45 protein-coding genes and 1 tRNA gene (2 of these 46 only partly in view) are annotated in these 57671 nt (G+C 42.7%); 32 read left to right on the top strand and 14 right to left on the bottom strand.

Translation table 11 applies throughout. From position 1 onward, the window contains the following. The 17 genes from lnt to FLL45_RS07655 form a co-directional block, all read left to right on the top strand. Nucleotides 1-1298, top strand: partial view of an apolipoprotein N-acyltransferase gene (gene lnt, locus FLL45_RS07575; RefSeq protein ID WP_142941430.1) — the 3' portion only. The gene continues 265 nt to the left of window position 1, outside the view; 1298 of the gene's 1563 nt are visible here — the last part of the coding sequence; its start codon lies off the left edge, out of view; its stop codon occupies nucleotides 1296-1298. 293 nt (nucleotides 1299-1591) lie between these two features. Further along, a complete protein-coding gene (gene ndhC / locus FLL45_RS07580; protein WP_142941431.1) occupies nucleotides 1592-1948 on the top strand; it encodes an NADH-quinone oxidoreductase subunit A in 357 nt (118 codons plus the stop codon). Beyond that, complete coding sequence (locus tag FLL45_RS07585; RefSeq protein ID WP_142941432.1) at nucleotides 1939-2469, top strand: NuoB/complex I 20 kDa subunit family protein; 531 nt, start codon at nucleotides 1939-1941, stop codon at nucleotides 2467-2469. The genes ndhC and FLL45_RS07585 overlap by 10 nt, the downstream gene beginning before the upstream one ends. A 9-nt stretch (nucleotides 2470-2478) precedes the next feature. After that, nucleotides 2479-3135 carry an NADH-quinone oxidoreductase subunit C gene (locus FLL45_RS07590; RefSeq protein ID WP_142941433.1) on the top strand — a complete coding sequence of 219 codons (657 nt, stop codon included), beginning with the start codon at nucleotides 2479-2481 and terminating at the stop codon, nucleotides 3133-3135. A gap of 38 nt (nucleotides 3136-3173) precedes the next feature. Next, the gene (locus FLL45_RS07595) at nucleotides 3174-4427 is read left to right on the top strand and encodes an NADH-quinone oxidoreductase subunit D (protein ID WP_142941434.1); all 1254 of its coding nucleotides are present in this window, start codon (nucleotides 3174-3176) and stop codon (nucleotides 4425-4427) included. Further along, the gene (gene nuoE, locus FLL45_RS07600; RefSeq protein WP_142941435.1) at nucleotides 4427-4987 is read left to right on the top strand and encodes an NADH-quinone oxidoreductase subunit NuoE; all 561 of its coding nucleotides are present in this window, start codon (nucleotides 4427-4429) and stop codon (nucleotides 4985-4987) included. The genes FLL45_RS07595 and nuoE overlap by 1 nt, the downstream gene beginning before the upstream one ends. A 3-nt stretch (nucleotides 4988-4990) precedes the next feature. Then, nucleotides 4991-6268, top strand: a complete 1278-nt coding sequence (nuoF, locus tag FLL45_RS07605; RefSeq protein WP_142941436.1) for an NADH-quinone oxidoreductase subunit NuoF — start codon at nucleotides 4991-4993, stop codon at nucleotides 6266-6268. 20 nt (nucleotides 6269-6288) lie between these two features. Further along, complete coding sequence (gene nuoG / locus FLL45_RS07610) at nucleotides 6289-8478, top strand: NADH-quinone oxidoreductase subunit NuoG (protein WP_142941437.1); 2190 nt, start codon at nucleotides 6289-6291, stop codon at nucleotides 8476-8478. After that, nucleotides 8475-9524: an NADH-quinone oxidoreductase subunit NuoH gene (gene nuoH / locus FLL45_RS07615; protein ID WP_210247140.1), complete on the top strand. Its 1050-nt coding sequence runs from the start codon at nucleotides 8475-8477 to the stop codon at nucleotides 9522-9524. The genes nuoG and nuoH overlap by 4 nt, the downstream gene beginning before the upstream one ends. Before the next feature lie 20 nt (nucleotides 9525-9544). Further along, a complete protein-coding gene (gene nuoI, locus FLL45_RS07620) occupies nucleotides 9545-10036 on the top strand; it encodes an NADH-quinone oxidoreductase subunit NuoI (RefSeq protein ID WP_142941438.1) in 492 nt (163 codons plus the stop codon). Nucleotides 10037-10378: 342 nt separating this feature from the next. Beyond that, nucleotides 10379-11122 (top strand): NADH-quinone oxidoreductase subunit J, encoded by a 744-nt coding sequence (locus tag FLL45_RS07625; RefSeq protein WP_142941439.1) that lies wholly within the window; start codon nucleotides 10379-10381, stop codon nucleotides 11120-11122. Then, the gene (nuoK, locus tag FLL45_RS07630) at nucleotides 11119-11424 is read left to right on the top strand and encodes an NADH-quinone oxidoreductase subunit NuoK (protein ID WP_142941440.1); all 306 of its coding nucleotides are present in this window, start codon (nucleotides 11119-11121) and stop codon (nucleotides 11422-11424) included. The genes FLL45_RS07625 and nuoK overlap by 4 nt, the downstream gene beginning before the upstream one ends. A gap of 9 nt (nucleotides 11425-11433) precedes the next feature. After that, on the top strand, nucleotides 11434-13416 hold the full coding sequence (gene nuoL, locus FLL45_RS07635; protein WP_185964368.1) for an NADH-quinone oxidoreductase subunit L: 1983 nt from the start codon (nucleotides 11434-11436) through the stop codon (nucleotides 13414-13416). A gap of 70 nt (nucleotides 13417-13486) precedes the next feature. Beyond that, nucleotides 13487-15022 carry an NADH-quinone oxidoreductase subunit M gene (locus FLL45_RS07640; RefSeq protein WP_142941442.1) on the top strand — a complete coding sequence of 512 codons (1536 nt, stop codon included), beginning with the start codon at nucleotides 13487-13489 and terminating at the stop codon, nucleotides 15020-15022. Continuing rightward, on the top strand, nucleotides 15022-16461 hold the full coding sequence (gene nuoN, locus FLL45_RS07645) for an NADH-quinone oxidoreductase subunit NuoN (protein WP_142941443.1): 1440 nt from the start codon (nucleotides 15022-15024) through the stop codon (nucleotides 16459-16461). Before FLL45_RS07640 ends, nuoN begins: the two co-directional genes overlap by 1 nt. Before the next feature lie 11 nt (nucleotides 16462-16472). Then, nucleotides 16473-17549, top strand: coding sequence for a mechanosensitive ion channel family protein (locus FLL45_RS07650; protein ID WP_142941444.1), 1077 nt, complete (start codon nucleotides 16473-16475; stop codon nucleotides 17547-17549). Nucleotides 17550-17628: 79 nt separating this feature from the next. Continuing rightward, on the top strand, nucleotides 17629-18465 hold the full coding sequence (locus tag FLL45_RS07655) for a hypothetical protein (protein ID WP_142941445.1): 837 nt from the start codon (nucleotides 17629-17631) through the stop codon (nucleotides 18463-18465). 18 nt (nucleotides 18466-18483) lie between these two features. On the opposite strand, the gene FLL45_RS07660 is transcribed toward FLL45_RS07655, so the two are convergent. The 6 genes from FLL45_RS07660 to FLL45_RS07685 all read right to left on the bottom strand — a co-directional run bounded on the left by FLL45_RS07660 (nucleotide 18484) and on the right by FLL45_RS07685 (nucleotide 30965). After that, on the bottom strand, nucleotides 18484-21612 hold the full coding sequence (locus FLL45_RS07660; RefSeq protein ID WP_142941446.1) for an efflux RND transporter permease subunit: 3129 nt from the start codon (nucleotides 21610-21612) through the stop codon (nucleotides 18484-18486). Continuing rightward, entirely contained in the window at nucleotides 21612-22691 is a 1080-nt protein-coding gene (locus FLL45_RS07665) for an efflux RND transporter periplasmic adaptor subunit (RefSeq protein WP_142941447.1), read from the bottom strand. The genes FLL45_RS07660 and FLL45_RS07665 overlap by 1 nt, the downstream gene beginning before the upstream one ends. Before the next feature lie 126 nt (nucleotides 22692-22817). Next, a complete protein-coding gene (locus FLL45_RS07670; RefSeq protein ID WP_142941448.1) occupies nucleotides 22818-24251 on the bottom strand; it encodes a transporter substrate-binding domain-containing diguanylate cyclase in 1434 nt (477 codons plus the stop codon). Between the two features lie 148 nt (nucleotides 24252-24399). Further along, nucleotides 24400-25575, bottom strand: a complete 1176-nt coding sequence (locus FLL45_RS07675) for a vWA domain-containing protein (protein WP_142941449.1) — start codon at nucleotides 25573-25575, stop codon at nucleotides 24400-24402. A 15-nt stretch (nucleotides 25576-25590) separates the two neighbouring features. Next, the gene (locus tag FLL45_RS07680; protein ID WP_142941450.1) at nucleotides 25591-26433 is read right to left on the bottom strand and encodes an AAA family ATPase; all 843 of its coding nucleotides are present in this window, start codon (nucleotides 26431-26433) and stop codon (nucleotides 25591-25593) included. 29 nt (nucleotides 26434-26462) lie between these two features. Next, entirely contained in the window at nucleotides 26463-30965 is a 4503-nt protein-coding gene (locus FLL45_RS07685; RefSeq protein ID WP_185964369.1) for an EAL domain-containing protein, read from the bottom strand. A 212-nt stretch (nucleotides 30966-31177) separates the two neighbouring features. On the opposite strand from FLL45_RS07685, the gene FLL45_RS07690 reads away from it, so the two are divergent. The 11 genes from FLL45_RS07690 to FLL45_RS07740 all read left to right on the top strand — a co-directional run bounded on the left by FLL45_RS07690 (nucleotide 31178) and on the right by FLL45_RS07740 (nucleotide 44302). Beyond that, nucleotides 31178-31254, top strand: a tRNA-Met gene (locus FLL45_RS07690). A 327-nt stretch (nucleotides 31255-31581) separates the two neighbouring features. Then, nucleotides 31582-32037 (top strand): ribosome maturation factor RimP, encoded by a 456-nt coding sequence (gene rimP / locus FLL45_RS07695; RefSeq protein ID WP_142941452.1) that lies wholly within the window; start codon nucleotides 31582-31584, stop codon nucleotides 32035-32037. Between the two features lie 102 nt (nucleotides 32038-32139). Further along, nucleotides 32140-33633: a transcription termination factor NusA gene (gene nusA / locus FLL45_RS07700; protein ID WP_142941453.1), complete on the top strand. Its 1494-nt coding sequence runs from the start codon at nucleotides 32140-32142 to the stop codon at nucleotides 33631-33633. Nucleotides 33634-33657: 24 nt separating this feature from the next. After that, nucleotides 33658-36309, top strand: coding sequence for a translation initiation factor IF-2 (gene infB, locus FLL45_RS07705; RefSeq protein WP_142941454.1), 2652 nt, complete (start codon nucleotides 33658-33660; stop codon nucleotides 36307-36309). Nucleotides 36310-36427: 118 nt separating this feature from the next. Then, entirely contained in the window at nucleotides 36428-36817 is a 390-nt protein-coding gene (gene rbfA / locus FLL45_RS07710) for a 30S ribosome-binding factor RbfA (RefSeq protein WP_142941455.1), read from the top strand. Between the two features lie 43 nt (nucleotides 36818-36860). Continuing rightward, the gene (truB, locus tag FLL45_RS07715; protein ID WP_142941456.1) at nucleotides 36861-37775 is read left to right on the top strand and encodes a tRNA pseudouridine(55) synthase TruB; all 915 of its coding nucleotides are present in this window, start codon (nucleotides 36861-36863) and stop codon (nucleotides 37773-37775) included. A 43-nt stretch (nucleotides 37776-37818) separates the two neighbouring features. Beyond that, a complete protein-coding gene (locus tag FLL45_RS07720; protein ID WP_142941457.1) occupies nucleotides 37819-38745 on the top strand; it encodes a D-2-hydroxyacid dehydrogenase in 927 nt (308 codons plus the stop codon). Between the two features lie 285 nt (nucleotides 38746-39030). Beyond that, complete coding sequence (locus FLL45_RS07725) at nucleotides 39031-41133, top strand: S9 family peptidase (RefSeq protein WP_246075801.1); 2103 nt, start codon at nucleotides 39031-39033, stop codon at nucleotides 41131-41133. Nucleotides 41134-41236: 103 nt separating this feature from the next. After that, nucleotides 41237-42199, top strand: a complete 963-nt coding sequence (locus FLL45_RS07730; protein ID WP_142941459.1) for an endonuclease/exonuclease/phosphatase family protein — start codon at nucleotides 41237-41239, stop codon at nucleotides 42197-42199. Between the two features lie 259 nt (nucleotides 42200-42458). Continuing rightward, complete coding sequence (locus tag FLL45_RS07735) at nucleotides 42459-42776, top strand: hypothetical protein (protein WP_142941460.1); 318 nt, start codon at nucleotides 42459-42461, stop codon at nucleotides 42774-42776. Continuing rightward, entirely contained in the window at nucleotides 42776-44302 is a 1527-nt protein-coding gene (locus FLL45_RS07740; protein ID WP_142941461.1) for an amidohydrolase family protein, read from the top strand. The genes FLL45_RS07735 and FLL45_RS07740 overlap by 1 nt, the downstream gene beginning before the upstream one ends. Before the next feature lie 55 nt (nucleotides 44303-44357). Here FLL45_RS07740 and FLL45_RS07745 read toward each other — a convergent pair whose 3' ends face one another. Then, nucleotides 44358-45776 carry a sensor domain-containing diguanylate cyclase gene (locus FLL45_RS07745; protein WP_142941462.1) on the bottom strand — a complete coding sequence of 473 codons (1419 nt, stop codon included), beginning with the start codon at nucleotides 45774-45776 and terminating at the stop codon, nucleotides 44358-44360. 294 nt (nucleotides 45777-46070) lie between these two features. On the opposite strand from FLL45_RS07745, the gene FLL45_RS07750 reads away from it, so the two are divergent. Continuing rightward, nucleotides 46071-47615, top strand: a complete 1545-nt coding sequence (locus FLL45_RS07750; protein ID WP_142941463.1) for an AbgT family transporter — start codon at nucleotides 46071-46073, stop codon at nucleotides 47613-47615. Between the two features lie 103 nt (nucleotides 47616-47718). Here the strand turns inward: FLL45_RS07750 and FLL45_RS07755 are convergent, their stop codons facing one another. The 7 genes from FLL45_RS07755 to FLL45_RS07785 form a co-directional block, all read right to left on the bottom strand. Continuing rightward, entirely contained in the window at nucleotides 47719-48384 is a 666-nt protein-coding gene (locus FLL45_RS07755) for an alpha/beta hydrolase (protein ID WP_142941464.1), read from the bottom strand. 2 nt (nucleotides 48385-48386) lie between these two features. Next, nucleotides 48387-49748 (bottom strand): MFS transporter, encoded by a 1362-nt coding sequence (locus tag FLL45_RS07760; RefSeq protein ID WP_185964371.1) that lies wholly within the window; start codon nucleotides 49746-49748, stop codon nucleotides 48387-48389. After that, on the bottom strand, nucleotides 49699-50154 hold the full coding sequence (gene dut / locus FLL45_RS07765) for a dUTP diphosphatase (RefSeq protein WP_142941466.1): 456 nt from the start codon (nucleotides 50152-50154) through the stop codon (nucleotides 49699-49701). Before dut ends, FLL45_RS07760 begins: the two co-directional genes overlap by 50 nt. Nucleotides 50155-50208: 54 nt before the next feature. Continuing rightward, the gene (locus FLL45_RS07770) at nucleotides 50209-50697 is read right to left on the bottom strand and encodes an acyloxyacyl hydrolase (RefSeq protein ID WP_185964372.1); all 489 of its coding nucleotides are present in this window, start codon (nucleotides 50695-50697) and stop codon (nucleotides 50209-50211) included. A gap of 73 nt (nucleotides 50698-50770) precedes the next feature. Then, nucleotides 50771-51574, bottom strand: a complete 804-nt coding sequence (gene djlA / locus FLL45_RS07775) for a co-chaperone DjlA (protein WP_142941468.1) — start codon at nucleotides 51572-51574, stop codon at nucleotides 50771-50773. Nucleotides 51575-51600: 26 nt separating this feature from the next. Then, on the bottom strand, nucleotides 51601-52284 hold the full coding sequence (gene murU, locus FLL45_RS07780; protein WP_142941469.1) for an N-acetylmuramate alpha-1-phosphate uridylyltransferase MurU: 684 nt from the start codon (nucleotides 52282-52284) through the stop codon (nucleotides 51601-51603). After that, entirely contained in the window at nucleotides 52281-53351 is a 1071-nt protein-coding gene (locus FLL45_RS07785; RefSeq protein ID WP_142941470.1) for an aminoglycoside phosphotransferase family protein, read from the bottom strand. Before FLL45_RS07785 ends, murU begins: the two co-directional genes overlap by 4 nt. A 152-nt stretch (nucleotides 53352-53503) precedes the next feature. On the opposite strand from FLL45_RS07785, the gene FLL45_RS07790 reads away from it, so the two are divergent. From FLL45_RS07790 to pdxA, 3 genes are all read left to right on the top strand, one after another. Next, complete coding sequence (locus FLL45_RS07790) at nucleotides 53504-55960, top strand: LPS-assembly protein LptD (RefSeq protein ID WP_142941471.1); 2457 nt, start codon at nucleotides 53504-53506, stop codon at nucleotides 55958-55960. 269 nt (nucleotides 55961-56229) lie between these two features. Continuing rightward, nucleotides 56230-57522, top strand: coding sequence for a peptidylprolyl isomerase (locus tag FLL45_RS07795; protein ID WP_185964373.1), 1293 nt, complete (start codon nucleotides 56230-56232; stop codon nucleotides 57520-57522). After that, nucleotides 57512-57671: the 5' portion of a 4-hydroxythreonine-4-phosphate dehydrogenase PdxA gene (pdxA, locus tag FLL45_RS07800; protein WP_142941473.1), read on the top strand. Its footprint extends 848 nt past the window's final position; only the first 160 of its 1008 coding nucleotides appear in the window; it begins with the start codon at nucleotides 57512-57514; its stop codon lies beyond the right edge, outside the window. The genes FLL45_RS07795 and pdxA overlap by 11 nt, the downstream gene beginning before the upstream one ends.

Here is a 57671-nt window from a genome sequence, read left to right on the forward strand (position 1 = left end):
TGAGCATTCACGAATTCGGCTTTGTGCCGGTTTTTGGTGCAGCTTTAATGACACTCGCTTTCGTTTTATACCTTGCTTTGTTTAAAGGGGCATTTGCCTATTTCGTGAACTTGATTTGGCGAAAAGCTAACCATCAATTGTTGTTGTTAAGCGCACCGTTTTGCTGGGTTATTAGTGAGTATATGCAGTCGGTGGTATTCGGCGGCTTTCCGTGGTTATTAGCTGGTTACTCGCAAATTGATTCGCCGTTGGCTGCTCTCGCGACATGGTTGGGCGTTTATGGCGTTAGCTGGATGGTGATTGCCTTAAGTGCCGGGATAAGCCTGCTGCTCAGTGAACGAAGTCATGCTGCCAAGTTAGCCCTATCGGTGTTTGCCGGCGTGATACTTGTCGCCAACGTGAGTTTAAAAGAGCCCACAAATGCGACTGAGCCAAAATCTTTAAAAGTTGCTTTGATTCAGCCAAATACGCCGCAAGCGCAAAAATGGGATCGAAAGTATTTTGGCGACATCGTTGATAGCTTGTTTACCACGTCAGCTGATGTCTGGGGTGCAGATTTTGTGATCTGGCCGGAAGGGGCTATCCCTGCCTATGAACATCAGGTGCGTGATATTCTCGCCGATTTAACTCTTATTAATCAGCGCTATCAAAGTAATTTGATATTGGGAATTCCTGAATATCAGCGAGACACCGAAAAAAGTTATGTAGCGTTAATGGCTATTGGAGAGGAGCCACAGAATTATCGCAAACAAGTATTGGTTCCGTTTGGCGAATATGTTCCTTTGCAAGACTTGTTGAGAGGACTAATTAAGTTTCTTGATCTGCCCATGTCCGGGTTTACCCAAGGCGATGCAGGGCAACCACCAATGGTGTTTGAAAAGGTCACCATGATACCGGCGATTTGCTATGAAATTGTCTACCCAGAAATTATTCATCGGTTAGCGAGCAACGGGCCCGACGGTCGTCAGCAACTGATTGTCACTGTGAGTAACGATGCTTGGTTTGGTGATTCGTTTGGTCCATACCAGCATATGGAAATGGCCAGAATGCGAGCCTTAGAGTTGGGCGTACCATTAATTCGCTCGACCAATGACGGGATAACGGGGTTTGTTGACTTGAATGGGGAAATAATCTCAAGTCTTCCACGCTATCAACGAGCGCATTTAGTTGATGAAGTATCATTAGAAAATCGAGATACAATTTATCGACAAATCGGATTTTGGGGGATTGTGAGTATGCTGTTGCTTTCTCTATTTTTTATTCTGTGGTCTATTCGCTCGAAACATGATACAAAGTAAATAATGACAGGGCGGTAAATTTGTCTGACGATAATATATATAACAAATAAAATTTCTCACGCCCTTTATTTCGCTCCAGAGATCAATAATTAGCGGTTCTTTATGAACTAAGCTATAAAGAAAGAAGCGGCAAAATGCTTGAAAAATCAATATCTTTTGATGGAAATTTAAGCAGTATCGATTAATTCATCTAGCATGTTGATGATTCTTGACCGAAGTCATAGCGCTGACTTGAAATTTTGCTGAAAGTCTTTTAAAAAAGATTGAGCAACTTAAGAGGTCTGGGAAGAGTTATGCTTGAAAACTATCTACCAATTTTAGTCTTCGTGGCAATAGGCTTAGGATTTGGAGTCTTCCTAGAATTAGTGGGTTTTTTTGCTGCACCGCGAAAAGACGTTGAAGATAAACTACTTCCATTCGAATGCGGATTTGATGCATTTGATGATGCCCGCCATAAATTCGACGTTCGTTTTTATTTAGTTGCAATCCTATTTATCATCTTCGATTTAGAAGTCGCTTTTCTTTTTCCGTGGGCCGTCGTTTTTCAGGAGCTGAGCTGGTTTGCTATTGGCGCGATGGGTGTTTTCCTCGGGTTACTTGTTGTCGGTTTTATTTATGAATGGAAAAAAGGAGCGTTGGAATGGGAGTAGAAGTTACCCCACCCGCCGCGCCAGGTGATGAAATTTCCGGCGTTGAAGTAAAGCAGTCCGGCAAAGGCTATCTGGTCACTGGGGTTGATACTTTAGTTAATTGGGCTAGAACCGGCTCGATGTGGCCGATGACATTTGGACTTGCCTGTTGTGCTGTAGAAATGATGCAAGCGGGTGCGTCTCGTTATGATTTTGACCGCTTTGGAATTGTATTTCGACCTTCACCTCGTCAATCCGATGTGATGATTGTTGCCGGAACCTTGACGAACAAAATGGCCCCTGCACTGAGGAGAGTTTACGATCAAATGCCGGAACCCAAGTGGGTTATATCGATGGGCTCATGTGCCAATGGCGGCGGATATTATCACTACTCTTATTCAGTGGTTCGAGGTTGCGATCGAATCGTTCCAGTAGATATCTATGTGCCCGGATGTCCGCCTACGGCAGAAGCGCTAATGTATGGCGTGATTCAGTTACAGAAGAAAATTAAACGCACCAATACGATTGCTCGTGAAGTGTGAGGAACTGAGATGTCGGAAATGCTCATAAAGTCACTCGAAGGCCACTTTAAGGATCAGATTAAATCGTTAAAGTTTTATTGCGGTGAAGTAACGATTGAAATTTCGCCTGCAGATGTCATCGAAGTATTTAAAGCGTTGCGTGATAAAGACGAGTTTCAGTTTGAGCAGCTGATTGACCTTTGCGGAATCGACTATCTTAAGTATGGCGAGGACGAGTGGGAAACCGAAGAGGCCACTGGTTCTGGTTTTGCCCGCGGTAGAGAGGTTGAAGAAAAAGCGCGTGAACTCAACAGTCCACGTTTTGCCGTGGTTTATCACTTACTCTCTGTCACTCTCAATCAACGTTTAAGGGTCAGAGTCTTTGTTAACCAAGAAGACATGCAAATTCCGAGCGTTATCGATATCTGGAATGGTGCAGATTGGTTTGAAAGAGAGGCGTTTGATTTGTTCGGGATTTTATTTGAAGGTCACCCCGATTTGCGCAGAATACTAACCGATTATGGCTTCATTGGTCACCCGTTCAGGAAAGATTTTCCAGTAATTGGAGAACTCGAAATGCGTTTTGATGAAGAAAAACAGCAATGCGTTTATGAGCCTGTTTCGATTGAAGAAAGGATCTTAGTTCCAAGAGTTATTCGTCGCGATGTAGAGGGACCGAAGTCTTAAGTAAAGTTAATTTATAAATTAAAAAGTATCACGAAGCTATGGCAGAAATCGAACATTACACGCTTAATTTTGGACCGCAACACCCTGCGGCGCATGGTGTACTGCGAATGATTTTGGAGATGGATGGAGAAACCATCGAGAGAGCTGATCCGCATATCGGTTTATTACACCGGGCGACTGAAAAACTGGCGGAAATAAAACCATACAATCAAAGTATCGGTTACATGGATCGATTGGATTATGTGTCCATGATGTGTAATGAGCATGCCTATGTTTTAGCGATTGAAAAATTACTCGGTATAAAACCGCCAAAGCGTGCCCAGTATATTCGAGTTATGTTTGCTGAAGTTACGCGAATTTTAAATCATTTAATGTGGTTAGGCGCACATGGATTAGACGTCGGTGCGATGACAATGTTTCTTTACTGTTTCAGAGATCGTGAGCCGTTGATGGATGCCTATGAAGCGGTATCTGGCGCGCGAATGCATGCAACTTATTTTCGCCCGGGTGGTGTTTATCGAGACCTCCCAGACACCATGCCGCAATACGAAAAATCACCATGGCGAAATGAGAAGAAACTCAAAGAGCTCAATGCCAACCGCCAAGGTTCGTTACTTGATTTTTTAGAAGACTATTGTGAACAGTTTGAGTCGAGTATTGACGAATACGAGGCACTATTAACTGAAAACAGAATTTGGAAACAGCGCTTGGTCGGAATTGGCGTTGTTTCACCAGAGCGAGCATTTCAACTGGGATTAACTGGTCCAATGCTACGTGGTTCCGGAGTGGCTTGGGATCTCAGAAAAATGCAACCTTACGACATTTACGCTGAGGTTGATTTTGATGTGCCCGTTGGAAGAAATGGTGACTGTTATGATCGCTATTTAGTTCGTGTCGAAGAGCTTCGTCAATCAACTAAAATTATTCGACAATGTATCCACTGGTTACGAAAAAATGAAGGGCCAGTCATTATTGACGATCACAAAATTACTCCGCCCAAACGAGCAGACGTAAAAAATGACATGGAATCACTGATTCATCATTTCAAACACTTTACTGAAGGGTACTGCGTACCAGAGGGCGAAGCCTATGCGTCAGTCGAGCACCCCAAAGGAGAATTTGGAATCTATTTGGTTTCCGATGGCGCTAACAAACCTTACCGTCTAAAAATACGAGCGCCCGGATTTGCTCATCTATCTGCGATGGATGAAATGAGTAAAGGTCATATGTTGGCGGATGTCGTGGCAATTATTGGTACGATGGATATTGTTTTTGGAGAAATTGATCGCTAATGACTGATTTTAATTACGACCAAACACTTCATCTCAAACAATTGTTGCCGAAAGACGCCATCGATGAAATCGATCACTGGATGACCAAATATCCACCGGAGCGTCACCGCCCACCAATCATCGCCGCACTCAAAGTTGTTCAGGAACATCATAAAAATTATTTAACCGAGGAACTCATGCAAGCGGTTGCTGAGTATTTAGATGTGCCTCATGTGGCGGTATATGAAGTTGCGACTTTTTACACCATGTTTCACTTAAACCCGGTGGGTAAATATGTGATTTCGGTTTGCAATAATATTTCTTGCTCGTTACGCGGCGCTAATCAGGTTATCGAGCACTTACAAAGTCGTCTCAATATTAAACTCGGTGAAACCACCGATGATGGTTTATACACGATCAAAACTGTTGAGTGTATGGCTGCCTGTGGAGGGGCGCCGATGCTTGAAGTGAACAAGCAATATCATGAAAATTTAACAGAAGAAAAAATCGATCAGATTCTCTCCGACATTGCTGCGATGGAGTTGAGTAATACCCATTCTGAAACTGAGGTGGAGGAATAGTTCATGGCTAATGAAGTCTGCTTTAGGACACTGCATCTTGATACACCATGGTCTTTAGAGGCCTACGAAAGTGTCGGCGGTTATAGCACTTTAAAAAGGATTGCAGCGGGAGAGTTGGATCACAATAAGATTATTGATGAGTTAAAACTGTCGGCATTGCGGGGAAGAGGAGGGGCAGGGTTCCCGACTGGATTGAAATGGAGTTTTATGCCGCGCAACATGCCGGGACAAAAGTATGTTGTTTGTAACTCCGATGAAGGCGAGCCGGGAACTTTCAAAGATCGCGATATCATTCGTTACAATCCTCATCAATTGATCGAAGGAATGGTCATTGCGGGTTACGTGATGAACTCAACTGTTGGTTACAACTATATGCGGGGAGAGTTTTATGAACCTTTCGCGCGAATCGAAGCGGCTATTGAAGAAGCCAAGCAAAAGAATTATTTAGGTAAAAATATTCTTGGAGCAGGTTTTGATTTTGAGCTTTATAACCACATGGGAGCTGGGGCTTATATTTGCGGTGAAGAGACGGCATTAATTGAGTCGCTTGAGGGCAAGAAAGGACAGCCAAGGTTTAAACCGCCTTTTCCTGCTAACTACGGAGTTTTCGGTCGACCAACCAATGTTAACAATACCGAAAGCTACGCTTCGGTGCCGGTGATACTCGAAAACAGTGGACAGTGGTTTTTAGATTTGGGAATTCCCAATAATGGCGGTACAAAAATATTCTCTGTCTCAGGTCATGTGAATAATCCTGGAAATTTTGAAATTAACCTCGGTACACCGTTTAAAGATCTTTTAGAAATGGCAGGAGGAGTGCTCGCTGGAAAAGCGCTCAAAGCGGTCATTCCCGGTGGTTCATCGTCTCCGGTGTTACCTGCTGAGACAATGATGGAAATTACCATGGATTATGATGCGATCGGTAAAGCTGGATCGATGTTGGGATCCGGTGCAGTCATGGTGCTTGATGAGACAACCTGTATTGTCGAAGTCGCTGCGATTACTGCGCATTTTTATTATGAAGAATCGTGCGGTCAATGTACGCCTTGTCGAGAAGGGACCGGTTGGATGTCTCGGGTGATTCATCGAATTTTGAAAGGCGATGGTCGGATGGAAGATTTAGATAATTTAGAGCGAGTGGCTAGCAATATCATGGGAAGAACAATTTGTGCATTGGGCGACGCTGCTGCAATGCCAGTAAAAGGATTTTTAAAACACTACCGTCATGAGTTTGAATACATGATCGAGCATAAAAGAAGCCTAGCGAAAGGAAAGGCCTAACAGGATAAAAAGTTGTTGCTATGGGTAAAGTACATATAGAAATTGATGGTCAACAGTTAGAAGCGGAAGTCGGTTCAATGATTATTGAAGTTGCCGATAAAGCTGATATCTATATTCCGCGTTTCTGTTATCACAAAAAGCTCTCTGTAGCAGCAAATTGTCGAATGTGTATGGTGGATGTTGGTAATTTGCCCAAAGCTGTTCCGGCTTGTGCAACACCTGTAGCGGAAGGAATGGTAATCAATACCAAGTCTGATAAAGCGGTTGAGGCTCAAAAGTCTGTTATGGAATTTTTGCTGATCAATCACCCACTCGATTGCCCCGTTTGCGATCAAGGTGGCGAATGTGAACTACAAGATTTGTCGGTCGGTTATGGCAACGATGTTAGCCGCTATACCGAAGGCAAACGCGTTGTAAAAGATAAAAACTTGGGACCGTTAATAGCCACCGACATGACTCGCTGTATTCATTGTACGCGTTGCGTGCGTTTCGGGCAGGAAGTTGTCGGCATCCGCGAAATGGGTGCCACCGGTCGCGGTGAACATATGGAGATAGGAACCTACATAGAAAGCGCAGTTGAATCGGAAGTCTCGGCAAATATTATTGATTTGTGCCCGGTTGGTGCGTTGACCGCAAAACCGTCAAGATTTAAAGCGCGTGCCTGGGAGTTACGACAATCTTCATCAGTTGCAGCGCATGATTGTTTGGGATCTAACGTTTACGTGCATCACCGGCGTGGCGAAATCATTCGAGTTGTCCCGCGTGAAAATGAAGCGATAAATGAGGTGTGGTTGTCTGATCGAGATCGTTTTTCCTACGAAGCATTGACCGAAGGTCAGAGGCTACTTAAGCCAAGAATTAAAAAAGATGGTGAGTGGCAAGAAACCGACTGGCAATCGGCGCTAGAACTGGTTGCTAAAGAGATGAAACGGATAGTCGGTGGTTCTGAGGGGAATGATTTTGGAGTCTTGGTTGGCAATAATGTTACGACGGAAGAAAGTTATCTTGCTCAAAAAATGTTGCGCGGAATAGGGTGTAATAATATTGATTTTAGATTACGTCGGCGTGATTACAGCGGTGACGGTCGTGGCAGTGTTAGAAGTGGCTTTAATTTTCCAATGTCGCAATTGGATACCATGGATGCAACGTTGTTAATTGGCGCTGATTTACGCCATGAGCAACCTTTGGCGGCACTGCGAGTGAGAAAATCAACCGGTTTCGGTAAGGCGATGGCGATTAACCCATTTGACGGGGAATATAATTTCCGTTTAACCCAAGAGTTGCAACCAAAGCCGAATAAACTCGCTCATGAATTTGCGCGCGTATTGGTGGCTGCTGATCAGTTGAGACCGGATGTATTGAGTGCCGAAGCTAAAGAGTGGTTAAGTGGCATAGAAGCCAATGAAGTCCATCAACAAATGGCTCAGAACCTCATTGATGGCGACTCATCTTGTATATTAATGGGGGTTTACGTTCAAGAGCATCCGCATGCTGAAGTGATCAACTGGCTTGCTGAATCGGTGTCTGCGGTTACTGGTTCTGAATGGGGATATATGACTCAAGGGTGCAATGCGGCGGGCAATAAAATTGCAGGCTCTGTACCGTGTCAATCTGCCGCTGGAGGTAAATCGCAGTCTGGTAAAAATGCTCGAGAAATGATTACCCAGGGCATGAAAGGCTACATGTTGATTAACTGCGAACCGGATGTGGAAAGTATTTGGGCAGAAGCGGCGCTTAAAAATTTAACCTCAGCCGATTGTGTGATTGCGCTAACGCCTTTTTCAGACGGGCGCGTTGCTGATTATGCTGATGTGATGCTGCCCATTGCTGGTTGCTACGAAACCTCAGGAACCTATGTCAATGTTGAAGGTAAGTGGCAGTCTTTTTCAGCAGCCGTAGCGGCAAAGGGTGAAGCGAGACCAGGTTGGAAAGTGCTTAGAGTGTTGGCCAATTTGTTGGAGGTTAATGGCTTTGACTATGAATCTTCTCAGCAAGTCATCGAAGAGCTGCGAGAAAAATTTGAAGCTGTAGGTGATGCTCGAATCGCTCGCAAGGTTCCGCCTCCACTTGAAGAAGTTGAGGAGTCACAAGTTACCAGAGAGAGTTTGGGGTTATATAGGGTCGACCCGATGGTAAGGCGAGCCATTGCGTTACAAAAAACACCCAAGGCTTCCACCCACCCGATCAGTATTTCGAGGGTTAAGACATGAGTGAAGGTATCTTTGATGTCGATTTCATGGCGTGGCTCGAGACCGGCGCTTGGATAGTAATCAAAATTCTAGCGATTATGTTACCGCTGATTTTGGCAGTAGCTTACACGACTTTTGCAGAACGAAAATTGATCGGTTATATGCAGCTGCGTGTGGGTCCCAACCGAGTTGGTCCCAAAGGTTGGTTACAACCGATCGCAGATACCGTCAAGTTGATCATGAAAGAGATCGTGGTACCGAGTGGTTCAAGCAAAACGTTATTTGTTTTAGCCCCTGTGTTGTTTATCGGCCCTTCGTTTGCCGCCTGGGCGGTGATTCCTTTTGATGCAGGTTTAGTACTCGCCGATGTTAATGCCGGAATTTTATATGTTTTGGCGATGACATCGATCGGCGTTTATGGGGTAATCATTGCAGGGTGGGCATCGAATTCAAAATATGCGTTTCTAGGTGCAATGCGGTCTGCTGCTCAAATCGTTTCTTATGAATTAGCGATGGGATTTGCGTTAGTCGGGGTACTCATGTGTGCGCAAAGTATGAATTTGGGTGAAATCGTTCTGGCTCAATCTGGCGGGTTATTGCAATGGTTTTGGATTCCGCTGTTCCCGCTTCTCGTTGTGTATTGGATATCAGGCGTCGCAGAAACCAATCGAGCGCCTTTTGATATGGCCGAAGGGGAGTCAGAAATCGTTGCCGGTTTTCATGTTGAATATGGCGGTATGGCGTTTTCACTATTTTTCTTAGCCGAATACGCTAACATGATTTTAATTTCTTTCTTAACGGCCTTAATGTTTTTTGGCGGGTGGTTGTCGCCATTTGAAGGCTATGGCTGGTTAGATGATATTACCGCTTGGGTACCGGGTACTGTTTGGTTGTTGTTAAAAGCAGCAGTGTTTTTGTTTGGACTAATTTGGATTCGAGCGACTTTCCCGAGATTTCGTTATGATCAAATTATGCGTTTGGGATGGAAGATATTTATTCCTGTTACCCTAGTTTGGTTAGTGGTAGTTGCAATTTGGATAAAAGCCGCGATTTGGCCATTTAATTAAATGGTTTTTGTGGAGCGCTAATGAGTAATTTAAAAAGCTTTTTTAACAGTTTTACGCTTCGTGAGTTACGCACTGGGTTAGCTGTTACTTGGCGGAATATGTTTCGTCGTAAAATTACCATCCAATATCCCGAGGAGAAGACTCCGCAGTCGCCGAGGTTTAGAGGGTTGCATGCACTTCGTTCCTATCCTAATGGTGAAGAACGTTGCATTGCTTGTAAATTATGCGAAGCAGTTTGCCCGGCGGCGGCTATCACCATTGAGGCTGGTCCACGAGAAAGTGACGGTACGCGTAGAACAACCAAGTACGAAATCGATCTATTTAAATGTATATATTGCGGTTTTTGTGAGGAGTCATGTCCAGTCGATTCGATCGTTGAAACTAGAATATTCGATTATCACTTTGAGGAGCGAGGTGATCACGTCATTACTAAAGAGCGCTTACTAGAAATTGGCAGAAAGTATGAAGACCAAATAGCCGCAGACAGAGAAGCCGATGCGAAGTATCGGTAGTCTATTCTTTGGCGAAAAGTGAGCAAAAGAGAATCAACGGTGAGTCAATTACTGTATGTGAGTAGTAATGCAATAAAAAATGACAGCAATCAACAAATAACTAAAAGCAGAATTTAACCAATAGACTGCTAAAAAAAACAGTATTAAAGATCAGATAGAATCAGTATTAAAGAACATAGAAAAGAACATAGAAAAGAACATAGAAAAGAACATAGAAAAGAAGTACTAAAGAACAAGATGCAGAGTGATATGGATGATAGTTATTCAATGTATCTTGAAGATGGGTTGCGATAAAAGCTCAGTCAGATCAAATAGTAAAAAAACACAATAAGAGACCGCTTAATGAGTTTTCAGATTATTGTCTTTTACAGTTTTGCCGCGTGGTTAATTTTTTCGGCGCTCATGGTCGTTAGCAGCAAGCATTCTGTAAAAGCCGCTTTATTTTTAGTTTTAAGTTTTGCCTCAGCATCAGCCATTTGGTTATTACTAGAGGCGGAATTCTTAGCGATAAGCCTTATCGTCGTCTATGTCGGTGCGGTTATGGTTTTATTACTGTTCGTAGTCATGATGTTGGATGTCGATTATGCCGCCTTGAGGCAAGGGTTTGTAAAAAAACTGCCGCTGGCATTAATCATTTCCGCAATATTTCTGGCGGTATTGTATGGTTTTATTACCAGTGGCCAGTTTTCATCTGATGCTTACCCAGTACCACAAGCGAAACCGGCAGACTATTCCAATATTAAGGCGCTTGGGCGGGTTCTATATGATGAATATGTTATTGCGTTTGAAATCGCCGCCGTCATTCTGTTAGTGGCTATTGTCGCAGCAATCGCTCTCACTTTCCGAGGGCGACGCAATCGCAAGACACAAAATATCAACAAACAATTACAAGCGAGTAAGTCTAATCGCTTAAAAGTCATTTCAATGAAGCCTGTGATTCAAGAAACCGAAAATGCTAATCCACAAGCCGAGAAAAAAGACGCTGAGGTAGTGCCTGGAGAAACCAGTGCTAGCGGCGAAGCAGGTGGCGATAATGAATCCGAAGGTAACAATAAAACAGCCAGTGGTAAGGAGAAAACATCATGATAGAGTTATCGGATTACCTGCTGCTAAGTGCGATTTTGTTTGCGATCAGTGTTGCCGGAATCATTATTAATCGAAAAAACGTTATTACCTTGCTCATGTGTATTGAGCTTATGTTATTAGCGGTTAATACAAACTTTATTGCCTTCTCTCATTTTTTAGAAAACACAGTGGGGCAAGTATTTGTCTTTTTTATTTTGACAGTCGCCGCCGCCGAAGCTGCCATTGGCCTTGCGATAATTGTCGTGTTGTTCAGAAACAGAGCGACTATCGATGTTGAGCAGCTCAATCAGTTGAAGGGGTAATAAAATATTATGCTTAATCAATTGCTTGCTATCGTATTACTACCGCTAATCGCGTCGGTCATTGTTGGCTTGTGTGGTCAATTCTTAGGTCGGCAATGGTCACACCGATTGACGATAGCCGCAGTTGCAGTTGCGACTGTTTTAGCAACGAGCATTGCCATTGGTTTCTATAATGGCCAGTTAAAACCCGCTGAATATGTTTTATACAATTGGGGACAGTTTGGTGACCTCGCCAAGGGCGGAGTCAAAATCGAAGTCGGTTTTTTAATCGACTCATTAACGTCGACAATGATGGCCGTAGTAACTTTTGTCTCTTTAATGGTTCACATCTATACCATTGGCTATATGAAGGAAGATCCTGGCTATCAAAGGTTTTTCTCTTATATATCGTTGTTTACTTTCGCAATGCTTACTTTAGTGATGTCGAATAACTTCCTGCAATTATTCTTCGGTTGGGAAGCGGTCGGCTTGGTTTCCTATTTATTGATTGGGTTTTGGTACAAGAAACCGACGGCAATTTTTGCGAATTTGAAAGCATTCCTGGTTAATCGAGTGGGAGACTTAGGTTTTCTGTTAGGTATTGCCGGCGTATATTATATTTTTGGTAGCTTTAACTATCTCGAAGTGTTCGAGCAGGTTAAACAGGGATTTGCTAATGTTGATATTGCCGTCACTGATGAAGTGGTATGGTCAGGAATTACTTTTGTTTGTATTGGACTATTCATCGGTGCAATGGGTAAGTCAGCTCAGGTTCCACTGCACGTATGGCTGCCAGACTCGATGGAAGGTCCAACACCTATCTCTGCATTGATTCACGCTGCAACTATGGTAACTGCGGGCGTCTTTATGGTCGCTCGAATGTCGCCATTATTTGAACAATCTGAAGTGGCCTTAAATTTTATTTTAATGATCGGCGGAACCACGGCGTTATTTATGGGCTTTTTAGGCGTTATTCAGAACGATATTAAACGAGTTGTCGCTTACTCGACGTTATCACAGCTCGGCTATATGGTGGTTGCGCTTGGCGCTTCTGCGTATTCGATTGCGATTTTTCATTTAGCGACTCATGCTTTCTTTAAAGCGTTGTTATTTCTAGCTGCCGGCTCGGTGATAATCGCCATGCATCACGAGCAAGATATTCGTAAAATGGGTAACCTTAAGAAGTATCTGCCGATTACTTATATAACAAGTTTAATTGGCTCATTAGCACTTATCGGAACGCCATTTTTCTCTGGTTACTACTCCAAAGAGGGGATTATTTTAGCGGTAAACAACTCCCAATTGGCTGCGGCAGATTACGCTTATATTTGTGTTTTGATAGGGGTCTTTTTTACTGCACTATACTCATTTAGGATGTTTTTCTTAGTGTTCCACACGAGCGAGCGAATGGATCAACATACTAGAGACCATTTGAAAGAACCTTCGGCCGTCGTGACGGTTCCGTTGATTCTTTTGGCGATTCCATCGCTTGTTGTCGCTTGGTTTATAGCCGATCCAATCGTCTCTGGTCGATATTTTGGGGATGCGATTGTCGTCGCAGCAAGTCACGATACCGTCGCGCCATTGATCGATCTTTATCAAGATTGGTTTAGTTTCGCTATGCATGGTCTCGCACCTTCGCCATTCTATTTGGCTATCGCCGGTATAATGGTTGCTTGGATTTTTACTGTTTGGAAACCAGAATGGCGAGAGACATTGAATAGTCGAATCGGATTCATCGGGAATATTCTCCGCAATAATTATTATTTCGATAAGATTTACATCAATTACATCACTGCAGGTGGAGTGGGTTTAGGCGCCCGATTTTGGAAATGGATCGATGCTGGATTAATTGATGGGATCATTGTTAATGGCAGTGCCAAAACGGTTGCCGCGATCTCTGGTCAAGTGAGAAAAATTCAGTCGGGATATTTATATCATTATGTGTTTGTAATGGTGATTGGATTGTTAGCGTTTTTGGCCTGGGTTTATTGGCGCACACTAATGAATTAAATCGAATTGACATATTCGGTTGTGAACAAGCTGAGACAAGAATAATTAATACAAGGGTTGACGAACAAGCATGATTGAAAAATTACCCATATTAAGTTTGCTGATCTGGTTGCCAGTTTTTGGTGCGCTTGTAGTGCTGTTCATCACTGGAGAAAAGCATCGTTTTATTAGTCAATGGATATCATTGGTATCCGCAGTTGCAACGCTCCTGCTCAGTCTTTGGGCTTGGAGTACATTTGATTCGAGCCGTTATTATCTGCAGTTTGTCGAAGACCAAAGTTGGATAACCTCTTTGAACATTCGCTACTCATTGGGGGTCGACGGTTTTTCATTGCCTTTGATTGCGTTGACTTCGCTGATGACGGTCATCGTAATTATTTCAAGTTGGAATAACATTAAAATAAGATCCGCCCATTATTTAGCTGCGTTTTTGATGATGGGGGGATTAATGAATGGCGTGTTTGCTGCGACTGATGCCATTTTGTTTTATGTGTTCTGGGAAGCCATGTTAGTACCGATGTTTCTGATTATTGGTATTTGGGGAGGCCCGAATAGAATTTACGCGACGTTAAAGTTTTTTATTTACACATTCTTTGGTTCGGTTTTTTTGTTAATCGGACTAATCTACCTTGGTCTCGAAGCGAAAAGTTTTGATATATTTGCCATGCACTCAATGGTTTTACCGCTTGATACTCAAGAACTACTCTTTTTTGCTTTCTTGATCGCTTTCGCAGTCAAAGTGCCTATGTGGCCTGTGCACACTTGGTTACCCGATGCACATGTAGAAGCCCCAACAGGAGGTTCGGTGATTTTAGCGGCAATCATGCTGAAAATGGGAACTTATGGCTTCGTCAGATTTATGCTACCTATTGTTCCCGATGCGTCAATGGCAATGGCCGATCTGATGATCATTTTGTCGCTTATCGCCGTGGTTTATATTGGTTTTGTTGCACTGGCGCAAAGAGATATGAAAAAGCTTGTTGCTTATTCGTCGATCGCGCACATGGGATTTGTAACACTTGGATTATTTATTAGTTTTGCTTTAATTGATAAAGGGAGCATTCCCACTGCGATTATGGGAATTCAAGGGGCCCTAATTCAAGTGATTTCTCACGGCTTTATTTCCGGTGCAATGTTTCTCTGTATTGGCGTGCTTTATGATCGAATACATAGCCGAGAGATCGCCGACTATGGCGGTGTTGTTAATACCATGCCAAAGTTTGCAATGTTTTTTATGTTGTTCGCAATGGCGAATGCTGGGCTGCCAGGAACCTCGGGGTTTGTCGGTGAGTTTTTGGTTATTATTGCAAGCTTACAAGTCAGTTTTTGGATTGCGGTTCTCGCGGGATTAACTCTCATTCTTGCCGCTGGATATACGCTTTGGATGTACAAAAGAGTCGTTTTTGGAGAGGTTGCCAACGAAAAAGTCGCTCAGTTAAAGGATTTAAAATTACGAGAGTATATTGTGTTAATTGTCCTGGCGGCTTTAGTTTTAGCTTTTGGTTTTTATCCGGCACCTTTACTCGAACTTATGCAACCCAGTGTCGAGCATCTAATCGACTGTAATTTGGTCTCAAAATTATCACCAGAAGGAATGTGTTCGTAATGAATCAATCGATAAATTTTTCTTTACTCACTTCCGAAGTTTTTTTGCTGTGCGCTATTTGTGTAATTTTAATTGTTGATCTTTTTCAACGTGACAAGGAAAGAAAACTTACTTTTAACCTGACGCTAGTTTCGTTAGTGACTTTGTTTATCCTTGATGTTAATCAAATTAATGTTTTAAGAGAAGTTGGGTTTTATGGGCATTGGGTCCAAGACCAACTCGCGGTTATTCTTAAATTAGCTATCTATGCAACGACTTTTATTGCCTTGCTCTATGCGCGACCATTTATCAACCATCGAGCGTTAATGCGCGGAGAATATTACATTCTGACCTTATTTTCGGTGTTAGGAATGATGATAATGGTCTCCGCTAACAGTTTCTTAATCGTTTATCTTGGCTTAGAGTTACTGTCTTTATCGCTTTATGCACTGATAGCATTACAGCGGGACTCTAAATCGGCATCAGAGTCTGCGGTAAAGTACTTTGTCATGGGGGGGCTTGCCTCTGGTTTTTTGCTCTATGGTATTTCATTAATGTATGGAGCGACGGGCAGCATATTAATCGCAGATGTCGCTGCGCATTTTAATGAAAACCAATCATCGTTGATTGGGAAGTTTGGTCTGGTTTTTATTGTAATAGGTCTCGCGTTTAAGTTTGGCGCTGTCCCCTTTCATATGTGGCTTCCGGATATTTATCACGGTGCGCCAAGTTCAATTTCCGCGTTTATTTCCAGTGTACCTAAGATTGCGGCATTTGGCATGGCTATGCGATTGTTGGTCGAGGCGTTTAGTCAATTGGTCACCGACTGGTCGACAATGATATTAATACTAGCATTACTATCTGTTATTTTTGGGAATCTTATTGCGGTTGTGCAAACCAACTTGAAGCGCTTACTGGCTTATTCAGCAATCGCACATATCGGCTATTTTTTATTGGGAATTGTTACTGCGACACCCGAAGGAAATTCAGCAGCAATGTTTTATATTATTGTTTATGCCTTGATGACAGTAGCAGGCTTCGGCATTGTGATTCTTATGAGTACCGAAGAAAAAGAATACCAAAATATTAGTGACCTTCGCGGACTCGGACGGTTTCATCCATGGTATGGTTTAATGTTTGCTGTGGTAATGGTTTCTATGGCTGGGATACCACCATTTCTTGGGTTTTGGCCAAAGCTTGAAATTTTTAGGCAGTTAATCCTTAATGATTATATTGTAGAGGCCGTCATTGCCATTGCATTTTCGGTTGTAGGGTTATTTTATTATCTTAAAGTCATAAAAGAAATGTTCTTTACTGATGCGACTGATAGTCCAGAGATTACCTCTAGTCGGTCTCTGAAGGTAGCAATAAGTGTCAATTGTTTATTGCTAGTCATTATTGGGCTGATGCCTGATAGTATATTCGAGTATTGTATCAGTGCGTTTAAGGCGATTAGCTAAGGATCTCAAAAGTGGAATGGCTTCAGCAACAACTGCAAACATATTTACCATTAATTTCTGAAAACAACCTCATTCAGGCTTCTTTAATCTTTTTGTTTGCAGCAATTGCATCAAAGATTGCACGAGCGATTATAGAGCGGATTCACGTTCATGCTGCGGGTCGAACTGCCAATCCACTCGATGATCATTTGTTCGCTATTTTACAGCGCCCTGTTGGCGTATCGATTTTATTAATCGGGACTTATCTCGCCTTACTCAAGTCACAGTTAATCGTTGACCAAATGCCGCTTGTTGAATCAGTGTTGGTTACTATTGCCGTTTTTTATTGGCTGCGATGTGTGTTGGATGGAGCGAGATTTTCTTTGAGACTATTAAGCGGTGATGAATCTCGTTTGAAAGTTGTTCAGAGTCATACATTACCGTTATTTGAAAATGTCGCTGTGATTATTATATATGGCGCTGCAATCTATTTTATTTTTGTCGCTTGGGATATCGATGTCTCTGCATGGATCGCTTCAGCAGGTATTTTAGGTTTAGCACTTAGTTTCGCTGCAAAGGATACCTTAGCAAACCTTTTTGCTGGTGTTTTTATATTAGCCGACACGCCATACAAAATAGGTGACTTTATTGTTCTTGATAGCGGCGAACGGGGCAAGGTCACCCATATTGGAATTCGCTCGACCCGTATCCTTACGCGTAATGATGTTGAGGTTACTATTCCTAATGCCATTATGGGGAACACCAAAATCATCAATGAAACGGCAGGTCCTTCGAGTAAATACCGGATTCGCGTACAAATAGGCGTAGCTTATGGCAGTGATATTCCGAAAGTAAGAGCCGCGTTGTTAAAAGCTGCGAGCTCAATTGAAACGGTTGAAGCCGACCCGGCCGCTAGAGTGAGATTTCGTACTTTTGGTGACTCAAGCCTAAACTTTGAACTCTTGTGTTGGGTCGCTGAACCGGTACTTAGAGGTCAAGTGAGTGACTTACTTAACGAAGAAGTCTATAACGAGTTCAACCGTCAAGGGATCGAAATACCATTTCCGCAACGCGATGTTAATCTACGACAGATACCGCCAAAAGAATAATTGAAAACGAAAATTGATCAATTTGATCACAATGAAGTCGATAGTTATTCTTGTTGATCGCCACTAAATGGAGTGAGTAATGAAGCTAGGTGAAGCCATTCAAAAACAAGTCATTCCTGTAGTCTCAGTCATCACTGCTTTTTTAGTCGCTTGGGTTAACTTTCAAGCACAAACTAATCAAAAGCTTATTGAAAAGCAAGAAGAACTCGCTCAAGTAAGACAACAGGAAATTCGCGAGCAACAAGAAGCTTTGCAACTTAAGTTACAACAAATTGACAGTGAAATTAAATTAAGCAGAGAAGAGCGAGAGGAACGAGAGAGTAATCAAGAATTTAATCTTAAAATCTATGAGATTGTGACGCGTTCGATTGAAGAGCGGAACACGCAGAAGCAAGAAGCGGCGAAAGCTTTCATCGTTGTAATGGTAGAAGAACCACTACGCACCTCGCTTCTAAACGTTCTGAAACAAGGCGGCGATGAATCTATTCGTGCCAATGTGAGTAAAATATTGCAGTCAGAGGAAAGTTTTAAATCTGGAACAGGCGCCGTCGTTCAGAAAACTTACGATGCAGTAGCAAGTTATGCCTGGCGAGATTGGGACTTTGATTTGTTTTACTGTGCTGCGTCCGGGCCACAAGCAAAGCTTCAAGCAGAAAAAATTGGTGACCGGTTAAAGGCAGAAGGTGCAGAAGGAAGAATACGCGTGAGAGAATTACCGGAATCGCTCAACGCGAAAGCCGGCTATCGGATCTCGGGTTATCATATTCGTTACAATGAAGGTAATGAACTAGACACAGCACAAGCACTTAAACGTTTAGCGGATACAACACTGGGTGAGCAAACGAGTTTTGAATTAAGCGTATCCAATCAAAAAACCAGTTGGTATTTGAGTGCTTTTGTGTGTCCTACCAGTTAGCTCCAATGAAAGCCGAGTTTATTTTTCGGGATTATCTTTCATGATGCTAACCAGCAACGCCGGTAAAAAACTAAGACTCAACAGCGTTGAAAATAATATACCGGCTAACACAATAATGCCGACCCCACGATAGAGTTCTGCACCTTCTCCTGGAATCAATACTAAAGGAGCCAGTCCGAAAATAGTGGTTGCCGTCGACATCAGGATTGGCATAAGACGCTTATTAACCGCATAGCGAACCGCATCTACCACTTGGGAGCCCTTGCTCTGGAGGTACTTCCGCGTTTCATCAACGATTAATATTGGATTATTAACCACAGTTCCAAGCAGGATCAAAAAGCCCAACATTGTGATCATATCAAAGGGTTGATGGAATCCTCCGAGCCCCAGGTTATTGAGTAAGCCACCAAAACCATTTACTGTAATTAAGCCAAGTAATCCGCCAGCCATGCCGAGGGGGACCGTTGCCAAGATAAACAAGGGAAAACGCCAATGAGTAAATATAGCAACAAGGAGTAGGTAACAGAGCGCAACAGAAATAACAAAGTTGCTCGATAGCGATGCACGAGTTGACTCAAGTTGATCGGCTGCACCACTGATACTCACAATAATGCCTTGAGCGATTTTTCCTTGTTGCCAAAGTGACGGTAGCATTTCGGTTCTAATTATTTGTTCAGCGGTCTCTAACGCGACGTCTCTTGGTGGGATGATATAAACGGTAACCGTTCGGTTGCCATCAACCCGACGAATACTATTACTCCCTTTACTGATTGATAAGTCAGTGAGCGCATTTAGTGGCATGACTTTGCCCGCCGGTGTAATGATGGGAGAGTTTGCCAACTGCTCGATATTCTGCTGATTTCCTGCGCTACTAAAGAGAAATATATCGACCTTATCATCTTCTAAAATAAACTCATCAACATAAGCACCGTCACTTAATGCTGAGACTGAATAACCTAGCTCATTGCTCGAAAGCCCAAGCTCAGCTAATCGGTCCCAGCGAGGTTTAATCTCAATCATCGGTTGATTGAGGCTTAATGAGCCCGGATCGGAGTTAATCTGTGGATTCTCGAACGTTTTTTCGGCGGCCTGATAAATGGCTTCTGCGGCTTGGTATAGCTCAGTGATTCTTGGACCGGCTATGTCAATCGCGACAGCTCTGGTTCCGCCATCATTGCTAGAAATGATAGAGCCGCGAGAGGAGAACGCGCGCATCCCCGGGTAACTTTTAAACTTTTGAGTGATCGCATCCATCATATCTTGGATATAGGCATGATTGACCGGTGCACTAAGAAACCAAATACGGCTAACACTAACGCGCATATTATAATACGCGAGGGGCGGCATCTCCGTTTTACCACTTAGGAAATCATCTTCGGAAGCATTTACATAACCATTAAAATAGTCTCGTAGTTCATTACCGATCTTTTTCATCTCCGATAGGTTGTAACTCGGTGGGGCTATCATCATAGAGAATGCTTTCGGTTCTTCGCCCTCCGGTAAATATTCTGCAGCTGGCATCAACCAGTACGCTGAGCCCATTACCAAGACAACGAAACCGACCACTGATAATCGAGCGACCTTTTTGGTTTGAATAAAAATTTCGACAAAGTTAAGCCACTTACTGGACAATTGAATTTGTTGAGACTCATCGATAGCCTCTTTTTTACTGACGTTCGCTAATGCAACAGGAACCACGAAAATAGCCACCAACATCGATACGATAATCGCGGCCGAGATAGCGATGGCAATATCTGAGTAAAGTTGTCCTGCTTCTTGTTCGACAAACAGAATTGGGGCAAAAACAAGAACGGTCGTGGTGGTAGAAGCGAGAACCGCAGGCCAAACTTCCTGAACACCTTTGACTGCGGCTTCAAGTCGCTTAAACCCTTTTTTCTTTGCTTGCATGATACTTTCTAAAACGACGATTGAATTATCAACGGTCATACCGATGGCAAAAGCAATTCCCGCTAGCGAAATAACATTAATGGTTCGATTAAATAATAACAATCCTAAAAAGGCAGCAATGGTGCAGAGAGGAATTCCCAATACGCCGATAACAGTAGCTTGAGTCGAGCGAAGGAAAAGATACATGACAATGGTGGCGAGAAGTGCGCCCAGCGCCAAGTTAAACCAAACATTCTCGAGTGAAGTTTGGACATATTTCACATCATCACTTGTAAGGGTTAACTCCAACCCATTATGTTGCAACAAATCTTGGTTGATTTGCTCAACGACTTGCAACATCTTTGATTTAATATCAATGACGTTTGAGCCAGATTCGCGGCGTACAGATAAACTCAGAGTTCTTTCACCATTAAAATAAGCAACGCTGCGAGTTTCAAAATGATCAAGCTCAACACTCGCGACATCGCTCAGATAAATATTGGTATCGCCTTGCCGGGCGATTATCAACGATTTTAACTCTTCAACTTGATTAAAACGACCGATCATGCGGATCAAGTAGCGCTCTTTTCCTCCCTCAATGTCACCCGCTGAGGCATCTTTATTTCTTTCGCGTATTGCACTTCGAACCTGGGCCAAACTGATGCCCCTCTGCGCGAGGCGAGAAGGATCTGCTTTTATTTGAATTTGTCTGGCAGAACCACCACCAACTCTCACTTCGGATACGCCAGGAACGGTTTCCATTCGTGGTCGAACAAAGTCCTCGGCATAGTCGCGGATAAGATCCATATCAAGCTCTAAGGGATTGCCTGCTTGCGGGCGGAGTGTAAAAAACATAAACGCGTTGCTGGAAAAAGCACTTGCTAAGATTCGAGGTTGGTCGACATTTTCTGGGTAAGAGGGCACTTGACTCAATGCATTATTGACATCTAATAAAGCGTCACTCACTTCGACCCCAAAGGGAAACTCTAATTCGATCGAAGCTTCCCCGAGCTCTGCATAGGAAGTCATTCGTTGCAAGCTAGGTAGGTTTCTTAGATACCTTTCTTGTTCGATGAGGATCTCTTTTTCGACGTCTTGGGGAGTTGCCCCCGGCCATCCTGTAGAAACACTAATTGTTCTGACTTCGAGATCCGGTATCATTTGGACAGGTATTTTCAATGCACCAACGATGCCGAGTATTGTGACGATAAAAACAATTACTGCGACGAGCGTCCCATGTTTTACAGCTGACTGAAACACTAGTTGACTCCTTGAATAGCCGCGGTCGAGTTGACTACTACTACTGTCTGATTATCTTTGAGAAGCTCGGTACCCGAGACAACGATAGTCGCTCCCTTAGGTAAACCAGACACAGCTAACTTTTCAGCATCGCTTTTCAAAATGGTGATTTTGAATCGTTTAACTTTATCGCCGTTGACGACGAAAATACTGTTACCGCCATCAGGGTGTCTTTTTAGCGCTGAACGAGGTACCCAGGACAGCAGCTGATTTTGGTTGGATAAATTCACTCTAGCGCGTGCTGACATCCCTGGAACCAATAGCTCATTGCTTGGCAGATCGATTCTTAATTGGACTGTTCTGCTCACTGATTCAGAAACCGGCACAATACTCGTAATTGATAGTTCAAACTGTTTATTAGGCATCACGTCCGGTATAACCACCGCGGTCACTTTGGGCAGCGAAGAAAGTGTATTTAAATGTTCTTGCGGGAGGTCGACCAACAAACGAAGCGATTGGTTTGAAACGAGTTGGAAGAGTTGATTCTGTTGGCCTACCCATTCACCAATATCAACATGACGCTTTGCGATGGTTCCATTAAAAGGGGCAACGAGCTTGTGTCGCTTTACAATTTCTTTTTGCAAGGCAACCTGAGCTTGGGTGTTAGTCAATTCTGCATTAGCACTGGCTAGATTTGCTTTTCTCTCCGACAGTAAACTGTCGGCGACTACTTTACTTTTTGCTAGGGAAACGACTTCATCGTACTGGCGTAGGGCTTCTTGTTGTTGAATTTGTGCTGCTATCTCTCGCGCTTCAACTTGAGCGAGTCTCAGCTTGGCCAAGGTATCGTCCAGCGATAACAAGACTTGCCCTTGCGTAACGGTATCGCCCGATTCAACGTAAATTGATTGTATCAGACCTGCTTCAAGCGGGGCTAATTGGGCGTCTTGCGCTGCGGCTATGGTACCACTTAACTCGAGTGAAAATTGGTGGGGGACTTGCTCTGGGGTTAGCACGTCAACTTTCACGGTCGCGCTGTCACTTGGAAAAGCGATAAACAGCAAAATCAAACAACAACTAGGCAAGATAATCTTTCGCATGAAAGCCTCGGTTAATGGTCAATATGAGTCGGCTATTATGCCCCGATTGGTATTATTGGAACAGCGATATTCAGATTTAACTAGATGAGCCGACACTATTTGTATCAAATAGAATCGTAACAAAGCTTAACAACAAACCCGATTCCTACCGCTATCCTTTGCTCGGTACAAGGCAGAATCGGCCCGCGAAATTAGGGATTCTTGAGTTTCTTGGTTTTCCCAGCCTGCAACGCCAAAACTTGCGGTCACCCTTTTGAGTGGTGCAAAATCGGTTTTCGCTAGTGTTGTTCTTAGTTTTTCTGCGACAAGTTGCGCTTTGGTGACATTTGTGGAAGGGCAAATAATCAGAAACTCTTCGCCACCCCAGCGGCCCAGGTAATCATTGGTTCTTAGTTTTGCTTGGATAGTTTCGGCAATCTTTTTAAGAACGTTATCGCCCACATTATGGCCAAACTCATCATTTATCTTTTTAAAATAATCGACATCAAGCATGATCACCGATAGCGGTGAGTGATACCGTTTACTTTTTTCGATTTCTTGGGTAAAAACTTCATCCATTTTTAAACGATTAAACACACTCGTTAAGGAATCTGTCACCGAGAGGAGTTCGAGTTTACTTTGCGATTCTTTCAACTGTGCATTGAGGTTTTTCAAATAACGATTCCACCAAATAAGAATCAGTAGCACAAGGACAACGCCGATAGCGACTTGCCAATACTTTTGATAGTCGACATCAGGATCATAACTAACAACCGCTCCCTCACTCATAAACTCATCAATAAGGCGCGGATTAGTGGCAATCAATGACTTTTCAAGAATACTGTGCAAGGCAGAGTCCTCTTTGCGCGTCGCTAGAGAGGCGATGTCATCATAGATTGATGGAAGTACGCCAACAACTTTGAGTTCTCGAACTTTCTCATTATTGAATAAGTTTGCCGCTGAATACAGTGAAACGATGGTTCCATAGACTTTGTTTTGTTGAATGTAGTCTATTTCATCTTGTACGGTATCAACATAAACAAATTCGATATTCGGATGCGTCTTTCTAATTTGAGTCACTGCGTAATTGTTTCTGAGCATCGCAAAAACTCTATCTGATACTTCGTCGAGATCTCTGATGTAGGGTTCTTCTTTTTTGGCGACTACAACTCTTTTTATTCTGACGTATGGTCGAGTGAAGTTCATGAACTGACTTCTTTCTAAAGTTTTAGTCGCCCACGGCAAGATATCACATTTACCCGCATTTAGACCTTCAAGAGCATCCCCCCAGGGCAGTAGTTCAGTCGCTTCGAGCTTGAGTCCGCTTTTACCCGCGATTAAATTAACGATGCCAATGCTGGCATCATTACTCGCTTGTTGGATGACGTTGCATACCTTAAACACTCTATTGCTGTGAATAAGGGCCTTTTCCGCCGAATTGAATATTTCAGTGGTTTCTAAGTGAGACTCTTGAAAATCCTGGTTGCTACTCAACTCAACTTCTTGAGCGATGCTTTGGTTATCAGCGTTCAATACCATGAGGCTAATTAAAGCGAATATGATACGAACTGCATTTATCATTGTTATTAAGGACCTTAAGTAATTGAAACGACTTGGCGAATTTATTATGTCTGGGAAATTGGTATCTTTGTCGTACACTGCATCTTATGCAAAGTTTAGTCTAGTTTGACCATTTGTGGCGACTTTTTGCATGAATTCCAATTCCGGTTTAGCCACTGAGAGACTTGATAGCTTTATCCATACCCGCCATAGTGAGCGGATACATTTCTCCCTCAACCAATTGAGTGACCATTTCGATACTGTAGGTGTATTGCCAGTATTGTTGTTGAACTGGATTTAACCAGACGACTTTATCAAATGTTGCTTTGAGCCGCTGCATCCAAATATAGCCTGGTTCATCATTCATATGCTCGACACTACCACCGGCATGGGATATTTCATAAGGGGACATTGAAGCATCGCCAATGAAAATAACCTTATAGTCGCTTCCATAGGTCCTTAGCACCTCTTCTAGTGGAATATTCTCGGAAAATCGTCGCGCGTTGTCCCGCCATACATGCTCATAGATAAAATTGTGAAAATAGTAATATTCCAGATGTTTAAATTCCGTTTTACAAGCGGAGAATAGCTCTTCACAAATTCGAACAAAAGGATCCATTGATCCACCAACGTCAAAGAATAGCAATACTTTCACTGCGTTATGCCGCTCTGGCACCATTTTAATATCGAGTAAACCTGCATTTTTGGCGGTACTGCTAATCGTGTTGTCCAAATCAAGCTCTTCCTCAGCGCCACTGCGGGCAAACTTTCGCAGTTTTTTGAGTGCTACTTTTAAATTCCTGGTACCGAGTTCGACGCTGTCATCAAGATCTTTGAATTGTCGCTTCTCCCAGACTTTGACGGCAGATTTATTTCGACTTTCACCGCCAACTCTGATGCCTTCTGGATGATAACCGCTATGGCCGAAAGGTGAAGTTCCACCCGTGCCGATCCACTTATTACCGCCAGCATGACGCTCTTGTTGTTCTTTTAATCGCTCTTTAAAAGTTTCAATGAGCTTGTCTAGTCCGCCAAGCGCTTTTATTTCTGCTTTTTCTGCTTCGGAAAGTTGTTTCATAAACTCGGCACGAAGCCAGTCTTCTGGTATGAGCGCTTCGAGCAGATCGTCGATATTTTGCAACTCATTAAAATAGGCGCCAAATGCTTTATCGAAGCGGTCAAAATACTTTTCATCTTTAACCATGCATAATCGCGCAAGCAAATAGAATTCGTCAAGGTCACAGAAAGCAAGCCGTTTTTGCATCGCTTCGAGTAAATGGAGAAGCTCCTTGACTGAAACCGGTAAACCGAGCTTCCTGAGTGTGTAAAAAAAATCTATCAGCATAATAACGTTCGCTTTTTACGACTCTCGTCTAATCATAAAAGCTAGCTTTTCCAATAAATGAACATCTTGTTCGTTTTTTAATAAGGCGCCATAAAGTGGCGGAATTGCTTTAGTCGGATCGCGGTCTTTAAGCACGCCTTCCGAGATATCGTCTGCGAGGAGTAGTTTTAGCCAATCAATAAGTTCTGAAGTGGAAGGTTTTTTCTTTAACCCGCGAACCTCTCTTACTTGGAAGAAAATCTCCATGGCCTCTTGAAGTAACGAGGCTTTCAAATCGGGAAAGTGTACGTTGATAATTTGTTTCATAGTGGCTTTATCAGGAAAGCTAATATAATGAAAAAAGCAGCGCCGTAAGAAGGCATCGGGTAGTTCCTTTTCATTATTACTGGTAATGATAATGATGGGGCGATGTTTAGCGGTGATCGTTTCTCCAGTCTCGTAGACAAAGAATTCCATTTTATCGAGCTCTTGGAGTAAGTCGTTTGGGAATTCAATATCGGCCTTATCTATCTCGTCGATTAGTAGAACTGATTGTTTTTCTGAAGTAAACGCCTCCCACAGTTTGCCCTTTTTAATATAATTTTTAATATCGTGGACTTTATCCTCTCCCAGCTGAGAGTCTCTTAGTCTCGAAACCGCATCATATTCGTACAGTCCTTGGTGCGCTTTGGTCGTTGATTTAATATGCCATTGAAACAGCGGCATATCTAATGCAGCTGCGACTTCTTCTGCAAGCATTGTTTTGCCAGTGCCGGGTTCACCTTTAATTAATAACGGTCGCTCTAAGGTTTTTGCTGCGTTGACCGCCATCTGTAACTCTTCGGTGGCAATGTAGTTTTTGGTACCAGTAAAGCTCATAAGTGCCTCAATTTATAGTTGTCTTTGGTTTAATCTGTTGGATGTTCGTTATCTTCGTTCTTCTGCGGTCGATGCAGCATAAAGCGTCTTGCGCCTGACTCTGTCAAAGGGTCTGAAAAGTAATAACCTTGACCGACCTGACAACCTGCTTCAATGAGAAAATCGAGTTGTTCCTGGTACTCGATACTTTTAGCGGCAGGAATTCTATCTAGGGCATTAGCCATATCGATAATGGACTTGAGTAATGCATCATTATTGGCGTCCTGACCTATAGAGCGAATAAAGTTACGTTCAAGCTTAATTGAGTCGACGTTAATCACTTTCAAGTAGTTTAGGGGAGTATTGCCCGCACCGAAATCGTCGAGTGTTACCGTAAATCCATTTTGTTTGAGCTGATTAACGAACTCGATATTACTACTTAGCTCGGTAGCAAAGTGCTTTTCATTAATTTCGACTTGCAGATTCATGGTCGATAGGCCATAAGCCTTAATTTTTTCAAGCAGATAATCAGGTGAGCCAATTCTCTGACAATACTTAGGGTGTAAATTGATCGAAAAGATGGTGTGAAAGCCATCTTCCTTCCAGCGGTTTAATGTTCTGAAGGCCTGATTAATGAGCCACTCGGTAAGTGATTCTATTAATCCTGTTTCTTCCGCGATTTTTAAGAATTGCGAGGGATAAATAATATTGCCATCAGGCGTTCGCCAGCGAACGAATACCTCAAAACCATGAAATTTTTCGGATGCTAATTCGAACTTAGGTTGAAAAACCAGATAGAACTGATTGTTTTGAATTGCTTGCTTCAATGAGGATTTCATCGCTAATCTGTCTGAAGCTCGCTTATTCATTTCGCGATGATAAAAACTGATTTGGTTCTCTCCAACCGTCTGTGCTTGCCCTAAAGCTTCGTCTGCATGAGTAATCAGGTCGCTACTGTTACTTGCATCAAGCGGGAAGCAGGCAACGCCGACACAGGCAGTGACATTAACCGTTGAGTGCCCAACGAGCTGGGATTTGGACAACTGATTTAAGATGTCTTCTATTTTAAACGAGATATTTTCTACTTTGTCTTCGTTTTCCAAAATAATAAAAAACTTGTCCTGTTCGATTCGAGCAAAAGTATCATCCTTGTTTAAAACTTCCGTTATCCTTTGGCTCGCGCCAACGAGTATTTCTCTCGCTTGGCTTTTGCCAAGCGTATGTTGATAAAAGTCGAACTTATCGATATCGAGTTTTATCAAAGCAACATTCGTCTTGTTTAAACGCGCGTGCGCAATTGCATGAGACAGTCTATCCAAAGCAAGAACGCGGTTTGGTAATCCAGTGATACTATCAAAGTAAATAGCGCTCTCTTGAGCCTCGGTCCGATGACTGAGAGTGCTCGTATCAGTCATCAATATGACATATTCGGATTCAGGCTTAGTCGGGCTGAACGGATCAATTCGGATATCGACAACAAAACTAGCCCCCGATTTGGTCGGTAGAGAGGTTTCGCCTTGCCAGGCTCTTTTTTCTCGTAATTGTTTTTCCAGTTTTTGAGCGGTTTCTTTTTCAAACCTTGAATAAATGATATCAAGAATATTGCGGCCGATGAGTTTTTCTCCACTGTAACCGGTGAGGAGCTCATAAGCGTTATTGATGAATGCAATATTGAACTGATTGTCGGCAATGACAACGATATCTCGAGTTGCTTGTACCGCTTGTTCACAAATACTGCTTTTAATGGATTGCTGTCTTTCTTCAGTGACATCAGTCCACGTCCCGATCGCTTTTACGGGCTTACCTTCACGATCGCGTTTTATTAGCTTGCCTTGAACTCGGCACCATATCCACTCATCAAGAATAAATACACGATAAGTAACGACAATTTCTTCTTGCTCGCCATTATAAAATTTGTACCAAGCCACTTTGTTTTTGTTTTGATCTTCCTCGTGGATCAGTTGGCCATACTCATTAAAGTCATAAGTCTGTGGATCTCGTTGTGGTAATTGTATTTTCAACCGCGAGTCGGTAATTTTGGGACCAAATCGAGACCATTCCCAGGTCCCTTGGACGTGACTAAACAAGGCTAGCTCTAATTTTTTCTTACTAGATTCCAGTGACGTATTGTCATCTAAAACTTTCTCGTATTGTTTTTGGCGGTTGATCAATAATGCAAGACTGCCTGCAATAATAATGAATCCAGCAAACAGTTTTAGATAAAACCAGAAATCTCGAAAAGGACTGATCTCAAATGGAATTGTAACAGTACTTAAACTTTTATCGCTTCCATTCGCTGCCTGAATATTAAGTTGATAGTCACCAGCGGGCAGGTTGACGATTGATATTTGATTCCCGGAAGCAAGAGAAACCTCAGTTTCTGTGTCGCCAGTCAACCAATATTCATATTGCCATTTATGGGGAGAAATGTAATCAAGCATTGAAATTTTGAAGTTAATGACTTTGTCTTTTTCACTGAACAGTACACTTCTTTGTAGCCAGTCAAACGCATTGATCTGATATTGTTCTGATTTGCTTGCTATCTGGGTAACCTTAATCGGGGCGTCGTTACTTTCAGTATCCAGCGCTTTGGGATCGAAAATAAGGACCCCATTGGTACCACCGAAAATTAGTTGACCATTGCTCAATCGTCCAGCAGCGCCTTCATTGAACTCGTTGGTTGGCAAGCCATTATAATAGTCAAAGACTCTAAAGCTAAAATCCTCTCGGTTGATTTTGATTAATCCTGCGTGGGAGCTTGCCCAGATATGTTCATTGTCAGGTTGCAATGCGTGAATGATGTTGTCGGGGAAGCCCGTTTTTTGTTGTAAATGCTTTATCTCTTGGTCATTGCTTTTGGTTAAATCAAGTATATAAATGCCTGCAGCATTGAATGAGACCCAAAGTTTGTTACCGTCGATAAAAATATCCGTTAGTGATAGGTCATAACGCTTTTTTAAATGGCTGAATCGAAACACCGTCGACTTTTGATTACTCTTGGGGTCAAATTTGTCGAGTCGGTTTGCATAGCCTATCCACAGCGACTGGCCCGTATAGCGGATGAAGGTAACTGGTTCAGGGTTATCATTGGCATATAAGGTTCTGGGAAATTTAAAGCGTTCAGTTGTTGGATTAAAAGCGATTGCGCCTTGCTCTGATGCAAGCCAAAGGTTGCCGTCGGGTGATTCCGTAATCGCATAGATGAGGAACTCTTGACTGGCTTTTAATCGGTCAGGGCGGAATAGCTTGTGCTCGAATGTTTGTGTATCAAACTTGATAAGCCCGTTTCCTGTTGCCAGCCAGAGGTTATTTTCTTTTTTCAACATGTAGAGCATTCTGGTGGACTCGCCCTTTAATATTTCTTGCTCGCTAGATAAAAACTGCGTCAACGTCGCGTTCTTCACATCAAGAAAATTGAGACCGTCATCGCTACCTAACCAAAAATCTCCAGTTTCAGTCTCAGTAAAACTCCAGATAATGGGATTACTTAACTTTAAATTCGAATTTGCAGTGAGGCGTGAAATTGTTTGAAACTTTAAGCTAGCGGGATCCCAAATAAAAGCCCCTTGGCTTTCTGTACCAAGCCAGACTTTATTGTTTGCATCAATAAATAGTTTTTCAATCGAATAGCTTGAGTACTTGGGTAAAACCTCCGATAGCGAGAATAAATGTTTCGTTTCTTTGGTTTCGGTATCGAAGACAAAAGTCTTATCGCCAGAAGCAAAGATGACTTGTTGGTTAAATAGCTGTGCGGTATTGATATTTTCTCGACTCACCAGACTTGTCGGATTATTTGAGTTAGCTAAGTTGATATGCAGAGCGCCTTGCAAAGAAGCAATGAAAAGTGTGTTAGCTGATGTTTTAACGGTTTGAGTGATGATTTTTTCGTTAAATGGGTATAACAAATTAATCTTGTCGATTGCTTTGGATTGTTTATTAAACCGGTAAACACCTTGAGTTGTTGATAACCAAAAATAACCATCGTCATTTTCAGCCGACGTAATAAAAGCTTTGTCTTGCCATAATCTTTGGCTAGAAGGAAATGCTTGAACATCATTGGTATCGGTAGTGAGCCCTAAGATTGCATCTCGGGTTACGACCCAAAACTGCCCTGGAGATTCCTCAAAAACGTCAATTACAAAATTATCTTCTGCGTTTTTACCGGATAATTGCGGCAATATATAAGCGTCGGCTGCAGTGCGTTCTGGATTGATTCTGTAGAGGTTTTCGAATGTAGCCACCCAAAGCGCGCCGAACGAATCTTCTTTTATGGTGCTAATCGCTTCACCGGTTATTTCATTGTCCGGACCGTTGTATATATCAATGTCGGTACCAGTGAGACGATTCAGACCAGCCTCGGTTCCAATCCATACGAATCCATCTCGGTCCTGAAAGAATCGATTAACCGTATTTTGCGACAAGCCTTGTTCTGTCGAAAACTGTCGTACGCCGACCTGCTTTAATAGACTAGACGAATGGTCATCTGCCAAGAGTGGATTGGCGAATAAATAATTTAATAGTAAGCAGAAGTTTAAATATTTTATTAGTTTCAACGCTTTATATCCCATATCAGAGCGCTAGGTGGAACTTATCGTTTGATTTTTAGCCACAATTTTTGCAACAAGAATACCCGATTTGGGGTTAAAATTCCCTCGATTGGTCAGATTAACATCAACCAAATGTCGATCTAATGAAATAATGTCATTCTCTTGATAATATTACTTGTTATTGTATCGGGCTTTCGTTAGAATTCCGTCCACGTTGATGCGGGGTGGAGCAGTCTGGTAGCTCGTCGGGCTCATAACCCGAAGGTCGTTGGTTCAAATCCGGCCCCCGCTACCAAATTTCTTAGATTATAAGAAGCCCCTATATGGGGCTTTTTAGTTGGTCTCAAAGAATTTCGCGTCAGACTCTCATGTAAACATGACAGTTGATGTATAGATAAGGTGCCGTCCTAAGTGGGCAAGCTGCAAAATGCGACTTGTAACCAAAAGGTGGTCCCCAGAAGTAGTTAGGAATGGGCCTTATGAGCCCATTTTTTGTGTCCGCGATTTTTGAGTGTTTTTTAGGTTGCGCTTTAAACTCAAACAGGCGGCTGTTTTATATTAACGCTTCGGTGCGACTTGTACTGAGCTTTAGATAAAGCAGGTCAGTAGACAGGTAATTGCGATGGCAAAAGTAGATCAGTTAAGCGATATGCTTAGACCGGCGGCAGAAGCCCTAGGTTATGAGTTTCTCGGCGTCGAATATATCGGCCAAGGGAAACACACGATTCTGCGTATTTATATCGATCATGAAAATGGAATTAATGTTGATGATTGCGCGAGCGTAAGTCATCAAGTGAGCGGTATTTTAGAAGTTGAAGATCCGATTTCTAGCCAGTATACGTTGGAAGTGTCGTCACCGGGCATGGATAGACCTTTATTTACGATGGCGCATTTTAGCGATTATGTCGGTCAAGAAGTGCAAATTCGCTGCCATGTCGGAGTTGATGGCCGCAGAAAGTTTAAAGGTAAGCTTGTATCTGCGACAGATGAGACCTTGGTGGTAGAAGTAGACAACGAGACTTTTGATATTGATTTTCAAGATGTCGACAAGGCCAATTTAGTACCAGTGTTTGATTAAAAAATTTGTGCGCAAGTGAGTTATCGACACTGAAATTTAATACAATGTATATAGTTTATAGAAACAGTTAATATTCGGTTTGTTATTGAGGCTGATAGAGTTATGAACAATAAAGAGATTTTACTAGTTGTTGATGCGGTATCTAATGAGAAAGATGTCGATCGCGATATTATATTTCAAGCAATAGAAGTCGCGATTGCTACTGCAACTAAGAAAAAGCATGGTTCCGATATCGAAGTACGTGTCGCTATCGACCGTGATACAGGCGACTACGACACGTTTCGGCGTTGGCTCGTGGTTGAGCCGGAAGAAGGCGTACTAGAAAATCCTTTGGCAGAGATCACGCTTGAGGCGGCTCAAATCGATGAGCCAGAAATTCAAGCAGGTGAATATATCGAGGAACAAATCGAATCGATAGCATTCGGCCGTATAGCGGCGCAAACGGCGAAACAAGTTATCGTACAAAAGGTAAGAGAAGCTGAGCGTGCTAAAGTATTGGAAGCTTTTGAGTCGAGAGTTGGCGAGCTTGTCACCGGTGTGGTTAAGAAAACCAATCGAGACTCAATCATTCTTGACCTTGGTAATAACGCCGAAGCAATCATACCAAAAGAAGAAATGATGCCTCGCGAAGCGGTAAGAGCTGGCGATCGAGTACGTGGACTGTTGTATGCAATCAATCCAGAAGTTCGCGGTCCACAATTGTTCGTGAGCCGAGCGAAACCTGAGATGTTGGTTGAGCTTTTCCGTATTGAAGTACCAGAAATAGCCGAAGAAGTCATTGAATTAAAAGGGGCTGCCCGTGATCCTGGCTCCCGTGCTAAAATAGCGGTTAAAACGAACGACAAGCGGATCGACCCAGTCGGTGCTTGTGTTGGTATGCGAGGTTCCAGAGTGCAAGCCGTATCAGGTGAGCTTGCTGGCGAGCGAATTGATATTGTTTTGTTTGATGATAATCCTGCTCAGTTTGTTATTAATGCAATGGCTCCTGCAGAAGTTGCCTCGATTATTGTCGAAGAAGACAAGCAAACGATGGATATCGCTGTTGCAGAAGATCAGTTGGCGCAAGCCATTGGTCGTAGCGGTCAAAATGTCCGATTAGCCAGTCAATTGACAGGCTGGACGCTCAATGTAATGACCGTTGAAGAGGCGGAAAGCAAAAGCCAAGAAGAAAATAAAGGCTTAATCGACTTATTTATTAAAGAGCTTGATGTCGACGACGATTTGGCTGAGGTATTGGTTCAAGAAGGATTTACCACGGTTGAAGAGGTCGCTTATGTTCCTCAGTCTGAAATGCTCGAAATAGAAGGCTTTGATGAAGATCTCATCGAAGCACTTAAAGCTCGTGCAAAAGATGCGTTACTGACTAAAGCCATCGCCTCTGAAGAAAAATTAGAGGGTAGCGAACCTGCAGAAGATTTGTTGAACATGGATGGAATGGATCGTCACCTTGCATTTGTATTAGCAAGCAAAGGCATTGTGACCATGGAAGATTTAGCAGAGCAATCTGTTGATGATTTGACCGATATTGAAGAATTAGACGAAACCCGTGCTGCGGAATTAATTATGACCGCCCGTGCACCTTGGTTTGCTGAATAATCGTCTTGCAACTAGGGGGAAGTTATGTCGCAAGTGACAGTTGAAAAATTAGCAAAAGTCGTCGGGACTCCAGTAGAAACGCTACTAGAGCAGATGAAGAGTGCAGGCGTAGAGCTGTCTGGCGCTGACGATGTCGTTTCGGAAGAACAAAAGAAAAAATTATTGGCTCATTTGAAGCAAAGTCATGGTGAGTCGACTCAAGCGAGTGATGCGCCTAAAAAGATCACTTTGAAGCGGACCACAAAAAGTTCGCTAAAAATGTCTGGAAGTGGCGGTAAGTCAAAGACAGTTAATGTTGAAGTTCGCAAAAAGCGAACTTATGTGAAGCGAGCTGAGGTTGACGAAGCGAAGCTTGCGCCAGAAGAGCCCCAAGTAGAAGAGGTTGCTAAGACTGAGCCGGTCGTTGAGCCTGAAGTCGAAAAAGCACCAGAGCTTTCCGCAGAAGAAGCCAAAGCTTTGGCTGAAAAGGAAGCTATGGACGCAATGCGACGGCAAGCTGAAGCGGAAGCTAAGTCTCAAGCTGAAGCCGAAACAATGCGCATCGCGCAAACTAAAGCGGCTGAAGAAGCTAAAGCGGCTGCTGAAAAAGCCGCCGCTGAGCAAGAAAAAGCTCGTCAAGAAGCCGCCGAAAAAGCGAAATCGGAAGATGCGTCAAAGGCCAAGAAATTTGCTGGCAGAGGTGTGGCACCAGACACAGCCCCTGTCGATCCCATGGCTGATACCAAAGACCGTCGTAAAAAACGTCGTAAGAAAAAGAAAACTCGTGGTGAGTCTGATGTTGCTGGTGCAGATATGCTAGCTGATTTCAGACGCCCAGTTCATCGTCAATTTGCTGACGATAAAAAACTCGCAGATGAAAGAAAACCCATGGTAGCACCCAAATCAATGAAACATGGCTTTAAAAAACCGACAACCGCCGTTGCCAAACAACCCGTATCTATTCCAGAGTCGATTACGGTCGGCGATTTAGCGCAACGCATGTCAGTCAAAGCCACTGAAGTCATCAAAACGATGATGGGGCTTGGCACCATGGCAACCATCAATCAAACGATTGATCAAGAAACCGCTCAGTTAGTGACTGAAGAGATGGGATATGAAGTCGTACTTCTGCAGGAAAATGCTGCCGAAATTGAACTACTTGAAGCCAGTGAATCGACTGGCGATGAAGTCTCTAGAGCGCCGGTTGTAACCATAATGGGACATGTTGACCATGGTAAAACCTCGCTACTTGATTATATCCGTCATTCGCAAGTTGCTGATGGCGAAGCGGGCGGCATAACTCAACACATCGGTGCTTATCATGTAGATACGCCGAGAGGGATGATCTCATTTCTTGATACACCTGGACATGCTGCATTTACCCAAATGCGAGCGCGCGGTGCAAACGCAACTGATATTGTCGTTTTGGTTGTCGCTGCAGATGACGGCGTGATGCCACAGACTATCGAAGCGATTAAGCACTCTAAAGCTGCTGGGGTGCAAATGATAGTCGCAGTGAACAAGATCGACAAAGAAGAAGCGGATCCTGATCGAGTTAAAAACGAATTGTCACAGCATGATGTGATCCCCGAAGATTGGGGGGGCGATATTCCGTTTGTCCATGTTTCTGCAAAAACCGGCGAAGGTGTCGAGGGATTGCTTGAGAATATCTCATTGATCGCGGAACTTCAGGAATTAAAAGCGATTGCTGATGGTCCGGCAAAAGGGATTGTAATCGAAGCTCGTCTTGATAAAGGCCGCGGTACAGTCGCCTCAGTTTTAGTCCAAGCAGGTGAGTTGAAAGTTGGTGATATCCTGCTCGCTGGTTTCCATTATGGCCGCGTGCGTGCACTCAATGACGAAAATGGTCAGCCAGTGAAAAGTGCTGGGCCTTCTATACCGGTGGAAGTACTTGGGCTTTCCGGTGTGCCAGAGGCGGGCGATGAAATTTCTGTTGTGGCTGACGAGCGCAAGGCTCGTGAAGTTGCAAACTTCCGTCAAGGAAAATACAAAGAACAGCAAATGGCTAAACAACAAAAAGCCAAGCTTGAAAATATGTTTGCCAACATGGGTAGTGATGAAAAACTGGCAATCAATGTTGTTGTTAAAGCTGACGTTCAAGGTTCGGCGGAAGCAATCCAATCCTCTTTGATGGATTTGGCGACTGATGAAGTTCAAGTCAACGTGTTATCGGCTGCGGTTGGAGCGATTACAGAAACTGACGTTACCTTGGCTTCTGCATCAAACGCGATTGTAATCGGATTCAATGTGCGTGCAGATGCGAGCGCTCGAAAAGCGGTTGACAAAGAAGGCGTAGACTTACGTTACTACAGCGTTATTTATGACTTGATTGATGAAGTTAGGGCCGCAATGTCAGGTATGCTTTCACCGGAGAAGAAGCAAGAAATTATTGGTCTTGCTGAAGTTCGCGACGTATTCCGTTCACCTAAATTGGGTGCAATTGCTGGCTGTATGGTTGTTGAGGGTATTGTTAAAAGAAATAACCCAATCCGTGTTCTAAGAGATAACGTTGTAATTTATGAAGGTGAACTAGAGTCACTAAGACGTTTCAAAGATGATGCTAATGAAGTTCGAAATGGAATGGAGTGTGGTATCGGTGTTAAGAACTACAATGATGTTAAGGTCGGCGACCAAATTGAGGTCTTTGAAATTATTGAAGTTGCAAGAACTCTCTAATAAAAGAGCAAATGTGCAAATACAGTAATTTAGCGTCATGTAATACCAAATACACAAAGACAGGCTTATGAGCCTGTCTTTGTGGTTTTAAATTAACCTTAAAGTTGTCAGGAATTCAATGGCAAGAGAATTTAATAGAACAGACAGAGTCGCTGAGCAACTGCAGCGAGAAGTCGCCCAGATCATTCAGATGGAAGTCAAAGATCCGCGCTTAGGAATGGTTACTGTTTCTGGCGTCGATATTTCCCGAGATCTTTACTATGCCACTGCTTACGTGACATTTTTAGGTATTGAAGAAACTGAAAAAAACTTAAAGCAAGCGCTTGATGTTTTGAATCAAGCGTCTGGTTTTATCCGTAGTTTGATCGGTAAACGTATGAAAATGAGAGTCATTCCGCAGCTTAAGTTTGAGTATGATAAATCAATCGCGCACGGCAGCGAGTTGTCAGCACTTATACAAAAAGCGCGAAATAAAGATAGTGATAATGAGTCTGATGAAGACTCATAACTTTTTTCTTTCTCAATTAAACCGATAGCCCAGAGTTACTAGCATGGGAAGAAGACGCAAAAAAGGCCGCAATATAAGCGGCGTTTTACTCTTAGATAAACCGAAAGATATGACTTCTAATAAAGCGCTCCAAGAAGTCAAACATCTATTTTTTGCTGCAAAGGCAGGACATACAGGTGCGCTTGATCCGCTTGCAACGGGTATGCTTCCTATTTGTCTTGGCGAAGCCACTAAATTTTCACAGTTTCTTTTAGATTCGGACAAAGGCTATCGAGTAATAGGTAAACTTGGTGTGAGAACCGATTCGAGTGATTCGACTGGCGAGGTCGTTGAAACTAAACCGGTTAATGTTTCAAAAAAGCAGTTATTATCCGCGCTTGAAACTTTCCGCGGTGATATTAAACAAGTTCCTTCGATGTTTTCGGCACTCAAGTATCAGGGTAAACCGCTCTATACTTATGCACGACAAGGTATTGAAATCGAGCGAGAAGCTCGAGATATTAGTATTTACCAGCTTGAGTTAATTCGTTTTGAAGATGATGAAGTTGAGTTGGAGATCGAATGCAGCAAAGGCACCTATATCAGAACGATCATTGACGACCTTGGACAGTTATTAGGATGCGGTGCACACGTAACTTTGCTTCATCGAACCTTTGTTGCCGACTACCCGGTTGATGATGTCATCTCGCTCGATCAGCTACGTGCTGATCGTGAGCAAGGTTTAAGTTTAGATGATTATTTGTTGCCGATGGACAGCCCTGTTATGGAGCTAGAAGAAGCAGTCATCGATCAAGACAGCGCTCATTATTTTAGTCAAGGACAAGCGATTAATTACCCGAATCTTGAGCAAGGCGAATTACTCAGAGTTTATGATGAGGATGATCGGTTTTTAGGCATCGCTGAGGTAGATAGCGAGGAAATGCTCGCGCCCAAACGTTTAGTTGTTTATTCCGAGTAAGCGAGTACTGCTTATTATCTAGTTTCGGGAGTAAAAGGGATCAATGAAAGCGGTTTTTTTAGACAGAGCGACTATCGATTCCTCAGTTTCTCTGACACCCATTAGTTCGCTTATTTCGGTATTGCAAACTTATCCCTCAACTTGTTCGACAGAGACAGTTAAACGTGCTCAAGATTTTGACATCATTATCACTAATAAAGTAATCATTGACGAAGCTGTAATCAGTCAGCTTCCTAAACTCAAGCTGATTTGCGTTGCCGCTACTGGTACTAATAATATTGATCATCTCGCTGCCAAAAAAGCTGGTGTTCAAGTCGCAAATGTTGTCGATTATTCCACTAGCTCTGTTGCGCAGCACGTATTTGCTTATTTGCTCGACTATTATAATCAAGTCAATCTTTACCATCGAGAAAACCAGAAATATCCATGGAATGAGTCACACCATTTTTGTCAGTTTCACGCTCCCGTAAACGAGTTAGCAGGACAAAAACTGGGCATAATTGGCTATGGCAATATCGGTAAGCATGTTGCGAAGATAGCCAAAGCTTTTGACATACAAGTCACGGTCGCGGAACGCAACAATGTTCCGAGTATTCGCTCAGGGAGAGCTGCTTTTGAAGCGGTGATCGCAAACTCAGATATCATCTCTTTACATTGCCCTTTGACACCCGAAAGCCATAAGCTATTTAGTGCAGAAACATTCAAAATAATGAAACCTTCTTGTTTGTTGATTAATACAGCGCGAGGTCCAATTATTGATTCTGATGCGCTGGCTCACGCGTTAACGAATGGTGAATTAGCGCATGCGATCATTGATGTTCTAGAGCAAGAGCCACCACAAGAAAATCATCCACTACTCGACCTCCCTGCTGAAAAATTGACGCTGACCCACCATATTGCATGGGGAAGCCTGCAAGCTCAACACAAGCTCATTCAGGGAATAGCAAATAATATATCTAGTTTCCGATGAAACGTGACAACGAGAAGTTATACGCGTTTTTGGCAATATTGTAGCTAGCAACTACTGTTAAAAATAAATTGATTCGGTATACTCGATTAGATTGGTTGACGCATTGCGTTTCGATAATAGTAAATAATAACAAAACCATGAAAATTCCTGAGTCAATTAGAGCCAACGATCTAATTCACTCTTGTTATTTAAGGGTTTAAAGAAAAATAGGATAGCAGAATGAGATTTGGACTATTAATAATATCTACCTTAATTGTTATAGGGTGTAGCCAAGAGAATTCTAATATGACAAGCAAAACGTCAGTGCAAGATTCAGTGACTAAAAGTGATAAGACTGTATTGCCACCGGTAGCGGATAAAATTCCCTATGAAATTAAAACGCACGAAGAGGTTCGCATCGACGATTATTATTGGATGAGAGATGATTCTCGAAGTGATCCGAAAGTCATTGAACATCTAAATTTAGAGAATCGTTATGCTGATCATATGTTGAGCGATTCGAAAGACTTACAAGATAAAATTTTTGAGGAAATTAATTCTCGGTTAAAAAAAGATGACTCAACAGTCCCTGTTTTCCAGCGAGGTTATTTTTATTATCGTCAGTTTAATGGCGACATGGAATATCCGGTCTATATAAGAAAGAATGCAGAAAATGGCCAAGAAGAAATACTTCTTGACGGCAACAAGATGGCGGAAGGTAAAGAATATTTTGCGATTGGCCGATATAGCATTAGTACCAACAACAATATTCTTGCCTATTCGACTGATACAATCAGTCGTCGCTTGTACACTATTGAATTTCGTGACTTGACCACAGATAAAATGCTCGACGATAAGTTAGAAAATACCTCTGGGCAAATTGTATGGGCAAATGACAATCAAACCGTATTTTATATCAAGAAAGACTTGCAGACATTACTTGGATATCAAGTTTATCGACATAAGATTGGTACGCCGCAATCGGAAGATGTCCTTGTATACGAAGAGAAAGACAATACTTTTTATACCGGAATTGGCAAGACTAAAGATGATGCTTTGATCTATGTTTATCATAGTCATACGCAGAAAAAAGGAGCGTCCTACATTGATGCCAATAAACCTGAAAGTGAACTCATCCCTTTCTATCCGATTGAAGATGGGCATGAATATTCCTTTCAAAAAAACGGTGATTGGTTCTACGTACGAACCAATTGGAATGCGAAAAATTTCCGCATTATGAAAACCAAAATTGAAGATAGTCAGAATCGAAATAAATGGCAAGAAGTCATCGCGCACAATCCCGATGTATTCATTCAAGATTATGAGGTGTTAAAAGATTACCTCGTCCTGGCTGAAAAAGAACAGGGCAAAGCTCAAATCAGGAGAGTGAGTTTGAGCACTTTAGATTCCAACTTGCTTGAATTCGATGATCCTGTTTTTGTCGCAATGTTCACCGGCAATGTTAATCTTGAGACCAATAAAGTTCGTTTGTTTTATAGCTCAATGACCACGCCATCGACTTATTATGACTACGACCTTGATAAGCAAACCAGAGAATTACTCAAGCAAGATGAAGTTCTCGGCGGCTTTCATCCAAGTAACTATCAGAGTGAGCGCATTAGCGCTCGGTCACGAGATGGCGTTGATATTCCTGTGTCTATCGTATATCGCAAAGACAAGTTTAAAAAAGACGGAACGAATCCTCTCTATCAATATGCTTATGGTTCCTATGGTTCGAGTACCGAACCGTATTTCTCGTCGTCAATGCTTTCTCTATTAGATCGTGGTTTTGTGTTTGTTCGAGCACATGTTCGTGGTGGCCAAGAGCTTGGTCGGCACTGGTATGAAGACGGTAAAATGTTTAATAAGAAAAATACTTTCAACGATTTTATCGATGTGACTAAAACGCTAGTTGAACAAAAATATGGTGATCCAAAGCGAATATTTGCGAGTGGCGGAAGTGCGGGAGGATTACTCATCGGCGCAGTAATTAACCAGGCGCCGGAGTTATATTTAGGGGTAGGAGCTCATGTTCCATTTGTTGATGTTGTAACCACCATGTTAGATGAGTCAATTCCACTTACAACTAATGAATTTAACGAATGGGGTAATCCGAAAAATAAAGACTCTTACGATTACATGTTGTCTTACTCTCCCTATGATCAGGTTAAGAAACAAGATTATCCAAACATTTTAGTCACAACGGGTTTGCATGATTCGCAAGTGCAATACTTTGAGCCTGCGAAATGGGTTGCTAAATTACGTGATTATAAGACAGATTCTAATCGATTGATTTTTAAAACTAATATGGATGCCGGGCATGGTGGAAGCTCGGGTCGGTTTAGAAGAAATAAAGAGCGAGCTTTGGAATATGCTTTTTTCTCAAGTTTAGCAGGAATTAATGAATAAATTTATCATCATTACTTGAGATTATTTTTAATATTTATCGGCTAACGCTTTGTCCTGACTTTTTCGATTCTGCTAAGATAGAAAGAAATGTCAGGACAAAGCCATGGTACCTCACGGACAAGAGACACCGCCTTTTAAATACAGTCTTGCAGTCGAGAGACGAGCTCTGCAAGCCAGTAAACTTCATCGCCAAATCCCCAATAAATCGTCGCGAAAAATGCTTGCTGCGACTTGGAATCTGACCAATTTTGGTGTTCAACAACGCTTACGCAAAGATATTCAATTAATAGCTGAAGTAATCGGTTGGTTTGATTTGATAGCGATACAAGAAGTCGCTGATGATTTAACCGACTTGCGGACTTTATTGCGTTATTTACCCAATTACAAAGTTATTCTCTCAGATATTGGTGGAAACGAAGAGCGAACGGGTTTTTTATACGACTCAAAAAAAATACAACGATTAGAGTTAGCTGCGGAAGTTGCAGTACCGCCAAGTGACCATCGATATATTCGAATGAGAGGAGCCTCTGGCTCATTCAAGGGTTTTGATCGGAATCCATATGCTGTAGCCTTCAAAGCCGGCCGACTTGAATTTATTGCTGTCTCAGTTCATTTATATTTTGGTAGTCACTCATATTTTGATGAAGATCGAAGAGCGCTTGAGGCTTATGCTTTAGCGCGTTGGGCAGATCGAAGAAAAAAAACACCCGAGTCATACTCTAATAATGTGTTGTTACTCGGCGATTTTAATTTGCCGAGTATGGAAGAAAAGGGTAATGTTTACAAGGCGCTTGCTTCAAAAGGATTAATATTACCCAAGTATTCGACACAACTCATGGGGAGCAATTTGAAGGGCGACATGCATTATGATCAAGTGGCGTTTCATGCTGGGAGAATGAAAAATTACTTTACTGGTAATTCTGGTGTTTTTGATTTTGATCGAGCACCTTTTTTCGGTAAAGCTTGGGATAACCGTTTGAGTAAAGAAGAAAACCATTACTTTCGTCAAGCCATTAAATTTCATATTTCCGACCACAGACCCTTGTGGTCGGAATTCAGTATTTAAATAAACCGTTTGATTTTGGCTTTCTTAAGTCTGCGAACTCAGTTTTATCACCAAAAATAGATCTTTGATTTAAAATTTAATTGGATAATAACAATGAGAATTAACACACTAGTCTACTTGCTCTTAATTAAGAGCCTATTAATGAATAGTCCATCAGCCAATGCTCAGCAAATAATAAAATATGACTGGCTAACAATGGGTAAAAAATCAGGTGAGCAAATCGTTACCCTAAATGACGATAAGTCAATCCAGATTACTTTTGAGTTTAATGATCGGGGGGAGAGGGCCCAAGGTACAAGAATTAATCACTTTTGATGACGAAAATAATATTTTATCCCAGGTACTGACTGGTCATTCTTACATGGGGGCAAAAATTGATGAAACTTATCGAGTTTATCAAAACCAATCAATTTGGGAGAACACTCAAGAGTCAGGAAAACGAATGGTGAAACCGGATCAGTTTTATATTGCGGCTGACGGTACACCTTATACTTTAGAACTCATTGTCAAAGCGATTGATCGAACCAAAAATAAAAAACTAGAACTATACCGTCTGGCTCCGCAAGTTACGAAGTGATGTTAACGACTGAAGTGACTAAAGCGCAAGAGAAACGTAATGTGAAATTGTTAGCTCTGAACGGATTAGGATTCGGTCCAAGCTTTTTATGGGTTGATGAAAACCATCAGCTATTTGCACTTGCCTATAGCTGGATGGGATTAACCCCAGAAGGTTGGGGGAATAGTCTAAAAAAATTGCAAGCGCTTCAAGACAAGGCGGAGTTTGAGTTTAATAAGCAATTAGCGACGAAAAATTCTATCGCGTTAAACGGTGTTACGGTCATTAATAATGTTGATATTTTTACTGCTAAAGATAACCAATTAATTAAAAATACAAGTATCGCGATTGAGAACGGCAAGATCTTGGCGATAGGAAAGAAAGTGAAATCAATTAAAGCGGATAAAGTGATTGATGGTAAAGGTCGAACTTTGATGCCCGGGTTGTGGGATATGCATGCTCATATCCAAATGGGTGACGGCCTTCTAAATATTGCTAATGGCGTAACAAGTGTGAGAGATCTTGCCAACGATCACGCACAATTGATGCAAACTATTGAAGTCTTTAACTCAGGTGAAGTGATTGGTCCGAGCATATACAGAGGCGGCTTTATTGATCAAAAAAGTCCCTTTTCCGCGCCAACAGGGAAGTTAGCAGAAACGCTAGAAGAAGCGTTAAAGTATGTTGATTGGTATGCGGAGAGAGGCTATCAGCAAATAAAAATATATAGCTCGATCACACCGGAATGGGTTAAACCAATTGCCGAAAGAGTTCATCAACATGGCATGCGGTTAAGTGGCCATATTCCCTCTTACATGACTGCGGAAAAGGCTGTGAAGGATGGTTTTGATGAGATTCAACATATCAACATGGTTTTTCTTAATTTTTTAGCGGGACCGAAAGACGATACTCGAACACCAGTAAGATTTAAGTTGGTCGCAGAGGAAGCGGGAAGCTTAGACCTCAACTCAAAAGCCGTTAACGACTTTATTGAGTTGCTAAAAAAGAGAAAGACTGTTGTTGACCCCACCGTGACTATTTTTCATAGTATGTTTCTCAACAAAGCGGGAGAGCTTGATCCGGGATATGCAATGATTGCCGATCATTTACCAGCCAATGTCGCGCGAGGCTTTCTCGCCGCTGAGATGGAGATAACTGCAGACAATGAGCAACGCTATGCAGACTCAGCGAACGCACTGCTAATGATGATCAAAAAACTTTACGATGCGGGTGTTCCCTTAGTTGCGGGAACGGATGCTATAGTTGGTTTTACTCTACATCGAGAATTGGAACTCTATGCGAAAGCGGGGATCCCTAACTATGACGTCTTGAAAATCGCGACAATAAATTCTGCTCGTATTGCTGGTCAGAAGGACGTCGGTACGATCGAGGAGGGCATGATAGCTGACTTGATTTTGTTAGATGGCAATCCCCTGGAAGACATAAGTCATATCAGATCGGTTGCGATGACTATTAAAGGGAATAATCTCTATCGTTCCGATCAACTGTTTGAGTCCATCGGAATCAAACCTTTTGTACGCTTTTGATATTTAATACGCCGATAACTGTTTCGAAAAAATCTTTGACGATTTAAGGAAGGTATTATCTGAGGGTAACCTGGTTTTTACCTTCATCTTTTGAGCAATAGAGCGCTTCGTCAACTCTATCAAGGAGACTTAAGGATGAGTCGCCTGTTTGTACGATTGTTGCACCGATGCTAATTGTGACTTTCTGACCAATTTCGAATTGGTTTTTTTCGACTAAGTTTCGGATTTTTTCTGCAGTGGTCATTAGCTCTATTTTGGTGGTATCGGTGAGGATCAATATAAATTCCTCGCCTCCCCAACGGCCGAACAAATCTGACTGTCTAGTATGGTTGTCGACTAGATTGGATAGTTCAACCAGTACCTTATCTCCTTCCAAATGCCCGAGCGTATCATTGATTTGTTTGAAATCATCGATATCAAACATTAACACACCGAATGCAGTGTGATGGCGTTGAAATCGAGAAAGCTCATATTCTAAGAACTCTTTGATTCGGTAGCGGTTCCAGATTTTGGTTAGTTGATCTTGTCGATAGAGTTTTTCAAGTTTGGTTTTTTTGGTCGCCAAATCCGCCATAATTTTTTCTTTTTTGGCGAGAAACAAAGCGATTACATAGATGTTGAGACTTAAGATGGCTAAAAAATATTGCAGTTTGATAATGGCATTACTAATATTTTCATCCGCGAAAAAGCCCACCTGACGAGAAGTTGCGAATAGCGCGATTGTACCAATGACTAATAACAAGCTAAATGCGACTCGTGGACCAAAGTAAAGAAAACCATACAAGGCTGCGGGAATAAATAAGTACAATAAAGGGTAAATATATCCAGGGAAGGGGAGTATTTCTAACAAAGCTGCGCTGAGTATTGCTAGTGCAAGTGACATAATGACCAGCCATTTAAGCTCGTCTTTGTAGTTTGATGACTTCTCGCTGAGCCACAGGTAAAGCATGGGAGTGAAGATTAATACACCGGTAGCATCGCCAAAGAACCAAACGCTTAAGGTTGATACGAACAACTCATTGTCAATAACGTTAAACAGACTCAGCCCGCCCACGCCGAAGATAGCGCTAAGGAGTGGACCGATAATGACTGCGAGACAAATAAACCAAGCCAGATCAATTGCATTTTTGAAAGGGTTTCGGGTATTGGTAAAAAAGCACACAAGCTCAGCCATTATAACGCAAGCGATTACATCGCCAACCCCATTAAATGTTGCTGCAGCGATGCTGGATAAGGCTGCTTGAAGACTACTAAAACTGAAATATGCCCAAATATTACCGCAAAAAGCACCCAAAAATACGCCCGGCCAGATTTGTGGTCCACGCGCTAAAGTGATCGCGACCATAATGCCCGATGGCAACCATAATGGTGTGACATTACCCGGCTCAATCGCGAACAATTGGCCTATTCTGGCAAGTATCATATAGGTCAGAGCGACGCCGATAATTTCGGCGTACCTTTTTTTGAGCATCATTAAGAATATTTTGATTATTTAATTCTCAGTTTAGTCGGAATATGAGATTTTGCGAGTCAAGCAGCTGACGTGGATCATTAATTAATCCATTGTTATACGGCAATTTGAGCTGTCGAAAGAGGAGAATTACCTCAAAGGTGAAAAGGCGAGCAAATGAAAAGCCTGAATATTTACTAATCCATTGAAAATATTTGGTATTATGGCATCATCAAATAAGAATAAAGCTCGTATTCAATGCCTCGATAAATAACCATTCAGTAGCATAACGATAAATATTAATTAGGACGCTTTTCCATGACTGAATCAAATAATAATTCTTTAATCATGCGCGCACTCAACGCGATAGAGCGGGTGGGGAACAAGTTACCCGATCCAGCGATGATTTTCTTAATTTCCATGTTAATTATATGGGGATTATCTTATATCTTTTCACAGATGACTTTTGACGCCATTGACCCCAGAACAGGCGAAGCCATCGTAGTAAATAATTTGTTAACCGGTGATTCGCTCGCTAATTTCCTATCCAGTATGGTGAGGACCTTTACGGGCTTCGCACCTCTCGGCGTGGTTCTAGTCGCCATGCTAGGGGTTGGTGTCGCTGAGCATTCTGGATTTATCAATGCTGGGTTGAAACTGATGTTGAAAGTGACTCCTCAGGCGCTGCTGACACCATCGATTATCCTAATTGCGATTGTTAGTCATACCGCAACTGACGCCGGTTATGTTTTGGTTATTCCATTGGCTGGTATCATTTTCTATGCAATGGGACGACATCCTATCGCAGGTATAGCCGCCGCTTTCGCTGGCGTTTCAGGCGGTTTTAGTGCTAACTTTATACCTTCGGGAATTGATCCATTATTGCAAAGCTTCACCCAAAGCGGTGCACAAATTATTCAGCCCGACATATTGATTAACCCACTTAACAATTGGTTTTTTACCTCTGCTTCAAGTCTATTTATCATCTTACTCGGATGGTATATCACCGATAAAATCATAGAGCCAAGGTTGCAAAATACCAAGGTTGAAACTGATGAAGACGATGATTTGCCGACTTTTGATGAGTTGACCGCAAAAGATAAGAAGAGCTTCATGATTGCGTCTGGCGTAATGGTGCTTGGATTAGTATTGTTGTATTTCGCAGCGAGTAGCGAGGACTCGCCGCTACGCTCACCCGATGGACAGCTATCTAGCTTCTCAGCGCCTCTGATGCAGTCGATTGTTCCTCTGATTTTCTTGTTGTTCTGGATCCCTGGTGCGGTTTACGGATTTGTTTCGGGGAGCTTTAAATCGTCGAAAGACATGATCGATGCGATGACCAAGTCGATGAATTCAATGGCTTATTACATCGTAATGGCATTTTTCTGTGCACTCTTCATTGCAGCGTTCAATAATTCTAATATTGGGGCGTTGATGGCTATTGAAGGTGCTGAGTTACTCAAAGCTGCGCAACTGCCTTCTTGGTTGACGATAATTGGTATCATTATCTTGACGGGTATTGTCAATTTGTTCGTCGGTTCAAGCTCGGCAAAATGGGGGCTGCTGGCGCCTATTTTTGTACCGATGCTGATGCAGTTAGGCATTTCGCCTGATTTAACACAAGCGGCTTATCGTGTTGGTGACTCAACCTCAAATATTATCACCCCGTTGATGCCTTACTTCCCGCTGGTAGTCGTCTATTGTCAACGCTATGTTAAATCAACCGGGATTGGTACACTGATTTCGATAATGTTGCCCTACAGTATTGCGCTAATGGTTGGGTGGACAATATTCTTATTAATTTACTGGGGGCTTGGTATTCCGCTTGGATTGCAGTCGAGCTATACCTATCCTGCTGGTTGATCGTAATTCTTAATGCGCTAAAAGAAAGGCCCTATGTTAATCAATAGGGCCTTTTTTAATGAGCTTCTGTTAGCCTAAAACACTTGCAATGAAGAGACTACTTTCATTGTTTTGCGAGTGTTGTTTGAATCCATTGTCCAATATCTTTTATCTGCGGCGGACAAACTGCATGCTCCATCGGATAAGTTTTTAAGTCAGGCTGATAACCCATTGACGATAAAGTTTGTAAGCTATCACTACCAAGTTGAACTGGTACCACGGGATCCATTAAACCATGCATGATTTGGATAGGAATATTCTTGTTAGCCGGGTTTGGTTCTATCGTTGCCTTGGTGGCAAAATAAGTCGACATTGCGAGTAATCCAGCCAACGGCTTGTCGTAGGTGAGCGCAGATTGAATTGCAACCGCGCCACCTTGTGAAAATCCAGCGATAATTATTCGACTGCTATCAATACCGCGTTCAATTTCTCTTTCAATAAAGTCGACGACAGATTGTGATGATTTTAATAACTGCTCGGTATCGACTTTTCTATCGATTGACATTTCTAATATATCGTACCAGGCCGGCATTACGTAGCCGTTATTGATTGTTACTGGTATAGATGGCGCGTGCGGGAATATAAAGCGAATGGCGAGATCATCGGGTAGCCCAAGCTCCGGCACAATTGGCGCAAAATCATGGCCATCTGCCCCTAAACCATGCAACCAAATGATGGCTGCATTAGGGTTACTTTTAGTTTCAGTCTGAATGTGGGGTAAGTACTCCATGATTATGCCTCTGTTGATTTTCGAGTATTTAAAACAAAAATTTTCATCAATAATATTGCGACGACAATATACCCTATCAAGTAATTCATGACTTGTTGGTAACTGTGATCACTGTCAAAAAGCCAGCCAAATAAGATTGGAGAGATGGCAGTGGAAACGACCATAATAGACGTCACCATTGAACGGATAGCCCCAATATTTTTATTGCCATAAATCTCTACCCACATAGAACCCACAACCGGACCAGCTGCGCCAATTGTTAATCCAGTAAGAAACATAAAGGCGAGTGCCCAATAAGATTGGCTGAATGGGAGTGCTAAACACACAATCCCCAGGAGCATCGGCAATAAATAATAAAGAATCATTGCTTGGCCGCTGTATTTGTCGACCATCGAGCCGATAATTAATGAGGATTTTAGATGAGAGAATGCATAAATGGTAAAGCATAATGCAAACCATTGCTCGCTCCACCCTTTGGTACTTAATAGAATGCCTTGATGAATGAAGATCCCGGTAACGATAAAAGCGGGAGCGACTACCACAGGAATCAGTACCCAAAAGCGATAGTCTTTAATAACGTCATTGCGACTCCATTGCGCTTTGGTCTCATTCGGCTGAGCGGATACCGTTTCGTCATAGAGTGAGAGTCGATCTTGAGAGCGATTCAACAGAAAGTTCATTATCGGCCAAAATACTACTAGCAAAAATACGCCTAAAACGAGCCAAGTCTCTCGCCAGCCCAAGGTGCTGATCAGAGTGACAGCCAATGCCGGTAATATTGCTTCTCCTAGTGGCATACCAAACGCGACAACACCGATTGCTTTACCTCGATTGTTTTCAAAATATCGCGCCATAGATGTGAAGGCGATATGAAACATAAGACCTTGCCCGCAAAAGCGCAGTAAAAACAAAGCCAATACGAGTTGCCATAAGTCCTCAGAAAGATAAAGTAGCAGGCAAGCGATTGCTAAACCTCCGCTCACACCATAGGTAAATTTTTTTAAAGAGATTTTGTCAATCAGAGCACCAGCCCAAAGTATCAGGAATCCACTGACTAAAGTCGCGCTAGAATAGACCGTACCGTACTCGGCATTCGTCAAGTTAAATGATGACAAAAAGGAGTCACCAAACCATGCGATAAAAAAGGATTGGCCGTAGTTGCCAAAAAAAGCGGTTAATAATCCAAACATCAGAAACTGATGGTTTTGACGAAAGAAGTGATAATAATCTTTGAACATGGCTGCTTGAATGAGCGTTATATCAGATGCTGATAGGTAACGGCCTTTTACCCAGTAAAAGGCCTTGTGGTATTTGTTATTGTTTACCAGAGTGACCAAAGCCACCTTCACCCCGATCGCTCGCATCGAACTCTTCAACCACATCAAAATCAACTTGTACAACTGGAATAAACATTAATTGTGCGATGCGGTCCCCAGGGTTGATTTCAAACGAAGTGTTGCCCCGATTCCAACACGATATGAAGAGTTGGCCTTGATAATCAGAATCGATTAGTCCGACTAAGTTACCTAAAACGATACCATATTTGTGCCCCATACCAGAACGAGGGAGTATCGTTGCTGCCAAATTAGGATCGCCGATATGGATCGCAATTCCCGTTGGAATTAATTCCGTTTGACCAGGCTCGAGATTTAGTGGGGCGTCAATCAGAGCGCGCAAGTCGACTCCGGCTGAACCATCGGTGGCATAAGCGGGCAGTGGGTATTCGTCGCCAATCCGTTTATCTAAAATTTTTACTTCTATTTTTTTCATTGTGAGAATGCTCCACGTTTTAATGTTTGGTCAAATTTTCGACAAGCTGTCATTCTAAAAACTTACATGCCAATCGAGGCTAATGGTATCGAGCCCTGGATTAGGCTTTTTTAAATAAGCATTGGAGTAGTGATTATATCGCAGTGTTAAACGGTTTTGCTGTTGATTGAATGGGATTCCGATGCCAAACATGGTTGCAAATTGCCCTTTCGTTGATAAAGTGACAGGCATAAATTGTTTGTCATCAAAATAGCTAATACCCACTCCGAATTGCCAATACCAATTTCGTCGTTGATTTTTATTTCCCCAGAAATTAAGGATTGGTCTAAAGGCGATGATTTGGCGTGTTTGTTCAAGTTTGATTTGAGAATAGTATGCTTCGAATTCTAGTTCGCTATAACCGAACCACTCATGATCAAAATGATATTCACTACCCCAGAATAACCCGATTGACTGGTGAGAGGCGCCGCTAATATTTTGATTTTGAATCAACGCGTCGTTCATTCCGTGGCCATAACTTAACATCAGTCCATCTACAGCCATCACTAATTTCGAATGGGTTAAAAGAAATATCGTTAGGCTTGTCCAGATTATGTATTTCACTTGGCGGACGGATTTAAAAGCCCTGCTGTTTTTTAACCATATCATAGGCCGATTGAATTTCCTGTGACTTCTCTGTAGCAACTTTTATCATTTCCTCAGGCATCCCCTTGGACACCAGTTTGTCTGGATGATGTTGCGACATTAATTTTCGGTAAGCGCGCTTAATTTCTTGCTTACTTGCATCTTGTGAGACGCCTAAAACTTGGTAGGCCTGTTCAATAGACGGGCCTTGGGTGCTCGCGTAACCGCCAGATTGTCCGTTTCGATAAAATGACTGTTGAGCAATCACCATTTCAATCAATCGATCGATTTGAAAGGCTGGTATTCTGAAAGCGTCGCCAATCTGATAAAGAATTTGTAACTCAGCAGGTGATACCTTACCGTCTGCGGTCGCGCTGAGTATTTGGATTTCTAAAAACATTTGCACTAGGCTGGGTTTGCGAGCGCAATTAACGATAAACTCACGCAAATTCACTTGAAGATCGAATTGCGGCGATTTACCGAGGTTAAATGCATCGATTGCTTGTTGGCGTTTTTCACCGCTCAAGCCAAGCTTGGCCATAACTTGCTCTGCCGAATCAATCTCGATTTGTTTAACGACACCATCCGCTTTGGCAAGATGACCCATAACCGCAAAGGTAGAATCAAAAAATAGCTGTTGAGTTTGTGACGGATCTTTAGGTTCAAAAATTCGACCGAAATCTTGGTTAAGTCCTTTGTCAAAGCTATGACCTATCCAGATCCCTAGCAACAAACCAATGGGTCCCCCAAGTAAGAGACCTATCCCGCCACATATTATTTTTCCGGTAATGTTCATAGTTAGTTCGCTATCAGTTTAGTTGGCTATTGCAACGAGCTATTCAGCTCATTTAACCGTTCTGGAGTACCCACATCGGTCCATTTCCCTGGATATAGCTCTCCGGTAATCAAGTTTTTATCCGCTGCCGCTCTCAGTAAAGGCGCTAGTGGCGTCGGCACGCCTGTTTCACAGGTTTCAATTAGTGATGGACTGTAAAGACCGATTCCGGAGTAAGTGAATTTTTTATCAGCGTTATTGAGAATTTGACTGTTTTTTAATCCAAAGTCTCCCGAAAGGTTCTGAGGCGGGTTGTTTACCAAGATTAAGTGAGCCAAACTTTTATTCGTTTCCAAAGCTTCGATATGGGGACTATTGGTCAGTTTTTCAAATGGGTAGTCGCTCCAAACATCGCCATTGACTACCGCAAATGCACGCTTGCCCAATTTGTCTATCGCGTTTTTTAATCCACCTGCGGTCTCGAGGGCAATCGTTTCAGGCGAGTATTCGATAGATACGCCAAAGTCTTGCCCGTCGCCAAAATAAGCTTCGATTTGTTCACCTAAGTAGCAGTGATTGATTACGAGCTCGGTTAGTCCTGCATCTCGGAGCTTTTCTATGTGATGTTGTAATAAGGGTTTTCCGGCAACCTTTAAAAGTGGTTTAGGTTGATTCGCAGTCAACGGCATCATGCGTTGACCTCGACCCGCGGCAAGCAGCATTACTTTCATTGGCTGGTCTCAAATGCAGGACCGATAAGTTGTTCTAACAGCTCATCGAAATCCTTGAGTTCTTGATAGTGACTCGTTACTTGTTTCACGTAGTCGTAGGTCAGTCGCAAATCCTTCAAATATTGTGGCTTGTTATCGCGATAATTTAGGCGGCAGAAAATGCCCAACACTTTTAGATGTCTTTGCAATCCCATCCAATCAAAATCTTGAGTAAAAGCGTCAAATGAGGATTCCATTAGTGGTTTGCAGGCTACTGTCTGTTGACTAGCAATTTGATAATAAGACTCAAGCCAATGGATAACTTTGTTTCTCGGCCAACTAATGTAACAGTCTTTTAATAATGAAACCAAGTCATAACTGACGGGCCCAATAACGGCATCCTGAAAGTCGATGACCGCAAGTTCATCACTTTGGGTTAGCATAAGATTTCGTGAATGAAAGTCTCTGTGAGTGAGTCGTTGATTTTGTTTGGTTGCTCGTTCGATCAGCTGCTTGCAGAGTTTATCGATAATTGTTTGTTGGGAATCGGTTAATTGAATACCGAGATGTTTATTAACAAACCAAGTTTCAAAAAGTGAAAGTTCGAAAGCTAATTTTTGCTCGTCGTAAGCTGGTAGATCGGCGATTTTTTCAACGGGTATGATTTGAAGTTGGATGATAATATCGATTGCTTTGCGATAAAAACTATCGACGTTGCTTTCAGTCAATCGTGGTAATAACAGTTGATCACCCAAGTCACTCAGAATAATAAAGCCGTGTTCAAGATCAATATGTTTGAATTCTGGGACTTTGATCTTTTGCGACGCGAGCAGCGAACCGATTTGCCAAAACGCTAGGTTATTTTCTTTGTCTGGCGGCGCATCGACCGCGATATATGTCGCTCCCTGATGTTTGAATCGGAAATAGCGCCGAAAACTGGCATCACCCGAGACTACGGTTAATTCAGGCGCGTTAGTATTTAACACTGAGCCAATCCACTGAGACAGATTATCGCGCCTTTGTTGGCGAATTTGTTCGGTGTTTGCCTTTAGTGAACTAGTGGTGTCAGGTTGACTAGCGGGTCCCATGGGTAAGTAAATAACCTCTTATTGCATTGGCCAAGAATAATGCCTGTAATTGATACTTATCACAAGTCGCAAAGTCTCGTGCTGCTTTGGGTGTTTTCGCTGCATGTCTTTTCAAGTATCATAGCGTCAGATTTTGTAAAAGAGAAAAAGCTTTGCCAAAACAGGCTATTACAGCTTCGATACCGTACAGACTTAAACCATTCGTCTTGCCGCTTGTTAGCGCTGCAGTACTGGTTGTATTTTGCACGCCTACCGTATCACTTGCACAAGAACAGGAAGTAGCGGAAGAAAAAAGCGGATTAACAAGTCAAGCGCAATTAGAGGCTTTGTTTAAATCGCGAATGCCGTTGGTAAATGGTCAGCCCGATCTTAAATTATTATCTCTATGTCCGGGGGCGGGAAATCTCTCGAGACAAGAGCGCCAACTTGTTAGTAAAGCAGTACTATCATCATCAACCGCTGACCAGCAAGTTCAAATGCTCGCTGATAGTGTGCCCACCAATAGCGACGAAACGACTCATTTGCTGGGCAATGTATCCATCCGAGATCTCGACTCGTTGTTGCGCGCTCAAGAAATTCGGATTAATCATCTCACCGATGAACTTTATGCCGGAGGAGGCGTCTCCCTGGAATCCGAAAACGCGTTTTTTAGCGCTGAGTCATTGCAGCGAATGCAATCCTCTGAACAAGTGGATTTGCAGCAAGCTCGTTTTTATATCTTCTCGAACAACGCCAATGGGACTGCAGAGTCGATCAATGTCAACCAAGATGACACCATTGACTTTAATGACCTCGCTTTTACCACTTGTCCCGTGGGGGAAGAGAGTTGGCAAATAAAGTCAAGTGAGATGGCTATCGACCCCGAATCAGGTTATGGCACTTCCTATCATACGGTTATCGAAGTTGGAGATGTGCCGGTGTTTTACCTACCCTACCTAAGTTTTCCTATTGATAATCGCCGCAAATCTGGCGTTTTAATGCCAATAATTAAGCATGGTAGTGAAGAAGGGTTAGATTTGGCATTACCTATTTATTGGAATATTGCGCCTCAGTCCGATGCCACTATCACTCCAAGGGTTATCGAAAATCGGGGCAACCAACTCGCGACTGAGATTCGTTATTTAAGTGATTTGGGTTTAACGCAGGTGGATATTCAATGGATGCCGAGCGACGACTTGCTGCAATCTAAATTGGATAATCCGCTACCCGGCGTAACTTTAGATGCAACGAGTGATGAGCGTTGGTTCGGGGCGATTTCTAACGTCACCAACATCAATAACAATTGGCGTGCAAACTTAAAAGCGAGTCGTGTCAGTGACAGTGATTATTTTAGAGATTTTGGTTCAGGCATTGAATCATCAAATGCCTCAAGATTAACCAGTGAGCTTAACCTTTATTACCAAGATGACATTTGGCAAATGCGCTGGTTTGCGCTAGGCCATCAGTCATTAATTGGGATCGATTATTATCGATATTTACCGAGCTGGGAAGCCTACGCGGATTATACTGATCAATTGGGCTTTCGCTGGCAGTGGGAATCTCAGTTAACGCGATTTGAACATAACAATCAGAATCAACTAGAGGGTAGACGCTATCATATTGCGCCTACGGTTAGTTATCCGCTCACTGCTTCCTGGGGATTTGTCACACCTAAATTAAGCTACCAATTGACTCAATTTACTCAGAAATCTCAGCTCACCGAACAGGAAGCTGATTTTTCTCGTGAACTGCCAGTATTTAGTCTGGACGGTGGCCTCTATTTTGATCGCCAATTTAGTTGGGGAGAGGAGCCGTTTAATCATAGTGTTGAGCCGCGAATTTTTTACACTTACATTCCATTTGAAGATCAATCACAAATTAACAACTTCGATACTGGCGTGACCGACTTGAGCTTCGCGCAACTGTGGCGAGAAAACCGCTTTCATGGCATTGATCGCATCGGTGATGCCGACCAGTTGAGTATTGCACTTGGTAACCGGTTGGTGAGTTTGGAGTCTGGCAGAGAGTTGATTCACCTGCAAGTCGGTAAAACCGTGTACTTTCAGGATCGTCAAGTGCAGCTTGATACTTCGCCAGCAGCCACTCGGTCTGAATCTCCATGGTTGGCGCAAGTTGATTTTGAACTGTCTGATTCACTGACCTTGAGTGGTTTTATTGAATGGGATGAAGAGCAGAAGGTTACCAACCGAGCTGAATCTAGAATAAATTTTGAACCTAGAGAAAATCATATTGTCAATTTAAGCCATAGATACCGAAATATAGTCGGCCAAGAAGTGGAGGAGTTAGATTTTTCTTTTGCTTGGTCGATTGATGAGCGCTGGAGAATGGTAGGCCGCTGGTACAGCGATCTCGAAACAGGCGACACCATAGAGGCGTTGGCTGGCATCGAGTATGAGTCTTGCTGTTGGGCCGTTCGTTTGGTAGGACAGCGTTATTTAAATACTCAGTTAGACGCGTTAGGTGTGCCGATCTTCCAGCAAGATAGTTATAATGATGGCATCTACTTTCAGTTTGTCTTTAAAGGATTGGGAGCCGCTGGCCAATCGAATCTCGATCGGCTGCTGACGACGAGCATCAATGGGTACCGGGATCCGTATAAAATAGATTAAACTCGCAAAAAAGCGCAAATTCCGCGTAAGTTGAATCATTATAGTGAGTAAAATCGCTAAGGTTGAGCCAAAAATTGTGAGATAATCCGGGCTTGGCGCGGTTAAAGCGTTTTGGTCGAATAATGGCTTGAAAAGCCACAGCAATATATGAGAACGTGCCGCACCTTATGGGTTGCTCGTTAGGAATAAACGGCTTTAAGAGTACCAACTTTGCAAAACGCAGAAATGGTTCTCCGGAAGTAACATTAGAAGTAAAAATTGGTTTGAAAATGAACAAGTTAGTTAAATTGGCCGTAGTAATAGTAATTACATTTTATACGGCGTTATCGCATGCAAAAATTGAAATTATCGATCGCGTTGTTGCTCTGGTTGATAAAGATGTAGTGTTAGCCAGCGAGTTAGTTCGCAGAACCAATAGTATCGTTGATCAAATCAAGTCGCGTAACCAGGCCGTACCGCCCATTGAAAAATTGCGTGAGCAAGTGCTTGAGCGCTTGATTTTGGAATCATTACAGTTACAGATGGCGAAACGTGCGGGAGTTCGGATCAGTGATACTGAACTCGATGCAACGATTGAAAGAATCGCTAATGACTCAAAACTCTCGGTTGAGCAGTTTCGTAAGAAAATTGAATCAGAAGGCCTCGCTTGGGCTATTTTCCGCGAAGATATTCGTAATGAGATCATGATTTCGCGGGTACGCAAAGGTGCTGTGACCCGAAGAATCAAAGTGAGTGAAAAAGAGGTCGACAACGTACTTGCGCAGATCAACCAAGAAGGCGAAAGCCGGACGCAATACTCACTCGGTCATATTCTTTTACCACTTTCGGAAGGGGCTTCACCTGAGGAAGTATCTAAAGTTCGTCAGAAAGCGCAAAATATTGTCAGACAACTCCGCGGTGGCGCAAACTTCCAGGAATATGCGATTACCCACTCTGCGGGCGAAAATGCCCTGAGTGGTGGCGGACTAGGTTGGCGCAGTTTGTCACAGTTACCTAGTTTGTTTGCCGATAGTGTGCGCAATATGAAGGCAAACGAAGTGACTGAGCCACTCCGATCAGGAAGTGGACTGCACATTTTAAAACTCTTTGAAAGTAAAGGCGGCTTTGAGACTCACTCAGTTGTGCAAACGCACGCAAGGCATATTTTGATTACTCCTAACGCGATTCTCGACGAAAAAGCAGCTTATGAAAAAGCTCAGCTGTTGCGCCAGCGAGTTTTGGAAGGTGAAGATTTCGCTGAGTTAGCTGTTGAGCATTCTGATGATAAAGGGTCGGGTGCATTAGGTGGTGATTTGGATTGGGCTGATCCGGGTACTTTCGTTCCAGAGTTCACTGAAGCAATGGACAAATTGGCCATCAATGAAATCAGCCAAGCGGTTAAATCTGAGTTTGGTTACCACATCATTCAAGTTCTCGGTCGTCGCGACCAAGATCAGACCGAAGAAAAGAAACGCGACCGAGCCTATTTAATTTTGCATAACAGAAAATTCGAAGAAGAAGCATTGTTGTGGTTGCGTGAAATGCGCGATCAGGCTTATATCAAAATAATCAATGACAAATAACAGTAACCAGTCGCTCCCCAGAGTCTTAGTGACGATGGGGGAACCTGCAGGGATTGGTCCTGAGCTGATTGTAAAAGCTGCACAGCAGGAATTCGAAGGTCAGTTGATTGCCTGTGCTGATCCCGAGCTTCTGGCTCAAGTCGCCAGCA

This window comes from Aliikangiella marina, from assembly GCF_007004765.1.
In the GTDB taxonomy this organism is placed as follows: domain Bacteria; phylum Pseudomonadota; class Gammaproteobacteria; order Enterobacterales; family Kangiellaceae; genus Aliikangiella; species Aliikangiella marina.

Coding starts and splice junctions, on each gene's coding strand:
- ndhC (WP_142941431.1), top strand. CDS start 1,592: ATGCTTGAAAACTATCTACCAATTTTAGTCTTCGTGGCAATAGGCTTA.
- FLL45_RS07585 (WP_142941432.1), top strand. CDS start 1,939: ATGGGAGTAGAAGTTACCCCACCCGCCGCGCCAGGTGATGAAATTTCC.
- FLL45_RS07590 (WP_142941433.1), top strand. CDS start 2,479: ATGTCGGAAATGCTCATAAAGTCACTCGAAGGCCACTTTAAGGATCAG.
- FLL45_RS07595 (WP_142941434.1), top strand. CDS start 3,174: ATGGCAGAAATCGAACATTACACGCTTAATTTTGGACCGCAACACCCT.
- nuoE (WP_142941435.1), top strand. CDS start 4,427: ATGACTGATTTTAATTACGACCAAACACTTCATCTCAAACAATTGTTG.
- nuoF (WP_142941436.1), top strand. CDS start 4,991: ATGGCTAATGAAGTCTGCTTTAGGACACTGCATCTTGATACACCATGG.
- nuoG (WP_142941437.1), top strand. CDS start 6,289: ATGGGTAAAGTACATATAGAAATTGATGGTCAACAGTTAGAAGCGGAA.
- nuoH (WP_210247140.1), top strand. CDS start 8,475: ATGAGTGAAGGTATCTTTGATGTCGATTTCATGGCGTGGCTCGAGACC.
- nuoI (WP_142941438.1), top strand. CDS start 9,545: ATGAGTAATTTAAAAAGCTTTTTTAACAGTTTTACGCTTCGTGAGTTA.
- FLL45_RS07625 (WP_142941439.1), top strand. CDS start 10,379: ATGAGTTTTCAGATTATTGTCTTTTACAGTTTTGCCGCGTGGTTAATT.
- nuoK (WP_142941440.1), top strand. CDS start 11,119: ATGATAGAGTTATCGGATTACCTGCTGCTAAGTGCGATTTTGTTTGCG.
- nuoL (WP_185964368.1), top strand. CDS start 11,434: ATGCTTAATCAATTGCTTGCTATCGTATTACTACCGCTAATCGCGTCG.
- FLL45_RS07640 (WP_142941442.1), top strand. CDS start 13,487: ATGATTGAAAAATTACCCATATTAAGTTTGCTGATCTGGTTGCCAGTT.
- nuoN (WP_142941443.1), top strand. CDS start 15,022: ATGAATCAATCGATAAATTTTTCTTTACTCACTTCCGAAGTTTTTTTG.
- FLL45_RS07655 (WP_142941445.1), top strand. CDS start 17,629: ATGAAGCTAGGTGAAGCCATTCAAAAACAAGTCATTCCTGTAGTCTCA.
- FLL45_RS07665 (WP_142941447.1), bottom strand. CDS start 22,691: ATGCGAAAGATTATCTTGCCTAGTTGTTGTTTGATTTTGCTGTTTATC.
- FLL45_RS07670 (WP_142941448.1), bottom strand. CDS start 24,251: ATGATAAATGCAGTTCGTATCATATTCGCTTTAATTAGCCTCATGGTA.
- FLL45_RS07675 (WP_142941449.1), bottom strand. CDS start 25,575: ATGCTGATAGATTTTTTTTACACACTCAGGAAGCTCGGTTTACCGGTT.
- FLL45_RS07680 (WP_142941450.1), bottom strand. CDS start 26,433: ATGAGCTTTACTGGTACCAAAAACTACATTGCCACCGAAGAGTTACAG.
- rimP (WP_142941452.1), top strand. CDS start 31,582: ATGGCAAAAGTAGATCAGTTAAGCGATATGCTTAGACCGGCGGCAGAA.
- nusA (WP_142941453.1), top strand. CDS start 32,140: ATGAACAATAAAGAGATTTTACTAGTTGTTGATGCGGTATCTAATGAG.
- infB (WP_142941454.1), top strand. CDS start 33,658: ATGTCGCAAGTGACAGTTGAAAAATTAGCAAAAGTCGTCGGGACTCCA.
- rbfA (WP_142941455.1), top strand. CDS start 36,428: ATGGCAAGAGAATTTAATAGAACAGACAGAGTCGCTGAGCAACTGCAG.
- truB (WP_142941456.1), top strand. CDS start 36,861: ATGGGAAGAAGACGCAAAAAAGGCCGCAATATAAGCGGCGTTTTACTC.
- FLL45_RS07720 (WP_142941457.1), top strand. CDS start 37,819: ATGAAAGCGGTTTTTTTAGACAGAGCGACTATCGATTCCTCAGTTTCT.
- FLL45_RS07725 (WP_246075801.1), top strand. CDS start 39,031: ATGACAAGCAAAACGTCAGTGCAAGATTCAGTGACTAAAAGTGATAAG.
- FLL45_RS07730 (WP_142941459.1), top strand. CDS start 41,237: ATGGTACCTCACGGACAAGAGACACCGCCTTTTAAATACAGTCTTGCA.
- FLL45_RS07740 (WP_142941461.1), top strand. CDS start 42,776: ATGTTAACGACTGAAGTGACTAAAGCGCAAGAGAAACGTAATGTGAAA.
- FLL45_RS07745 (WP_142941462.1), bottom strand. CDS start 45,776: ATGATGCTCAAAAAAAGGTACGCCGAAATTATCGGCGTCGCTCTGACC.
- FLL45_RS07750 (WP_142941463.1), top strand. CDS start 46,071: ATGACTGAATCAAATAATAATTCTTTAATCATGCGCGCACTCAACGCG.
- FLL45_RS07755 (WP_142941464.1), bottom strand. CDS start 48,384: ATGGAGTACTTACCCCACATTCAGACTGAAACTAAAAGTAACCCTAAT.
- FLL45_RS07760 (WP_185964371.1), bottom strand. CDS start 49,748: ATGCGAGCGATCGGGGTGAAGGTGGCTTTGGTCACTCTGGTAAACAAT.
- dut (WP_142941466.1), bottom strand. CDS start 50,154: ATGAAAAAAATAGAAGTAAAAATTTTAGATAAACGGATTGGCGACGAA.
- FLL45_RS07770 (WP_185964372.1), bottom strand. CDS start 50,697: ATGGCTGTAGATGGACTGATGTTAAGTTATGGCCACGGAATGAACGAC.
- djlA (WP_142941468.1), bottom strand. CDS start 51,574: ATGAACATTACCGGAAAAATAATATGTGGCGGGATAGGTCTCTTACTT.
- murU (WP_142941469.1), bottom strand. CDS start 52,284: ATGAAAGTAATGCTGCTTGCCGCGGGTCGAGGTCAACGCATGATGCCG.
- FLL45_RS07785 (WP_142941470.1), bottom strand. CDS start 53,351: ATGGGACCCGCTAGTCAACCTGACACCACTAGTTCACTAAAGGCAAAC.
- FLL45_RS07795 (WP_185964373.1), top strand. CDS start 56,230: ATGAACAAGTTAGTTAAATTGGCCGTAGTAATAGTAATTACATTTTAT.